Origin of the sequence: Ureibacillus endophyticus, assembly GCF_024159215.1 — a bacterium.
Lineage (GTDB): Bacteria > Bacillota > Bacilli > Bacillales_A > Planococcaceae > Ureibacillus > Ureibacillus endophyticus.
In genome coordinates, this window is the sequence record NZ_JAMYWW010000001.1 from 12501 (window position 1) to 70171 (window position 57671).

At 35.8% G+C, this 57671-nt stretch carries 52 protein-coding genes, 1 tRNA gene, 2 rRNA genes, 1 other RNA gene and 1 other annotated feature (2 of these 57 cut by a window edge); of the genes, 42 read left to right on the plus strand and 14 right to left on the minus strand.

What is annotated here, in order from left to right; genetic code table 11:
* The 5 genes from NKR20_RS00055 to asnB form a co-directional block, all read left to right on the plus strand.
* Positions 1-2747, plus strand: a 23S ribosomal RNA gene (locus NKR20_RS00055); it begins 171 nt to the left of the window's first position.
* 73 nt (positions 2748-2820) lie between these two features.
* A 5S ribosomal RNA gene (gene rrf / locus NKR20_RS00060) occupies positions 2821-2936 on the plus strand.
* 577 nt (positions 2937-3513) lie between these two features.
* Positions 3514-4980 (plus strand): IMP dehydrogenase, encoded by a 1467-nt coding sequence (gene guaB / locus NKR20_RS00065; RefSeq protein WP_121215927.1) that lies wholly within the window; start codon positions 3514-3516, stop codon positions 4978-4980.
* Between the two features lie 179 nt (positions 4981-5159).
* Positions 5160-6464 carry a D-alanyl-D-alanine carboxypeptidase family protein gene (locus NKR20_RS00070; protein WP_121215929.1) on the plus strand — a complete coding sequence of 435 codons (1305 nt, stop codon included), beginning with the start codon at positions 5160-5162 and terminating at the stop codon, positions 6462-6464.
* A gap of 138 nt (positions 6465-6602) precedes the next feature.
* A complete protein-coding gene (gene asnB / locus NKR20_RS00075) occupies positions 6603-8438 on the plus strand; it encodes an asparagine synthase (glutamine-hydrolyzing) (protein WP_121215926.1) in 1836 nt (611 codons plus the stop codon).
* A gap of 25 nt (positions 8439-8463) precedes the next feature.
* Here the strand turns inward: asnB and pdxR are convergent, their stop codons facing one another.
* Entirely contained in the window at positions 8464-9870 is a 1407-nt protein-coding gene (gene pdxR, locus NKR20_RS00080) for a MocR-like pyridoxine biosynthesis transcription factor PdxR (RefSeq protein ID WP_211330999.1), read from the minus strand.
* A gap of 349 nt (positions 9871-10219) precedes the next feature.
* Positions 10220-10431: a binding site (T-box leader), on the plus strand.
* A gap of 110 nt (positions 10432-10541) precedes the next feature.
* Here pdxR and serS point away from each other — a divergent pair.
* The 5 genes from serS (at position 10542) to NKR20_RS00105 (ending at position 16955) form a co-directional block, all read left to right on the plus strand.
* Positions 10542-11825, plus strand: coding sequence for a serine--tRNA ligase (gene serS, locus NKR20_RS00085; RefSeq protein WP_121215581.1), 1284 nt, complete (start codon positions 10542-10544; stop codon positions 11823-11825).
* A gap of 214 nt (positions 11826-12039) precedes the next feature.
* Positions 12040-13164, plus strand: a complete 1125-nt coding sequence (locus NKR20_RS00090) for an IS4 family transposase (protein WP_253422659.1) — start codon at positions 12040-12042, stop codon at positions 13162-13164.
* A gap of 236 nt (positions 13165-13400) precedes the next feature.
* Positions 13401-15284 carry an alpha/beta hydrolase gene (locus NKR20_RS00095; RefSeq protein ID WP_253422662.1) on the plus strand — a complete coding sequence of 628 codons (1884 nt, stop codon included), beginning with the start codon at positions 13401-13403 and terminating at the stop codon, positions 15282-15284.
* Between the two features lie 590 nt (positions 15285-15874).
* On the plus strand, positions 15875-16570 hold the full coding sequence (locus tag NKR20_RS00100; protein WP_253422665.1) for a DUF2225 domain-containing protein: 696 nt from the start codon (positions 15875-15877) through the stop codon (positions 16568-16570).
* A gap of 22 nt (positions 16571-16592) precedes the next feature.
* On the plus strand, positions 16593-16955 hold the full coding sequence (locus NKR20_RS00105) for a hypothetical protein (protein WP_253422668.1): 363 nt from the start codon (positions 16593-16595) through the stop codon (positions 16953-16955).
* A gap of 49 nt (positions 16956-17004) precedes the next feature.
* Here NKR20_RS00105 and NKR20_RS00110 read toward each other — a convergent pair whose 3' ends face one another.
* On the minus strand, positions 17005-18318 hold the full coding sequence (locus NKR20_RS00110; RefSeq protein ID WP_253422671.1) for a short-chain fatty acid transporter: 1314 nt from the start codon (positions 18316-18318) through the stop codon (positions 17005-17007).
* A gap of 182 nt (positions 18319-18500) precedes the next feature.
* Between NKR20_RS00110 and NKR20_RS00115 the strand changes: the two genes are divergently transcribed.
* The 3 genes from NKR20_RS00115 (at position 18501) to NKR20_RS00125 (ending at position 21124) form a co-directional block, all read left to right on the plus strand.
* Positions 18501-19205, plus strand: a complete 705-nt coding sequence (locus NKR20_RS00115; protein ID WP_253422674.1) for a CoA transferase subunit A — start codon at positions 18501-18503, stop codon at positions 19203-19205.
* A 2-nt stretch (positions 19206-19207) separates the two neighbouring features.
* Complete coding sequence (locus NKR20_RS00120) at positions 19208-19855, plus strand: 3-oxoacid CoA-transferase subunit B (protein ID WP_121215572.1); 648 nt, start codon at positions 19208-19210, stop codon at positions 19853-19855.
* 99 nt (positions 19856-19954) lie between these two features.
* On the plus strand, positions 19955-21124 hold the full coding sequence (locus NKR20_RS00125) for an aminotransferase A (protein WP_253422677.1): 1170 nt from the start codon (positions 19955-19957) through the stop codon (positions 21122-21124).
* Between the two features lie 520 nt (positions 21125-21644).
* Here the strand turns inward: NKR20_RS00125 and tadA are convergent.
* On the minus strand, positions 21645-22160 hold the full coding sequence (gene tadA / locus NKR20_RS00130; RefSeq protein ID WP_253422680.1) for a tRNA adenosine(34) deaminase TadA: 516 nt from the start codon (positions 22158-22160) through the stop codon (positions 21645-21647).
* A gap of 179 nt (positions 22161-22339) precedes the next feature.
* Between tadA and NKR20_RS00135 the strand changes: the two genes are divergently transcribed.
* From NKR20_RS00135 to NKR20_RS00160, 6 genes are all read left to right on the plus strand, one after another.
* A complete protein-coding gene (locus tag NKR20_RS00135) occupies positions 22340-22981 on the plus strand; it encodes a deoxynucleoside kinase (RefSeq protein WP_366519700.1) in 642 nt (213 codons plus the stop codon).
* On the plus strand, positions 22978-23646 hold the full coding sequence (locus NKR20_RS00140; RefSeq protein WP_253422686.1) for a deoxynucleoside kinase: 669 nt from the start codon (positions 22978-22980) through the stop codon (positions 23644-23646). Before NKR20_RS00135 ends, NKR20_RS00140 begins: the two co-directional genes overlap by 4 nt.
* Positions 23647-23764: 118 nt before the next feature.
* Complete coding sequence (locus tag NKR20_RS00145; protein ID WP_253422689.1) at positions 23765-24001, plus strand: hypothetical protein; 237 nt, start codon at positions 23765-23767, stop codon at positions 23999-24001.
* A 92-nt stretch (positions 24002-24093) separates the two neighbouring features.
* The gene (locus NKR20_RS00150) at positions 24094-24291 is read left to right on the plus strand and encodes a hypothetical protein (protein ID WP_147404829.1); all 198 of its coding nucleotides are present in this window, start codon (positions 24094-24096) and stop codon (positions 24289-24291) included.
* A gap of 4 nt (positions 24292-24295) precedes the next feature.
* Positions 24296-24643, plus strand: coding sequence for a VOC family protein (locus NKR20_RS00155; RefSeq protein ID WP_253422691.1), 348 nt, complete (start codon positions 24296-24298; stop codon positions 24641-24643).
* 66 nt (positions 24644-24709) lie between these two features.
* Positions 24710-25333: a GyrI-like domain-containing protein gene (locus NKR20_RS00160; protein ID WP_121215566.1), complete on the plus strand. Its 624-nt coding sequence runs from the start codon at positions 24710-24712 to the stop codon at positions 25331-25333.
* Between the two features lie 54 nt (positions 25334-25387).
* On the opposite strand, the gene NKR20_RS00165 is transcribed toward NKR20_RS00160, so the two are convergent.
* The gene (locus NKR20_RS00165; protein ID WP_121215565.1) at positions 25388-26080 is read right to left on the minus strand and encodes an AIM24 family protein; all 693 of its coding nucleotides are present in this window, start codon (positions 26078-26080) and stop codon (positions 25388-25390) included.
* Between the two features lie 150 nt (positions 26081-26230).
* Positions 26231-27922: a methyl-accepting chemotaxis protein gene (locus NKR20_RS00170; RefSeq protein WP_253422693.1), complete on the minus strand. Its 1692-nt coding sequence runs from the start codon at positions 27920-27922 to the stop codon at positions 26231-26233.
* 165 nt (positions 27923-28087) lie between these two features.
* On the opposite strand from NKR20_RS00170, the gene NKR20_RS00175 reads away from it, so the two are divergent.
* Positions 28088-28258: a hypothetical protein gene (locus tag NKR20_RS00175; RefSeq protein ID WP_253422695.1), complete on the plus strand. Its 171-nt coding sequence runs from the start codon at positions 28088-28090 to the stop codon at positions 28256-28258.
* A 59-nt stretch (positions 28259-28317) separates the two neighbouring features.
* Here NKR20_RS00175 and NKR20_RS00180 read toward each other — a convergent pair whose 3' ends face one another.
* Positions 28318-28563: a hypothetical protein gene (locus tag NKR20_RS00180; RefSeq protein ID WP_121215563.1), complete on the minus strand. Its 246-nt coding sequence runs from the start codon at positions 28561-28563 to the stop codon at positions 28318-28320.
* 23 nt (positions 28564-28586) lie between these two features.
* The gene (locus NKR20_RS00185; RefSeq protein ID WP_253422697.1) at positions 28587-29345 is read right to left on the minus strand and encodes an MBL fold metallo-hydrolase; all 759 of its coding nucleotides are present in this window, start codon (positions 29343-29345) and stop codon (positions 28587-28589) included.
* A 78-nt stretch (positions 29346-29423) separates the two neighbouring features.
* Between NKR20_RS00185 and NKR20_RS00190 the strand changes: the two genes are divergently transcribed.
* The 6 genes from NKR20_RS00190 (at position 29424) to NKR20_RS00215 (ending at position 34353) form a co-directional block, all read left to right on the plus strand.
* Positions 29424-29960 (plus strand): LOG family protein, encoded by a 537-nt coding sequence (locus NKR20_RS00190; protein ID WP_253422699.1) that lies wholly within the window; start codon positions 29424-29426, stop codon positions 29958-29960.
* A gap of 195 nt (positions 29961-30155) precedes the next feature.
* Positions 30156-31382 (plus strand): threonine synthase, encoded by a 1227-nt coding sequence (locus NKR20_RS00195; RefSeq protein WP_121215253.1) that lies wholly within the window; start codon positions 30156-30158, stop codon positions 31380-31382.
* A 17-nt stretch (positions 31383-31399) separates the two neighbouring features.
* On the plus strand, positions 31400-32065 hold the full coding sequence (locus NKR20_RS00200; RefSeq protein ID WP_121215252.1) for an amino acid ABC transporter permease: 666 nt from the start codon (positions 31400-31402) through the stop codon (positions 32063-32065).
* Positions 32046-32723: an amino acid ABC transporter permease gene (locus NKR20_RS00205; protein ID WP_253422701.1), complete on the plus strand. Its 678-nt coding sequence runs from the start codon at positions 32046-32048 to the stop codon at positions 32721-32723. Before NKR20_RS00200 ends, NKR20_RS00205 begins: the two co-directional genes overlap by 20 nt.
* Positions 32724-32737: 14 nt before the next feature.
* On the plus strand, positions 32738-33481 hold the full coding sequence (locus tag NKR20_RS00210; RefSeq protein ID WP_301285868.1) for an amino acid ABC transporter ATP-binding protein: 744 nt from the start codon (positions 32738-32740) through the stop codon (positions 33479-33481).
* An 11-nt stretch (positions 33482-33492) separates the two neighbouring features.
* A complete protein-coding gene (locus NKR20_RS00215) occupies positions 33493-34353 on the plus strand; it encodes a cysteine ABC transporter substrate-binding protein (RefSeq protein ID WP_121215249.1) in 861 nt (286 codons plus the stop codon).
* A gap of 58 nt (positions 34354-34411) precedes the next feature.
* Here the strand turns inward: NKR20_RS00215 and NKR20_RS00220 are convergent, their stop codons facing one another.
* Positions 34412-34792 carry a sodium:proton antiporter gene (locus NKR20_RS00220; protein WP_253422703.1) on the minus strand — a complete coding sequence of 127 codons (381 nt, stop codon included), beginning with the start codon at positions 34790-34792 and terminating at the stop codon, positions 34412-34414.
* A gap of 230 nt (positions 34793-35022) precedes the next feature.
* On the opposite strand from NKR20_RS00220, the gene NKR20_RS00225 reads away from it, so the two are divergent.
* Positions 35023-35646 carry an RraA family protein gene (locus NKR20_RS00225; protein ID WP_253422705.1) on the plus strand — a complete coding sequence of 208 codons (624 nt, stop codon included), beginning with the start codon at positions 35023-35025 and terminating at the stop codon, positions 35644-35646.
* A 39-nt stretch (positions 35647-35685) separates the two neighbouring features.
* Here the strand turns inward: NKR20_RS00225 and gltP are convergent, their stop codons facing one another.
* From gltP to ffs, 5 genes are all read right to left on the minus strand, one after another.
* Complete coding sequence (gltP, locus tag NKR20_RS00230; RefSeq protein WP_121215246.1) at positions 35686-36957, minus strand: glutamate/aspartate:proton symporter GltP; 1272 nt, start codon at positions 36955-36957, stop codon at positions 35686-35688.
* Positions 36958-37039: 82 nt separating this feature from the next.
* Positions 37040-37918, minus strand: a complete 879-nt coding sequence (locus NKR20_RS00235; protein WP_121215245.1) for a response regulator — start codon at positions 37916-37918, stop codon at positions 37040-37042.
* 15 nt (positions 37919-37933) lie between these two features.
* Positions 37934-39178, minus strand: coding sequence for an ATP-binding protein (locus tag NKR20_RS00240; protein ID WP_121215244.1), 1245 nt, complete (start codon positions 39176-39178; stop codon positions 37934-37936).
* A 166-nt stretch (positions 39179-39344) separates the two neighbouring features.
* Positions 39345-39437, minus strand: a tRNA-Ser gene (locus tag NKR20_RS00245).
* Positions 39438-39607: 170 nt separating this feature from the next.
* An RNA gene (ffs, locus tag NKR20_RS00250) (signal recognition particle sRNA large type) lies at positions 39608-39873 on the minus strand.
* Between the two features lie 240 nt (positions 39874-40113).
* On the opposite strand from ffs, the gene NKR20_RS00255 reads away from it, so the two are divergent.
* From NKR20_RS00255 to NKR20_RS00320, 14 genes are all read left to right on the plus strand, one after another.
* Complete coding sequence (locus NKR20_RS00255) at positions 40114-40866, plus strand: GNAT family N-acetyltransferase (protein ID WP_121215243.1); 753 nt, start codon at positions 40114-40116, stop codon at positions 40864-40866.
* A 182-nt stretch (positions 40867-41048) separates the two neighbouring features.
* Entirely contained in the window at positions 41049-43442 is a 2394-nt protein-coding gene (locus NKR20_RS00260) for a hypothetical protein (protein ID WP_253422707.1), read from the plus strand.
* Positions 43443-43444: 2 nt separating this feature from the next.
* Entirely contained in the window at positions 43445-44377 is a 933-nt protein-coding gene (locus tag NKR20_RS00265; protein WP_253427996.1) for an ABC transporter ATP-binding protein, read from the plus strand.
* Positions 44374-45234, plus strand: a complete 861-nt coding sequence (locus tag NKR20_RS00270; RefSeq protein ID WP_121215241.1) for an ABC transporter permease — start codon at positions 44374-44376, stop codon at positions 45232-45234. Before NKR20_RS00265 ends, NKR20_RS00270 begins: the two co-directional genes overlap by 4 nt.
* A 12-nt stretch (positions 45235-45246) precedes the next feature.
* Positions 45247-46677: a hypothetical protein gene (locus NKR20_RS00275; RefSeq protein WP_253422710.1), complete on the plus strand. Its 1431-nt coding sequence runs from the start codon at positions 45247-45249 to the stop codon at positions 46675-46677.
* 14 nt (positions 46678-46691) lie between these two features.
* Positions 46692-47687 (plus strand): AAA family ATPase, encoded by a 996-nt coding sequence (locus NKR20_RS00280; RefSeq protein WP_253422713.1) that lies wholly within the window; start codon positions 46692-46694, stop codon positions 47685-47687.
* A complete protein-coding gene (locus NKR20_RS00285; protein ID WP_121215238.1) occupies positions 47684-48556 on the plus strand; it encodes a DUF58 domain-containing protein in 873 nt (290 codons plus the stop codon). The genes NKR20_RS00280 and NKR20_RS00285 overlap by 4 nt, the downstream gene beginning before the upstream one ends.
* Positions 48557-48567: 11 nt before the next feature.
* Positions 48568-50307: a vWA domain-containing protein gene (locus tag NKR20_RS00290; protein ID WP_121215237.1), complete on the plus strand. Its 1740-nt coding sequence runs from the start codon at positions 48568-48570 to the stop codon at positions 50305-50307.
* Positions 50291-52888, plus strand: coding sequence for a VWA domain-containing protein (locus tag NKR20_RS00295; protein WP_253422716.1), 2598 nt, complete (start codon positions 50291-50293; stop codon positions 52886-52888). The genes NKR20_RS00290 and NKR20_RS00295 overlap by 17 nt, the downstream gene beginning before the upstream one ends.
* Before the next feature lie 130 nt (positions 52889-53018).
* On the plus strand, positions 53019-54782 hold the full coding sequence (gene dnaX / locus NKR20_RS00300; protein WP_253422719.1) for a DNA polymerase III subunit gamma/tau: 1764 nt from the start codon (positions 53019-53021) through the stop codon (positions 54780-54782).
* Positions 54783-54822: 40 nt separating this feature from the next.
* Positions 54823-55137, plus strand: a complete 315-nt coding sequence (locus NKR20_RS00305) for a YbaB/EbfC family nucleoid-associated protein (protein WP_121215234.1) — start codon at positions 54823-54825, stop codon at positions 55135-55137.
* A gap of 11 nt (positions 55138-55148) precedes the next feature.
* Entirely contained in the window at positions 55149-55745 is a 597-nt protein-coding gene (recR, locus tag NKR20_RS00310) for a recombination mediator RecR (RefSeq protein WP_121215233.1), read from the plus strand.
* 73 nt (positions 55746-55818) lie between these two features.
* Positions 55819-56034 (plus strand): YaaL family protein, encoded by a 216-nt coding sequence (locus NKR20_RS00315; RefSeq protein WP_121215232.1) that lies wholly within the window; start codon positions 55819-55821, stop codon positions 56032-56034.
* Between the two features lie 64 nt (positions 56035-56098).
* Positions 56099-56368: a pro-sigmaK processing inhibitor BofA family protein gene (locus NKR20_RS00320; protein ID WP_121215231.1), complete on the plus strand. Its 270-nt coding sequence runs from the start codon at positions 56099-56101 to the stop codon at positions 56366-56368.
* 70 nt (positions 56369-56438) lie between these two features.
* Here the strand turns inward: NKR20_RS00320 and NKR20_RS00325 are convergent, their stop codons facing one another.
* Entirely contained in the window at positions 56439-57044 is a 606-nt protein-coding gene (locus NKR20_RS00325; protein WP_121215230.1) for a hypothetical protein, read from the minus strand.
* 198 nt (positions 57045-57242) lie between these two features.
* Between NKR20_RS00325 and NKR20_RS00330 the strand changes: the two genes are divergently transcribed.
* Positions 57243-57671, plus strand: partial view of an MBL fold metallo-hydrolase gene (locus tag NKR20_RS00330; protein WP_121215229.1) — the beginning only. It continues 429 nt past the right edge of the window; 429 of the gene's 858 nt are visible here — the first part of the coding sequence; it begins with the start codon at positions 57243-57245; the stop codon falls past the right edge of the window.

The following is a 57671-nucleotide window of genomic DNA, read 5'->3' on the forward strand; positions in this document are numbered from 1 at the left end:
TCATGATGGCACACCCAGGGAACTGAAACATCTAAGTACCTGGAGGAAGAGAAAGAAAATATTCGATTCCCTGAGTAGCGGCGAGCGAAACGGGAATAGCCCAAACCAAGAGGCTTGCCTCTTGGGGTTGTAGGACACTCTATATGGAGTTACAAAAGAATGGATTAGGCGAAGCGATTTGGAAAGATCCGCCATAGAAGGTAAAAGCCCTGTAATCGAAAGTCCATTCTCTCTTGAGTGTATCCTGAGTACGGCGGAACACGTGAAATTCCGTCGGAATCCGGGAGGACCATCTCCCAAGGCTAAATACTCCCTAGTGACCGATAGTGAACCAGTACCGTGAGGGAAAGGTGAAAAGCACCCCGGGAGGGGAGTGAAATAGAACCTGAAACCGTGTGCCTACAAGTAGTTAGAGCCCGTTAATGGGTGATAGCGTGCCTTTTGTAGAATGAACCGGCGAGTTACGATTACGTGCAAGGTTAAGTTGAGAAGACGGAGCCGCAGCGAAAGCGAGTCTGAATAGGGCGAAAGAGTACGTGGTCGTAGACCCGAAACCAGGTGATCTACCCATGTCCAGGGTGAAGGTGAGGTAACACTCACTGGAGGCCCGAACCCACGCACGTTGAAAAGTGCGGGGATGAGGTGTGGGTAGCGGAGAAATTCCAATCGAACTTGGAGATAGCTGGTTCTCTCCGAAATAGCTTTAGGGCTAGCCTCGTGATGAGAATACTGGAGGTAGAGCACTGTTTGGACTAGGGGGGCATCTCGCTTTACCGAATTCAGACAAACTCCGAATGCCAGATATTTATACACGGGAGTCAGACTGCGAGTGATAAGATCCGTAGTCAAAAGGGAAACAGCCCAGACCACCAGCTAAGGTCCCAAAGTAATCGTTAAGTGGAAAAGGATGTGGCGTTGCTTAGACAACCAGGATGTTGGCTTAGAAGCAGCCATCATTTAAAGAGTGCGTAATAGCTCACTGGTCGAGTGACGCTGCGCCGAAAATGTATCGGGGCTAAACGATTCACCGAAGCTGTGGATGTGCATCTAAGATGCACGTGGTAGGAGAGCGTTCTAAGGGCGTTGAAGTCAGACCGGAAGGACTGGTGGAGCGCTTAGAAGTGAGAATGCCGGTATGAGTAGCGAAAGATGGGTGAGAATCCCATCCACCGTATGACTAAGGTTTCCTGAGGAAGGCTCGTCCGCTCAGGGTTAGTCGGGACCTAAGTCGAGGCCGACAGGCGTAGACGATGGACAACAGGTTGATATTCCTGTACCACCTCCCCGCCGTTTGAGTAATGGGGGGACGCAGTAGGATAGGGTAAGCGTGCGATTGGTTGTGCACGCCCAAGCAGTAAGGCGTGGAAGTAGGCAAATCCGCTTCCTGTAACGTTGAGCTGTAATGGGGAGCTCTTTAAGAGCGAAGTACCTGATTTCACACTGCCAAGAAAAGCCTCTAGCGAGGCGGGAGGTGCCCGTACCGCAAACCGACACAGGTAGTCGAGGAGAGAATCCTAAGGTGTGCGAGAGAACTCTCGTTAAGGAACTCGGCAAAATGACCCCGTAACTTCGGGAGAAGGGGTGCTCTCGAAAGAGAGCCGCAGTGAATAGGCCCAGGCGACTGTTTAGCAAAAACACAGGTCTCTGCAAAACCGTAAGGTGACGTATAGGGGCTGACGCCTGCCCGGTGCTGGAAGGTTAAGAGGAGGGGTTAGCGTAAGCGAAGCTCTGAATTGAAGCCCCAGTAAACGGCGGCCGTAACTATAACGGTCCTAAGGTAGCGAAATTCCTTGTCGGGTAAGTTCCGACCCGCACGAAAGGCGTAACGATCTGGGCACTGTCTCAACGAGAGACTCGGTGAAATTATAGTACCTGTGAAGATGCAGGTTACCCGCGACAGGACGGAAAGACCCCGTGGAGCTTTACTGTAGCCTGATATTGAATTTTGGCACAACTTGTACAGGATAGGTAGGAGCCAGAGAACTCGGAGCGCCAGCTTCGAGGGAGGCGTCGGTGGGATACTACCCTGGTTGTGTTGAAATTCTAACCCGTACCCCTTATCGGGGTAGGAGACAGTGTCAGGTGGACAGTTTGACTGGGGCGGTCGCCTCCTAAAAGGTAACGGAGGCGCCCAAAGGTTCCCTCAGAATGGTTGGAAATCATTCGTAGAGTGTAAAGGCACAAGGGAGCTTGACTGCGAGACCTACAAGTCGAGCAGGGTCGAAAGACGGGCTTAGTGATCCGGTGGTTCCGCATGGAAGGGCCATCGCTCAACGGATAAAAGCTACCCCGGGGATAACAGGCTTATCTCCCCCAAGAGTCCACATCGACGGGGAGGTTTGGCACCTCGATGTCGGCTCATCGCATCCTGGGGCTGTAGTCGGTCCCAAGGGTTGGGCTGTTCGCCCATTAAAGCGGTACGCGAGCTGGGTTCAGAACGTCGTGAGACAGTTCGGTCCCTATCCGTCGTGGGCGTAGGAAATTTGAGAGGAGCTGTCCTTAGTACGAGAGGACCGGGATGGACATACCGCTGGTGTACCAGTTGTCTTGCCAAAGGCATCGCTGGGTAGCTATGTATGGACGGGATAAGTGCTGAAAGCATCTAAGCATGAAGCCCCCCTCAAGATGAGATTTCCCATTACGTAAGTAAGTAAGATCCCTCAAAGACGATGAGGTAGATAGGTTCGAGGTGGAAGTGTGGCGACACATGGAGCTGACGAATACTAATCGATCGAGGACTTAACCACTAACTTGAATGGTCGTTAGTCAATGTCTTTATCCAGTTTTGAGAGAACAAGCTTCTTTCAACTAAATATGTGGTCTAGTGATGATGGCAAAGAGGTCACACCCGTTCCCATACCGAACACGGAAGTTAAGCTCTTTAGCGCCGATGGTAGTTGGGGGCTTCCCCCTGTGAGAGTAGGACGTTGCTAGGCAAATAAAAAACCACCACTAAAGTTAGTGGTGGTTTTTACGTTGATATGGTATGAGCAGATATGATATTAGAAAAAGCTAAGTGTATCAAATTTAAAGATGCTACGTAGAATAACGATAGATTTTCTTCTCCTTAATGAAGTTAATATGAAAAGTATAAATACAAATATTTTGTATTTTGAAAGAGAGAACTGATTCTATATAAAAGACTACATAGTAGCACTTAAATATCATAGACAACTTTTTCAGTATTATACGATGTAAAATTATAAAAATAAAAGCTAAATGAATTTTTATCTAATTAAGGATAAGTTGGTACGTATGAGTATAAGAATATTATTGATTTAAAAATATCATGAGTAATTGTAGTACAATATAGGTAATCTAATAATAGTTAAATTCCATGTATTTTTATCAATGATGGGATATTTTTAGACATGTATGAAGTATTGTTACTATGGACTTTATTTATTGGAATAATCCAAATTTTTTTTCTTTTTTTGGAATCTTGACACTTCTAGAGCATGTTGATAATCTTACAATTAATATTCTTTTAGAAAAACAGGAGGCATTTACGAAATGTGGGAAACGAAATTTGCCAAAGAAGGCTTAACGTTTGATGATGTTTTATTAGTACCAGCTCATTCTGAGGTTTTACCTAAAACAGTTGATTTATCTACTCAATTAACACAGAAGATAAAATTAAACATACCAATTATAAGTGCAGGTATGGATACAGTAACAGAATCAAAAATGGCAATAGCAATGGCTCGTCAAGGTGGAATCGGAATCATCCATAAAAATATGAGCATTGAAGAACAAGCTGAGGAAGTTGAAAAAGTTAAGCGATCTGAAAATGGTGTAATTACGAATCCATTTTTCTTAACACCATCTCATCAAGTATTTGATGCAGAACATTTAATGGGAAAATATCGCATTTCGGGTGTGCCAATCGTAAATAATGAAGAGGATTTAACGTTAGTAGGTATTATTACAAACCGTGATTTGCGTTTTATCTCTGACTATTCTTTAAAAATTGAAGATGTAATGACAAAAGAAGATTTAATTACTGCTCCAGTAGGAACAACTGTAGGAGAGGCAGAAAAAATTCTTCAACAATATAAAATTGAAAAATTACCAATCGTTGATGGAAATGGCAAATTAACTGGATTAATTACTATTAAAGATATCGAGAAAGTTATTGAATTCCCAAATGCAGCAAAAGATGAACTTGGTCGTTTATTAGTTGGAGCAGCAGTAGGTGTTTCAAATGATACGATGCAACGTGTAGCAAAATTAGTGGAAGCCCAAGTAGATATCATTGTAATCGATACTGCACATGGTCACTCACAAGGTGTAATTGACACTGTAAGACAAATTCGTAGTGAATATCCAGATCTTGAAATTATCGCTGGTAACGTAGCAACAGGAGAAGCTACACGTGCATTATTTGAAGCAGGAGCAGATGTAGTAAAGGTTGGTATTGGTCCTGGTTCAATTTGTACTACTCGTGTTGTAGCTGGTGTTGGTGTTCCTCAAATTACTGCAATTTATGATTGTGCAACAGTTGCTCGTGAAATGGGTAAAACAATTATTGCAGATGGAGGAATTAAATATTCAGGTGATATCGTAAAAGCTCTTGCTGCTGGTGGACATGTTGTAATGCTTGGTTCACTATTAGCTGGTACTTCTGAATCTCCTGGAGATACTGAAATCTTCCAAGGTCGTCGCTTCAAAGTTTATCGTGGTATGGGATCTTTAGGGGCAATGGAACAAGGTTCAAAAGACCGTTACTTCCAAGAAGATGCGAAAAAACTAGTTCCAGAAGGCATTGAAGGACGCTTACCTTACAAAGGACCTTTAGCTGATACAATTGATCAATTAGTTGGTGGTATTCGAGCAGGTATGGGATATTGTGGAGCACCAAATCTTGAACATCTTCGTGAAAAGTCTCAATTTATTCGTATGACAGGTGCAGGACTTCGTGAGTCTCACCCACATGATGTTCAAATTACAAAAGAAGCACCAAACTATTCCATTTCTTAATATTATGCAACCATATGCACTTTTTTAACGTCTTTGGTAGATGTTAAAAAAGTGCTTTTTTATCTGAATGTAACACTAATCTTGCAATTCTATGATAAAATGGCGGAAGGGAAATAAATATATAGTTGGAGGTAATATTAGTGAAAACAACTGCAAGGAAAACATCTTTGTTAAGTCTAATGATTATCCCTGTACTGTTAATTAGTTTGTTAGCTACTTCGCCGGTTAAGACAAGTGCTGCTGAAACAGATCTAGGGTTAACAGTTGATGCTGCAATTTTAATTGATGCAGATACAGGGAAAATACTATACGAGCAAAATGCTGATACATCTTTAGGAATAGCTAGTATGTCGAAAATGATGACAGAATATATCCTATTAGATGCTATTAAAAAAGGCACAATTACATGGGATCAAGAGTATCGTGTTACAGAGTATACATATAAAATGTCACAAAACCGTGCATTAAGTAATGTACCTCTTCGCGCAGATGGTACATATACAATACGTGAGTTATATGAAGCAATGGCAATTTATTCTGCTAATGCTGCAACAGTGGCTATTGCAGAAACAATTGCTGGTACGGAAACAGAATTCTTAAAGCTAATGAATAAAAAAGCTGAGGAATTAGGACTTGAAGGGTATAAATTTGTAAACGCTACAGGGTTAAATAACTCAGATCTATTTGGAATGCATCCAACAGGTACAGGCCCTGAGGATGAGAATATTATGCCAGCTCGTTCAGTTGCGAAACTTGCATATCATTTATTAAAAGAACATCCAGAAGTATTAGAAACATCTAGTATTTCAAAAAAGACATTCCGTGAAGGTACAGATGATGCAATTCAAATGTCAAATTGGAACTGGATGTTACCTGGATTAGTTGCAGAATATGAAGGTGTAGATGGACTAAAAACAGGAACGACATTACTTGCTGGTTCATGTTTCACAGGTACTGCAGTACGTAATGGAACACGTCTTATTACAGTTGTTATGAATGCCGTAGATTCAACAGGTACAGATAGTGATAAGACAGCTCGTTTCGATGCAGCTGCGAAATTATTTGATTATGGTTTTAGTCAATTTTCAAAACAAGAAATTATACCGGCTAACTACAAGTTCAAAGGCAATGAAACAATTGATGTTACAAAAGGAAAAGAAGATAAAGTAGAAATTGCGGTTAAAGAACCTATTTCATTTGTAGTAAAAACAAATGAGAAAGATTTATATAAGCCAAAATTAGTACTAGATAAAAAATCCCTTGAAGCTGAAGTGAAAAAGGATACAGTTGTAGGGAAAGTAGTAATAGAGCGTACTGAAGGAACTGACCATGGTTTCATTGACGGAGCTGAGTTTACAGCGGATGTTGTAACAACTGAAAAAGTGGAACGTGCAGGTGCCATTTCACTATTCTTCCAAGGTGTTGGAAGCTTTTTCGGTAATGTTTGGGGCGGTATCACAGGCTTTGTTGGCGGTTTATTCTAATAAAAATAGTAATATTATAAAACTTACATGAGTGTGTCATTAGTATAAACTTATACTATTGTCACACTCTTTTTTTTCTGGGACAAAATAAGTTTGCCTACATTTTTCATAAGCTAGTAGTTGAAGGAGCGTGAAAATATGTGCGGCATTACCGGATGGATTGATTTCACCCAAGTGATTCATCATCAAAAAAATATTGTTTTAAGTATGACTGAAACGTTAAAAAAGAGGGGACCAGATGATGGGAATGTGTGGTGCAGCACGCATGCTCTACTTGGTCATCGTAGATTAGCAGTGATTGATTTAGTGGGTGGAAAGCAACCAATGTCTAAATCCCACAAAAATCAATCTTATACAATGGTATATAATGGAGAGCTTTATAATACCGAAGAAATTCGTCAGGAACTTAAAAAACGTGGTTATAGTTTTTCTACATCATCAGATACAGAAGTTTTATTAACTTCTTTTATTGAATGGAAAGAGCAATGTGTAGACCATTTAAATGGAATATATGCTTTTGCTGTTTGGGATGAACAAGAGGAAACGTTATATGCATTTCGAGACCGTTTAGGAGTGAAACCCTTCTTCTTTTCACATATCGAGGGGAGTTTAAAATTTGGCTCAGAGATTAAGGCGATATTAGCTCATCCAGACATTACCCCACAAATCAATCGACAAGGTTTAGCAGCACTATTAAGTATAGGACCTTCAAGAGTACCGGGAAGTGGTATTTTAAAAGGAATTGAAGAGTTAGAACCAGGTTGTGCACTTAAGTTTTCAAAAGAGGGATTAAGGAAATGGCGCTATTGGAATGTTAAAAGTGAAAAACACAAACATACCTTAGATGAGACCGTTGAAAACATACGATTTTTAGTAACAGATGCTATTAATCGCCAGCTTGTATCAGACGTACCCCTTTGTACATTTTTATCTGGTGGTTTAGACTCAAGCATTATTACAGCTATTGCTGCAAACACATACAATAAAGAAGGACGTACCTTACACACTTATTCAATAGATTTTGAAGGCAATGATCAGTTCTTTGAAAAAAATGAATTTCAAACTTCTCAAGATAGCTATTGGATTAATAAAATGAAGAAAAATTTCCATACAAATCATTTTGAGATTATGATTACGCAGCAGGAATTAGTCAATTTGTTAGAAGAAGCAATGATGATTCGTGATATGCCAGGGATGGTAGATATCGATAGTTCATTATTGGCAGCTTGTCGTGTAATAAAAGAAAAATTTACAGTATCGCTTTCAGGTGAATGCGCCGACGAAATATTTGGAGGATATCCTTGGTTCCATAAGGATTACACTCTGTTTCCATGGATTCGTTCTATTGATGAAAGAGAAGGGTTTTTACGAAAAGAGTGGCAATCCCGTCTTCAATTAAAGGATTTTATGAAACACGCTTTCGATGAATCAGTTAAAGATTGTCCAAAGTTAGAAGGAGAAAGTCCAATTGAGGCGAAGCAAAGAGAATTATTTTATTTAAATATGCGTTATTTTATGCAAACCTTACTAGAAAGAAAAGACCGAATGAGTATGGGTGCTAGTTTAGAAGTTCGCGTTCCGTTTGCAGATCATCGAATCGTTGAATATGCATGGAATATTCCTTGGGAAATGAAAAAAATGGGAAATATGGAGAAGGGATTACTTCGAAAAGCAGTAGAAGGGTTGCTTCCAAACGAGGTACTATATCGTAAAAAGAACCCATATCCGAAAACGTACCATCCCAAATATACAGAAGGTGTTCAAGCGTTATTAAAAAATGTTATTAACAGAAAAGAGTCCATTTTACATGAGTTGTTTGATAAAGAACAGCTTATGTCATTATTACAAACTGGTGGGGCTTCGTTTAAAGTACCTTGGTTTGGTCAGCTTATGGCAGGTCCACAATTGCTTGCATATTTAGTTCAGATCGATCGTTGGTTTGAAAATTATAATATTCAATTGCTAGAGCAGTAAACGAAAAACTAGAGTAGAGATAGCCTTATATCTCTACTCTAGTTTTTTTAATTCCCCAACATGTCATTAATTTATCGATAGCTATATCAATTGTCTCTAATGGTATACCTCCAAAGCCTAATAAAAATGACGGTTGATCGTAGTTTAATGGTTTTAACTGATACTCTGATACAGGGTATATAGCTATTTTTGAATCGTTAGCTTGCTGTTTTAGTTCCTCCTCTGTTTTATTTATAGGTACTGAAATTAAAATATGCATTCCCGCATGATCACCTTTAACTTTAATATCAGGATAATAAGTAGATAGTGTGTGTAGTAACTTATCGTGTTTTTTTCGATAAATTTTCCTCATACGGTTTAGATGTTTAGAAAAATGACCATCTTTCATAAAATTAGCTAATATATGTTGGTCAAACCGTGGAACAGTTGCAGAATAGTAACTAAAAGAATCTTTATATTTTTGTAAAAGGGTGTTTGGTAGTACGATATAAGCTACACGCAATGAAGGCATTAACGATTTAGTAAAGGTACTCATATAAATAACTTTATTGTTTTGATCTAATCCTTGAAGGGCAGGGATGGGTTTTCCTACATAACGAAATTCACTATCATAATCGTCCTCAATAATGTAGCGATTTCCCTTAGATGCCCATTTAAGAAGTTGCGTTCTCCTTGCTGCGGATAATACTGCTCCAGTAGGGAACTGGTGTGAAGGAGTAATGTAAACAATATTTGCATCTGATTCTTCTAGCTCATCTACAATAAGACCATCATCATCTACAGAAATAGGTATAGCTTTATTTTGTAAATGAATACGAGGTATAGCAGAATAACCTGGGTTCTCTAACGCAAATTTCGTATTATTTTCAATTAAACGTAAAATCATTGGTAATAACTGTTCTGTTCCTGAACCAATAACAATTTGCTCAGGTTTACAAATAATTCCCCTAGATTGATATAAGTATTTTGCAATTTCTGAACGAAGAACATATTCGCCTTGAGGTTCCCCAGTTTGTAAAAGCTCTTTTGAACTGCTATCAAAGATATCTTTTGCATATTTCCTCCATGTAGAAAAGGGGAATGAAGAATCAATTTGCCCGGGATGAAAATTGTGCTCATAGATTTGTCGTTGCTTAGGCTCATATTGCACATCAATTTGATCTTTTTCAACATAAGGTAATTCATCTATTTCTTCTACAAAATAACCAATACGGGGTTTAGAGACTATATAACCTTCAGCAAGTAATTGTCCATAAGCAATTTCGATTGTTGTTTGGCTAATATTTAAGAATTCAGCGAGTTTCCTTTTAGAGGGAAGTTTTGTGCCAACTTCAATTTGTTTTTCAATTATGGCATTTTTCATCCCGATATAAAGTTGTTCGTATAATGGTGTGGGACTATCTTTCTCTAGTTTAAAAATAAGCATGTCCATTGGCTTCACTCCAAACTGACCATTTTATTTCCTTTAATATGTATAAATACTATATGGTCAATGTTAATTATACTAAAGATAATGTTTCTTGTAGAAATAAAAATTGTTTTATCTGTAATGGAGATTCCTCCAGTTGTTGTCGGAGCTGAACGAGCGTTCTCCGCTTTTCGAATGTCTAGCTCTGGCGGTTAGGCTCTCTCGTCACTTCGACTCTTCTGTCGAAGGCAAAAAGCGCCTTCTTGTCAGAGTCTCCAGTGCGTGTCGAGCCTGAGCGAACCACCTCCGCTTTTCTTTTTAACACTTGCAAATTTAGATGGCATATAGTACGCTAATGTTAAATTTCACATTTGTAAAATCGATGATAGGAAATAGTAGCAAGCACGTTTTTTTAAGAGAGTCAGCGGTTGGTGAAAGCTGATAAAAACACTTGTGAATCCGTCCTTGAGTAGCCATGTTGAATTCGTAGTAGACACTGGCCGGTTGAAAAGCCGTTATTTGATAAGTGGATTAGATATTATCTAATCAATTAGGGTGGCAACGCGGGTAGCTCTCGTCCCTTTTATTGGGGATAGAGGGCTTTTTTATGTTTTAACCCTTTAGCAGAATGAAGTGAATCAATAATGAGTGGTATTACTTTTTATTATCGATTAATAAATTAAGGAGGAACTACCGTGTTAGATATTAAACGTGTTAGAGATAATTTTGAAGAAGTGAAAAAAATTCTACTTACTCGTAATGAGGATTTAGGAAATTTAGATGAGTTTGAAGAGTTAGATGCGAAGCGCCGTGAATTAATTGCGAAAACAGAAGTGTTAAAAGCAGAGCGTAACAAAGTATCTGAACAAATTTCAATCATGAAGCGCAACAAGGAAAATGCTGATGAAGTTATTGCACGTATGCGTCAGGTTGGAGATGAAATTAAAGAGCTTGATACTCAACTTCGTGAAGTAGAAGAAAAGTTTGAATATATGATGATGCGCTTGCCAAATATCCCTCATGAATCTGTTCCAGTAGGTACAACAGAAGATGATAATGTGGAAGTAATGAAATGGGGAGAGCTTCCAAACTTCAATTTTGAAGCTAAACCACACTGGGATTTAGCAACAGATTTACAAATTGTAGATTTTGAACGTGCTGCTAAAGTTACAGGAAGTCGTTTTATTTTCTATCGTGGATTAGGTGCTCGTCTTGAACGTGCATTAATGAGTTTTATGATGGACTTACATGCAGAAGAACATGGTTATGAGGAAATGTTACCACCCGTTATCGTAAATCGTGATAGCCTAACAGGTACTGGTCAATTACCGAAATTTGAAGAGGATGTATTCAAATTAGCAGATACAGACTACTTCATGATTCCAACAGCAGAAGTACCTGTAACAAACTTCTTCCGAGATGAGATTATTGATGGTGATATGTTACCAAAAGGCTTTGCTGCTTATAGTGCGTGCTTCCGCTCTGAAGCTGGTTCAGCTGGTCGTGATACGCGCGGTCTTATTCGCCAACATCAATTCAACAAAGTAGAGCTTGTTCGCTTTGTTAAACCAGAAGATTCTTACGATGAATTAGAAAAACTAACTGGCCATGCTGAAAAGGTATTACAATTATTAGGTTTACCATATCGTAAATTATTAATGTGTACAGCAGACTTAGGGTTTACAGCTGCCAAAAAATACGACTTAGAAGTTTGGATGCCAACTCAAAATATGTACCGTGAAATTTCTTCATGTTCAAACTTTGAGGATTTCCAAGCGCGCCGTGCAAATATTCGCTTCCGTCGTGAACAAGGGGCAAAACCAGAGTATGTACACACATTAAATGGTTCAGGCTTAGCAATCGGTCGTACAGTTGCTGCAATTTTAGAGAATTTCCAACAAGAAGATGGATCAGTTATTATTCCTGAAGTATTAAGACCATACATGGGTGGCAAGGAAGTAATTGCACCAGCAAAATAATAAATTAAGGGATATTTGTCCAGTTAGGACAAGTATCCTTTTTTGATTTCAACCAGCTACACAATTTTGGTAATTTTACATTAGCGTCGCATTAAAATAATTTGACACCTTTATTAAAACTGAATTTTCTGAAATATATTCTTCGCACAAAAAAAGCCTTTATAATGGTTGGGCGGTAGTAAACCATCCAAATCCAAAATAAAGGACTAATCGCATGGATAAGTTTACACGAATAACATCATTTGAACAATGGTTTTCACCGATTAATTTGACGTTATTTGAAGAACAGGTGAAAATTCATCAATTAAATTACTATACAAAGAAGCTGTACATGGCTTCCTTTATGAAACTGCTTTTATATGCCCAGCTTCATGAAACAGAGAGTTTAAGGGCATTAAGCGATGCTGTGTTTTCAGATGATTTACAACGGACAATAGGGTTTGAATCGATTAGCTTCTCCCAATTGGGCAGAAGAATAAATACAATCCCAACCGAGTTCTTTCAAACGCTTTTTCTAGATTTAGTCTCACAAATTCATCAGAAAACGGATTTTCAGAAACAAAGAAAAACGACAACACCATTGAAAATTATTGATTCGAGTACATTACCACTTAATTTAACCAACCATAAGTGGGCAGAGTTTCGAAAAACAAAGTCTGGTGTGAAGCTTCACCTTCGACTCGTTTTCATGGAAAAAGGTCTTTCGTATCCAGATCAAACGGTGCTCACAAATGCGATTGAACACGACCGAGGTCAACTTGAGGTATTCATTGATGACAAAGAATGCCTGTACGTGTTCGACCGTGGCTACTTGGATTACAAACGCTTCGATCGCATGACGGATGATGGCTATTTCTTTGTCACACGTCTTCGAAAAAATGCCGTCGTACGTGTACTTGAAACATTTTCTCTACCAGAAGATTCAAAGGTCCTATCAGATGAGATGGTGGTTATTGGTACAACACAAAATCGTTCGGAAAATGTGTTTCGTCGCCTAGAAATCCTTGATACAAAAGGCAGTGAACTAACGTTACTAACGAATCGTTTTGATTTAGACGCAGATGAAATAGCAGAAATCTATAAATCACGCTGGGCAATTGAGTTGTTTTTCAAATGGATGAAACAACATCTGAACATCAAAAAGTTCTACGGTCACAGTGAACAAGCTGTACACAATCAAGTGTACATCGCAATGATCGTGTTTTGTCTAAACGTTTTGGCACAGATGAACACAAATAGCGATCGAAGTTACCTAGAAATTAGTCGCTATTTAAAAGCTGCATTATGGAAATCTGCTCACATTTGGTTGCGCAAAATTGAAAGAAAAAACGTCCCATAAAGGTTTTAAAAGTCGTTGTTACACAAGTCACAGGTTATAGTAAAAAAATGAATGTTTACTACCCTAGCTTTAGTGTTTTCAATTTTTCTTTAAAATTAAGTAAAACAAAAACTGAAAATTCAGAACACTTTTATGCAACGGTAGTGGTAATTTTACATTTAATAAGAAAAATATACCAATCGGTAGAGACGTGTTATATCATTTAAATATAAAACAAAGGGAGTAGGGGGATGTGCATGAAGAAGTTTTATAAAAAACTATTTTTAGCAAGTACAGTCGGTATTGTTGGTGTTGCTGGGAGTTTATCAATGCAAGTACCTACATTTGCACAAGAAAATGATACAACTTCAGAGTTAGAAATAAAGGCAAATGAATTTATTAAACTTGCATCTGAGAATAAGTGGGAAGATGCGTATAAATACTTTAATGAAAAACTCCAAACTATATCAAAAGAATATATTTCAGCGACTTGGAATAGTTTTGCAGCAAACTATGGACAAACGAAATCCATAGAATTGAAAGATGTGAAAAAGAATATAGTACATACGAGAGTCACTTTTTCAGTTACTGGTGAAGTAAGTCCGTATGAGCTATATTTTAACTTTGATAAAAACGGTAAAATTGATGACTTTTCTGTTGGTTACCCAACATATCCATATTCAACACCAAGTTATGATCATCCTGAAAATTATACTGAAAAGGAAGTTGTTGTTGGAAGTGAAGAATTCCCATTACCAGGGGTTTTAACGTTACCAAAAGGGGAAGGACCATTTCCAGTAGTAGTACTAGTACAAGGTTCAGGACCCCATGATATGGACTCAACTTACCTGGGTAATAAACCGTTTAGAGACATAGCAGTTGGACTAGCAAATGAAGGTATTGCTGTTTTAAGATATGAAAAAAGAACAAAGGTTTATCCATTTAAAACTGGGACAAACCCGAAATTTACAATCCAAGATGAGACAGTGCTAGATGCAAATTATGCTGTTGAAACATTAAAGGATATTCCGGAAGTTGATGCAAAAAATATCTATGTTCTAGGTCATAGTCAAGGTGGATTTGCACTTCCATTAATTTTAGAAAATGATAAAAATGGGGACATTAAAGGTGGAATTGTAGTTGCAGGTCCAGCAGGAAAATTCCAAGATTTATTAGTATGGCAACTTGAACAATCTTTAGAGAAAGCAAAAGATGCAAATGCACCTAAAGAACAAATTGAGGCATTAGAAGCGAATGTTGCGTTTTGGAAGACACAAGTTGGATTAATTAATGACCCACAATATACTTTAGAAAACCCACCAACTGACTTCCAATTAGGACCAACTGATTGGTGGTATAATTTACGTGATATTGAAGCTCCTGAAGTTTCTAAAAAACAAAATGTTCCTTTATTTGTTGTTCAGGGAGGTAAAGACTTCCAAGTACCTGCATCTCATTTAGAGTTATGGAAAGAAGCTCTAAAAGAAAGAGATAACGTATCATATAAATTTTATACAAATATGCACCACTTCCTTGCTGAGAATCCAAATGCTACAGGAACAACAGCTGACTATTTGGCTCCAGCAAATACTTCAAAACAATTAATATCTGATATTGGTCAATGGGTAAAAACAGGTGTTATTGAAGAACAGTCTGAAGAAAAGCCAGAAGTAGGTTTACCACAATATAATGATTATGAAGATAACCAATATTGGTCAAAAGCCTTTACTTGGGCGATTCAAGAAGGGATTATAAAAGGTTATCAAAATGAAAACCTTTTAAAGCCAAATAATGCATTAAATGAAAGTCAATATTTAACAGTATTTTTCCGATACACAATGGGCGAAGCATTAAAGGATGAATCCCTTAAAAATATTTATGCACTGGCAAAAGAAAACGGTCTACCTGTAAAAGGAAGCGCATTTTCTGAACTATCACTTCAAGAAGCAGCAGTTTTAATTTCGAAAAGTATTACAAAGAAAGATATGTCAGTAGAAGAGTCGGTGAAATGGTTAATGGATAACAACATTTTAGAAGGACTAAATGTAACAGGAAATGAATCATTAACACAATCAATTACGAGAGCGCAATTTGTAACGCTCCTTCATCGTATTCATGAAGCAAATTTAATAGGGAAATAATAATAATGTAATGTCATAAAAGCTTGTCCGAGCTTTTATGGCATTTTTTTAGTGGGAAGCAATACTTTTGAGCTAGTACAGAATTTATTTATACATCAATTTGACTTATAATTTTCTTGAATTTAGGTAGTTTTAACCTTTTTATCCTTTAACATGCTAAAATAATGAATAGTAAAGTAGATACATAAGTATTACGATGAATTCAAAAAATTTATGATTCCTCCAAAAATAAAAAGGGTCTTAGTGTATATATTTTTCTACAGGTTATGTTCAAAAATTGTTGATTTCATCAGGTTTTAATTGTATTCCTTATTTGCCTAACAAGAATAAATCGTTAGACTTTTAATCTTTCTGAAAATTTTTTATAATAGGGTAATGGTAATAGGTACTTAGTAATGAGAATAAGATAGTTTATATCAGTATTTTACTAATTTAAAAAAATATTAATATTTAAAGTTTTGGACGAGGCAACCTTTTACAACAATTATCCTATTAAACTACCAATAAGGAATTCACAACAGTTAGTGCTTTTATTATGAACGAATGAAGATTAAAAGTATTTATTCGTTCATAGTCGGGAGGTGTATAGAATGGCATTTAATCTTTACTATTACGAAAGCAAAGTGGAGTGTAATTGTTGTAAAAAGAACTTTACTACTTATAAGGTACGTCCAGGTCGATTCAAAGTAGTTTCACAAGACACAGACTTTATGCCTATTTATGAAGGATTAAATCCATTGCTGTATGAAGTAGCAGTATGTCCAAATTGCGGGTATGCCTATCATAAGTCCCTTACCCGTACTTATGGGCCGTTTATGCTACTTATTAAAGAGATGTATATTAGTCAGTTAAAAAAACCAATGAACATTTGTAAAGAACGAACAATCGATGAAGCAATCGCAAGTTTTAAATTGGTTTATTTAGTTGCAAGATCGTCCATGGAAGAAGATTTGATTTTAGCCAACTTTGCAATGAAAATTGCTTGGCTTTATCGATTAAAAGAGGATAAAGAATCTGAAATGCACTATTTACGATCAGCAAGAGAATTATATGCAAAGTCTTATGCTTCCAATAAAGAAGGAGAAGAAAGACTACAATATTTAAATGCTGAATTAAGCCTTCGTATTGGAGATATTGAGGAAGCAAAAAGGGGATTTTCTCGACTTATTGCTGGGCGTGAGGTTTCAAATAAATACCGGAACTATGCTCGTAAACGTTGGGAGGACTATAAATACTCAGTCGAACCAAAAAAAGAAAGTGAAATTAAGGAAGATATAATCGAGTAAAGACTTTACTAAAGGGGGAATTATGTTGAATTTACGAATCAATACGAGACTTGATGTGACGGAAGAGGAGATTTTCTCTGAATTACATCACTTTTTGTTAAGAAAAAATAATCGAGTTTTATCAAATGATCAAATTGTGGAGAAAACTGGGGTACCTGCTGAATTAATTCATAAGTGGGTGAAAACAGGGAAATTAAAACAAACGATGTTTCCGAATCTTGGTGCACCATGTGAGCGTTGTGGGACAATAACGAGCAATCCTAAGCTTTGTAGAGATTGTACACAAACGATTACTAGTACATTAGCTAAAGAAGAAAAAGACCGTGAATGGTTCAAAACTATTCAAAATAACACTCGTAGACAAAGCACATACCATTACAAATAAAAGGAAAGAAGACTTAGCCATGTGACTAAGTCTTTTTTTCTTACTCTATTTAGAAGAATAAAAACCCGATACTTATAATAATCCCTGTATAAATTAATACAAATAAACTGAATCCCATAATATCTTTTGCACGCAATCCTGCTATAGCGAGAGCTGGTAATGCCCAGAATGGTTGAATCATATTTGTCCATGCATCTCCCCAGGCAATTGCCATTGCCGTTTTTGCATAATCTGCCCCGAGTGTTCCTGCTGCTTCTAACATAATTGGTGCTTGCACTGCCCATTGGCCACCACCAGATGGAACAAAGAAGTTTACTAAGCCAGCAGAATAAAATGTAAATAAGTAGAATGTAAATTCATTGGAAATAGCAATAAACCACTCAGAAAAGACTATAGCTAATCCTGATGCTGTCATCATGCCCATAATACCCGCGTAGAAAGGAAATTGGAATACAATGCCGCTAGTTGTTTTAATTGCTTCCTGAGCTGCTGCTAAGAATCGTTGTGGAGTGCCGTGAAGAATAATGCCAAATATGATAAAGATTGAATTGACTATATTTAAATCAAGTGTGAAGCCTTTAGTAGCAAAGTGGTAAATGAGATATGAAAGACCAATAAGACCAATTAAAATCGTTAACAGTGTACTTCTTTCCGTCCATGAAGCAAATGTTCTTTCGGCAGGAGGGAAAGTTTTCTTCTCTTCCTTCAATAATGCAGGGTCAACCTCAACAACATCTTCTTCTTTCGGCATCATCCAGCGATTGAAGAAAGGTAACGTAAAACCTATTACAAGGACAATAAATAAATTATATGGTGTGAAAATTGTATCGGATGTAGAAACAACTCCCATGATATCAGCAAAAGGATGCCCATCTGTTGCAACAGAAAGTGGGATAGAGCCTGCTAATCCTCCATGCCACACAACAAATCCAGAATAAGCACTAGCAATTAATAAACGATAATCAACTTTTTTAACTTGTCGTGCAATTTCCTTAGCAAATAAAGCACCAATGACTAATCCAAATCCCCAGTTAATCCAACAAGCAATAAGGGAAACAAAGGTAACAATAATAATTGCACTACTTGGCTTCTTAATTTTGCTTGCAATAGAGGTTAGAAATTTCTTGAATACAGGACTATTTGCTAGTACATGCCCTGCAGCTAAAACAATAACCATTTGCATCGTAAACGCTAATAAACCCCAAAAACCATCTCCCCAATAAACGACCATGTCTAACGGTGATGAGTCTGTTAACACAACGCCTAAAAATAAAACTAGCACAGTTAAGATTGCAACGAAAATATACGGATCTGGTAAGAATTTTTCCATAATCGTATTAGAGATTCTCGTTAAAAACTTCATCGTCACATTCTCTCCTTTCGTTTTATTTAAAAGCAGGTAAGTGCTTTCACTAGAATCATATGTGCGGTATTAAGTATTTATAATGGTCATAGTGAAAAATAAGAAAAAGTAAACATAGCTTATATTAATAGCTTCGTAATCATATATTTTATTAGGACAAGAATATGTAGGGGGCTATATGTATGAAGGGAAAAGTTTGGGATACATTTGAAGATGCCGTCTCTGATATTCAAGATGGTGCAACATTAATTGTAGGTGGTTTCGGTTTGTGCGGAATTCCTGAAAAAAGTATCGAAGCATTAAAAAATAAAGGTACTAAAAATTTAACGATAGTTAGTAATAATTGTGGAGTAGATGATTGGGGACTAGGCTTACTTTTAGCAAATAAACAAATTAAAAAAATCATTGCCTCCTATGTTGGAGAAAATAAAATATTTGAACAACAATTTTTAAATGGCGAGATTGAGGTGGAATTAACACCACAAGGGACATTAGCAGAAAGAATACGTGCAGGAGGAGCAGGTATTCCTGCATTTTATACACCAACTGGGGTAGGGACACCAATTGCTGAAGGGAAGGAAACACGCTACATCGATGGAAAAGAATATTTACTTGAAAAAGCGATAGTTGGTGACTTTGCTCTCGTAAAAGCGTGGAAAGCAGACAAATTAGGAAACCTCGTATTTCGGAAAACATCCAGAAATTTCAATCCGATTGCTGCAACAGCAGGAAAAATTACAATTGCAGAGGTAGAAGAAATTGTTGAAATTGGAGAACTCGATCCAGATGAAATTCATACACCGAGTATTTATGTTCAGAGAGTTGTCCTTGGGAAAAACTACGAAAAACGTATTGAACGTTTAACGGTTGTAAGTAAGGAGGACTAAGGATGAATGCAAGACAACGAATAATAAAAAGAGCAATAAAGGAAATTAAGAACGGCATGAATGTTAATTTAGGAATAGGTATGCCCACACTGCTTGCCAATGAAATACCTCCTAACATCAATGTGTTATTACAATCTGAAAATGGTTTACTAGGAATAGGTCCTTACCCGAAAGAAGATGAAGTTGATTCGGATTTAATTAATGCAGGGAAGGAAACAGTTACAGTTGTTCCAGGAGGGTCCTTTTTTGATAGCGCTGAATCTTTTGCAATGATTCGTGGCGGGCATATAGATTTAGCTATTTTAGGAGGAATGGAAGTCTCTGAAACAGGAGACTTAGCTAACTGGATGATTCCTGGAAAGATGGTAAAAGGAATGGGTGGTGCAATGGATCTTGTTGCTGGTGCCAAGCGAGTTGTTGTCATAATGGAGCATGTATCTAAGCATGGGGAGTCGAAAGTAAAAAAATCCTGTACATTACCTTTAACAGGAAAAGGGGTTGTACATCGATTAATCACGGATTTAGCTGTGTTTGATTTTACAGATGAAGGAATGAAGTTAGTAGAGTTAGCAGATGGAGTAACAATAGAAGAAGTAACGAAAAAAACAGAAGCGTCCTTTAACATTGAATCATCGGTGCTATTAAACTAATTTTGGTGTCTCCTCAAAATCGAATTGTCTAATTATTTTAACTAGGCTTTAAATTTTGTTTTATAATAGAACAAGATGATAATAAAGGAGCTACCAAAAATGGAACACTTATTATATAAAAACTTAAAGAATATCGAGCTTTCTGGTATTCGTAAGTTTACGAACATGCTTGTTGATTATCCAGATGCCATTAATTTAACAATTGGCCAACCTGATTTTCCAACTCCGGAACATGTGAAAGAGAAGGCAAAAGAAGCCATCGATAAAAATTATACATCTTATACACCAAATGCCGGGATATTAGAATTACGTAAGGCGATATCAAATTTTTACAGCTCAAAATATCAATTATCTTATAATCCTCAAGATGAAATTATTGTAACTCACGGTGCATCAGGAGCATTGACAATAGCATTGAGAGCGATTTTAGAAGAGGGCTGTGAAGTAATCTTATCGGGTCCAGCTTATCCTGGATATATTCCATTGGTAGAATTATGTGGTGCAACGCCAGTAATTGTAGATACCACATCTACTAAGTTTGTGTTAACAGCAGAGTTAATTGAGAAGAATATAACAGATAAAACAAGATGTGTAATCTTACCATCACCTTGTAATCCTGTTGGTTCAATCATAGGAGAACAAGAATTAATAAAAATCTCAGCGCTTTTAAAAGATAAGGAAATATTTATTATCTCTGATGAAATTTATAGTGAGCTCATTTATGATAAAACGCATAAATCCATTGCTTCATTTGAAGGAATGCGTGAAAAAACGATTGTGATTAACGGTGTTTCGAAGTCACATTCAATGACAGGTTGGCGTATTGGATATACGTTAGCACCAAATTATATCACAAAAGAAATGACAAAATTAAATGGCTATTACATTAGTTGTGCTTCAAGTATTAGTCAGTATGCTGCGTTAGAAGCTTTAACTAACGGATTATCTGATCCAGAAGAAATGAAAAAAGAGTATCAAGTGCGCCGTGATTATGTATATAAACGGTTAGTGGATATGGGTATAGACGTGTTGAAACCAGATGGAGCGTTTTATATTTTCCCATCTATTAAAAAGTTCAATATGCTATCCTTTGACTTCTGTGTAAGTTTACTTAAAGAACAGGGACTTGCAACTGTACCAGGAAGTGCCTTTTCTCCAATAGGTGAAGGCTTTATCCGACTATCCTTTGCTCAACCTGTTGAGATATTACAAAAAGGAATGGACCGGTTAGAAAAATTTATAGAGAAATTAAACAAGGGTACAAAATAGAGCGATTATTAACATGTCATCAATAACCATCCAAATTTGGGTGGTTTTTTGTTTAATTGATAATATGCGAAACATTTTCAATCATTAAAATATCTTGAAATTGTATATTTTTTTCTATGAAAAAGTCGAGAAGATATCCAAAGATATCAAAATTACTATTTTTATTAGGGACTTCTAATGTTATCGAAGTACCATCATTTAGATATAATTTTAACTTTAATTTTAACATACCGAGCTTCTCCATTAGTATATTTTTAATAATTTTTAAATGAATGGAGAAGTAATTCTATAATAAAAATCTTTTATTTATTAGCTGATTCTTTGGATAATTATAAGATTATTTATAAAATTATATTGTTAATTTTCACCAAAAATAATTGTAAAATCATATTCGCTTTTATATTTAATCTTTTGTTAAGAAAATGATTTATTTTGTAAGTATTATTTCGAGATAATACCGTCTAGAAGAAACTATCATCTTATTTAAATTCTATCCGCTCTAAAATAGGGAGTTGTTTATTTATTGCTCTTCTGACTCAGCTAGTAATTTTCGTAATCGCTTTTCTTCCTTTTTTCGTCCACGTAATGCGCGGAAAAAGTCAGTAAGCAATTGCGCACAATCCTCTGCTAAAACACCCTCTGTTACATCGCATTCATGGTTAAATCGCGGATCATTTAGAAGTTGATATAATGAGTCTACACAACCTGCTTTCAAGTCCCTTGCGCCATACACAACTCGTGGAATTCGAGATTGCAGAATTGCACCTGCACACATTGGACAAGGTTCTAACGTTACATATAATGTTGTTTCTTCCAAACGCCAACTTCCAATTACTTTACAGGCTTCTTGAATGGCAAGTAGTTCTGCGTGGGTAACTGCATTTTGGGTAGATTCTCTTAAATTATGAGCTCTGGCGATAATTTCACCTTGAAATACAATAACGGCACCAATTGGTACTTCACCGAGGGAACCAGCAATTTTTGCTTCTTCTATCGCTGCCATCATAAATTGGCGATCTTTATTATTTATTTCCACGTTCATCTCTCCTTGAAGGTAGTGTATCATAAATTTTATTCCAATCTTTAGAGTTGGGGCCTTTCCAAAACGAATAGTAAATTATCCTAAGTCTTCTAGGTAATGACCTTTGTTATTCCTACTGTTCCTATGATAAAATGTATAGCATTGACGAATTTGGCGTGAAGGGGGAACTTCTTGTGACAGTTCCATTTATTACAGTAGAGGGGCCAATAGGGGTAGGAAAAACATCGTTATCAAAGGCAATTTCATCCTATTTTGATTTTCATATCTTAAAGGAGATTGTAGATGAAAATCCGTTTTTAGGGAAGTTCTATGAGGATATTGACGAATGGAGCTTTCAAACAGAGATGTTCTTTCTTTGCAATCGGTATAAACAGTTAACAGATATTAAAAATCATATATTTGAAACAAGGTCACCTGTTGTAGCTGATTATCACATATTTAAAAATTTAATCTTCGCAAAGCGTACGTTAAAGCCTTCTGAGTACGAAAAATATGAGGCTATCTATAAGATATTAACATCGGATATGCCACGACCTAATATAATTATTTATTTACATGCAAGTTTGGATACGTTAATGAGTCGGATTGCAATGCGAGGAAGGGAATTTGAAAAGCTGATAACACGGGAATACATAGAACAATTGGCTAGCGATTATCATGAATTTATTCAACAGTTTGTCATTCAACATCCCGAAATTCCTGTTCTCCAACTAAATGGCGACCATATAGACTTTGTCAAAAATGAAGATGACCTACAACAAGTATTGAAAATGGTACAAGAAACGATCCAACAAAGGAGTTTACATCAAGAATGAATTTACGTGAAAAGTATAATATTCCAGCAACGTCTGTAATCACAATTGCTGGTACAGTAGGTGTAGGGAAGTCTACGATGACCAATGCATTAGCGCAGGCACTAAATTTCCGTACATCTTTTGAAAAAGTAGACAGTAACCCATATTTAGATAAATTTTATGATGACTTTGAAAAATGGAGCTTTCATTTACAAATTTATTTCCTTGCAGAACGATTCAAAGAGCAAAAACGTATTTTTGAATATGGCGGTGGATTTATTCAAGACCGCTCCATCTATGAAGATACAGGTATCTTTGCAAAAATGCATTACGATAAAGGGACAATGAGCCCAACTGATTATGAAACATATACAAATTTATTTGACGCAATGGTAATGACTCCTTATTTCCCACATCCTGATTTATTAGTTTACTTAGAAGGTCCAATTGATGATATTATCGGGCGTATTCATGAACGTGGCCGTGAAATGGAACAACAAACACCACATGACTATTGGATTGAAATGCATAAGCGATATGATGAATGGATTAATAATTTCAATGCATGTCCAGTACTACGTTTAGATATTAACGATTATGATTTAAAGGATAACCCAAATCAAATCGAAAGCATTGTAGAGCGTATTGCCTACATGTTAGAACAAACATCTCATTTAAGAAAATAATTATAAATGGAAAGTACAACGTAGAAATTGACGTTGTGCTTTTTTATTTTGGATTTATTGGGATATGGACGAAACATTATTAAAAGTGGACCGTATAGAAATAAAAGGGAGTGGGACAATGAAGAAATATATTGTTTTTATTTTTAGTTTTGTTCTATTTTATATGTTAGTACAATTATCATCAGGCTGGGTTCTAACTGCATTTTATATGCCAGATTTATCATTAACGAATAGTAATTTAAGTGATGAAGTAGTATTTGGGCAGTCTTCATTCTTACCATTAATCACATCATTGACTATTGCAACAATTTCCTACTTTTTGTCTCAAAAACTATTTGTAAAGAATATGAAATAATACATTGAGATGTTCCTTAATTGGGGGCATCTCTTTAATATTTTGTGGTATTTTATGTTAAATTTAAGTTTGAGTCATATCAGTGGGGGGATATGAATTATGAAGTTTTGAATATTTTTATTGGCATTATCTTCATTTTCTTAGGAAATGCGCTATTAAATATAACAATCGATGATCAATTAACGAAGAATATAATGCTTAAGATTTCTGGTGGTCTAGTAGTGTACTCAGGTATTGTCTTACTTGTAAGGGCATTAAAAAAAGATAGTAAACATAAGAGAGGAGTTTGATGGAATGATAAAAGGGTTTGGAGGGGTTTTTTGGAGATCTAACAATCTTGAGGCTGTAAAAGAATGGTACAGTAAAGTATTGAAAATTGAGATAGGAGAGTGGAATGGCACTATCATAAAACCGAAAGAAGGAAATGAAACAATTTTTTCTTTATTTAAAGAGAGTGACAGTTATTTTCCTGCCGAACAACAAGTAATGTTGAATTTTCAAGTTCATAATATGGACGAGGTGATTAAGCACCTTGAACAAATTGGTGTACCTCTTGTAAAGGATATGGAAGTTAGTGATTTCGGTAAGTTTATTTGGATTAAAGATCCAGATGGCCGATTGGTGGAGCTTTGGGAGAAATAGCATTTTACAAACAAATCTAGAATGAAATTGCTTTTAGGTGCAATAATTCGTGCGAGGTGGAGATAAATGAGCAAATTTGAATGGAGGAAAGAATTAAAAGATCTCTATTTACCTAAGAAACCTACTAAAATAGACGTTCCATCAATGAAATACTTTACAATTGAAGGTAGAGGAAATCCTAATAATGAACAATTTAATGAATATGTGGAAGCTTTGTATTCATTGTCTTATGGAATTCGAATGCTACCAAAGAAGGGAATTACACCAGAAGGATATTTTGAGTATACCGTGTTTCCTCTAGAAGGTGTATGGGATTTGGATGAAGTAGGTAGAACGTTAGACTATTTAAGCAAAGACCATTTTGTTTATAAATTAATGATTAGACAACCAGATTTTGTAACAGAAGATTTATTTCATAATGTTTTAGAAAGCGTTAAGCAAAAGAAGTCTAATCGTCAACTAGATAATGTAAAGTTTGAAACCCTCATAGATGGTTTATGTGTCCAAACAATGCATATTGGAAGTTATGATGATGAACCAGCAACCTTTGCTTTAATGGAACAATACTGTGACCAAAATAATCTTAAGAGAATAGAAAAAACACATAAGGAAATTTATATTTCGGATCCTAGAAGGACATCACCAGAAAAATTAAAGACAGTATTAAGATTTAAAGTAGCAGAGTTGTGATCCTAATGTAATAAAAAAGTAGGTTTCCGACTAATAGAAACCTACTTTTTAATATTAACTCTGTGCTTGCATATATACTTCTTCATATGGTTGGACGATGACAAATCCTTCTCCTTCAAATCTCATTTGAATAGACTCGCCACTGCCTCTTCCAATAAAGGTTTTAAAAGAAATATCTGTTTGGATTTCAGGTTGGAGATTTCCTGACCAAGCTACCGTTGCATTTGGATCTGTAATGACAGGTTTGCCTGGAGTAACACGTAATGTTAGCGGTTCATAATGCGCTGTAATGGCAACAAGTCCGGTACCTTCACATCGAACGTTAAATAACCCACCAGCCATCATTCCAGCGACCTTTCTCATCAATTTAATATCATGCTTAATGGATGGTTCAAAGGCTAATAGGTCATTACCATTTACATAGATTGCTTCGTTCTGTAGATGTAATATAATAATCTTCTTCCCGCTATCGGCTAAATATAATTTTCCTTGCCCGTTTGCTTTCATGAGAGAGGTACCTTCACTAGTTAAAGCTTTTTTAAACATCGCACTAAGGCCATGTTCTAAAATACCTTCTCTTTCAAATTTGATTTTCCCTTCATAAGAAACCATTGAACCCGCTTTAGCCCAAACAAGTCCATCTAGATTTACTTCAAGAATTCGTGGAGTTTCTAGTTCAAAAAATCCTTCTCCCTTATCTACTTGTTCCGTCTGCTTGATAAATTGTTCAATCGAATATTTATTCATATTCAAACACGTCCCCTCTTTATTACCATATACGTAAATTACGTAAATGAAGTTTCAAAGAATTAAGAAAAAGCCTTCCTAAAGCTATAGGAAGGCATTTAGTAAATAACATATAATTTATTTATATGTACATCTAAAGATTTCATGAATCTATAATTTAAATCTCCGAACAATTTCGTTTAATTTTTCTGCCATGTTTGCTAAAGATGTTGAAGAGGCTGTAACTTCCTCCAGGGTTGCTAATTGTTCCTCTGAAGCTGAAGCAATATCATTTGCACTACTAGCAGTTGTTTTTGCGAGAGCAGAAACTTCATCAATCGCAGCATTTACTTGTTGTGCACTCGCAGATATTTCTTCAGATATAGAAGATAACTCCTGAGTTTGGGAATTAACATGGGAGATGGATTCTAATATTTGTTTGAATGTATCGCTTGTTTGTTCTGTAAGTTTCAACCCGTTATTAATTTCTTCATTTCCCTTAGTAGTCATTTCAGCAGCTTTTACAGTGTCTGCTTGCATCATTTGAATAATATCTGAGATTTGGTTTGCGGATTCTCTAGACTGTTCAGCAAGTTTACGAACCTCATCGGCAACTACTGCAAATCCTTTACCATGTTCTCCTGCACGTGCTGATTCAATTGCAGCATTTAATGCTAATAGATTTGTTTGTTCTGCAATGCTAGTAATAATTTCAATAATATTACCTATTTCGTTAGATTTTGATTCTAACTCATTCATCACTAATTTTGTTTCCCCGCTTGCTTTATAGATAGAGTTCATTTGCTCGATAACTTTTTGGATATTTGTATTACCTAGGTTTGCTTGGTGTGTTGTTTCTTGAACTGAGTCAGCAACTTGGCTTGAAGAGTCAGCAATACTTTGAACACCTTGAGTAATTTCAGCAATTGCGCGGGCACTATCAGCAGTATTTTCATCTTGAATTTCCACATTTTTTGTTACATCTTGTATAGAGATAACAACTTGGTTTGTAGCTGTAGAGGTTTGTTCTGCACTTGCCATTAATTCCTCTGCAGAAGATGCAACTTGTTCTGAGTAATGATTAACTTGTTGTAAAATATCCTTTAAATTTTTTGTCATTTGATTAAATGCTTCAGATAATATCCCAATTTCATCTTTCACTTTTACATTAACTTCTTCAGTTCTTAAATCTCCTTTTGCGATTAAAGCTGCCGAAGAAGTTAATTTGTCTAATGGTCTTAGTTTTAAACGAACAAGCAACAGGGAAAAGAAACTAGATACCATTAAAAGAATTATAGAAGTGAAAAGGACTACTTTACTTACGTTTAAAGCTTTATCTTTCGCATCAACTTCTGATTGAACCCATTTTGAAAGTTCACTTTTAAAATCATTTAATGTTTTAGTAATTTCTTTTTCTCCAGCTTTATATTTCGAACCATATAATAGATTTCTAGCTTTGCTTGCTTCCCCATTTTCAACCGCTAGTATTGCTACTTCTTGAACAACTGATAATTCATTCGTACTCTTTACAAACTTCTCTGCTAAGTCTATTAAAGTATCCGGAATTTTATTTTCTTGCAATTGAGCAAGGGTTTTTTCCATTGTTTTTTCTTCATTAACTTCTTTTAAATAGTTATCGATGTGTACTTTATCTCCAAATTGTGCATAAGATTTAATTTCTGTAGATAAATAGTCTGATGCATCTTGTAACTGAACTGCTAGCATTGCAAGTTCTTTATCTAAAATTAACATATCTTTTTGCTCATTTGTTTTATCTAAAAAGGATATAGAACTCCAAACAGTAAAGGCAATTAGTACTAAAGTTAGTATTAATGATATCTTTAAAAGTTTCTTTATCTTCATTTTAGCCTCCTATATTGATAATTCATTAGTTTTAAATATAGTCGTTAATTATGAGAAAATCCACACTTTTCATATAATTCTATATTAATAATGCAACTTTATAATTACTACATGTTTTTTTGAAAGTAAGAGCAAACTAAGATAGTAAAAAAGGAGGGATTGAATTTGGGTAAAAAAGGGAGAATTCATGATGTTAATGACCAAGCAGCGTTAAATAATAATATTGGATCATCTACCTTGCAAATGAATCCGAATATCGCGAGGCAACATGAAAAGCCTAAAACAGAAAATGAAATTCTCCAAAATAAGGGGAATAAAGGAAGCAAATTGATTTAATTCTCGGCAAAATAATTTAGCGGCTTACATTTGTAAGCCGCCTTTTTAGAGGATAATATTTACTCCTCTTTGATAAAATGAACTTCATCATGTCCACATTCTTTACACACCATTAGATGGGGACAAATTTGATCTTTTGCTGTGTTCGGATAACCGTCTCCCATTTTTACTGTTTCTTCATCATTGTAATGTCCATAAGGGTCTAAGTAATCCGATACTTTCCCTGAGTCTTCAAGAAGGGTTTGACATTTTGGGCAATATACTTCTAACGTTTTTAATGAATTGCATAAGGGACAAACCGCCATTTTTACACACCTTTTTTAGATAGTTAAAATTCTAGAACTCCATGTTTCTTCACTAGGGTAATGTTTGTTTGAGAAAGCATATCATTAAACTGTTCTATATTGTCGTTATAATGCATTCCGTATAGTTTTCCATGTAGAGTGGTAGGGTAGTAATTGAGAACTTCTTGTATTGATGCATGGACACCATTTGATGTAAAACTTATATCTTGGAATATAGCAACGGTGTTTATATCAATTTTGTTAAGGATATTTACTTGGTCCATCCATTTAATATCCCCAGTAAATACAATGTTTCCTTCTTGCCATGAAAGTTTAAATCCTGAGCTAGGCATGCCTTTTACATGGGCATTGGTTGTGTCAAACAGAGAAAACTCATAATCCTCAATTTTATAAACTTCTCCATTAGATAATGTAATAAAGGAACAAAAATCTTCTATTGTATGATCTTGATTTTCAAGTCCATTACACAATAATTTCTTTAAGGGTAAAAGTAAGTTTTCATGAACGATAATTTTCGTTTTTTGGGGTGAATGTTGTCCATTTTTAAATTGCCAATATCGTTGCATAATCATTTCTTCTAGCCCACCAACATGATCAAAATGTAGATGGGAAATGTACACAAAATCAATATCAGTATAACTAAAATTTGCTTCAGTTATGCTATTACGTAAAGTTGTTCCGGCATCAATTAACAGATTTGTTTTATTTAATTGTAAAATATAGTTATTATGAAAATTGCTTTTTGTAAAAGCACCACCAACTCCAAGTGGATACATTTTCATATAGTTTCCCCCTTTTAACGATTAATTAATATTTTCAGATTATAATATATTGTATCAAAATGGTTTGGAGGAATAATCATGAACGTTGCCATATATTGTGGCTCACAAACAGGGAAAAGTCCCATTTATATGGAAAAGGCAAAAGAACTTGGAGCACAGTTAGCAAGCGCTTCAATCGGTATTGTATACGGTGGTTCTAATGTTGGGCTAATGGGAGCAGTAGCTGATGCAGCACTAGCCAATAATGGGAAAGTAATTGGCATAATGCCGGAACATTTACAAAAGCGTGAAATTGCTCATCTACATTTAACAGAAATTCATTTTGTCGATTCAATGCATGTTCGTAAAAAGAAAATGATCGATCTATCAGATGCTTTTATTGCTTTACCAGGTGGTTGTGGCACACTGGATGAATATTTTGAAGTCTTTACATGGGCACAAATTGGTCTGCATAATAATCCAGTTATTCTTTACAATATCAACGGCTTTTATGATGCATTAATTCTTCACTTTAACAAAATGATTGAAGAAGGCTTTATTCGAGAAGAGCAAAGCGACATTCTACAAGTCGCAACATCAGCAGAAGATATATTAGAAAAATTAAAAAAAGTTTGAGTAGTTCAGTAAAATAATGGTTTATCTTATTATTTTTAGAAATATTACCAAAACATAGTTGACTAATTGGAAAAGTGAGATTAATATAATGTTAGTTTAATAAAATAATTAGTTGATTGGTTAAACCAAAGACTACAATTCTTCTCTTTTTTAAGGGGCTAATTGTGGTCTTTTATTTTTTAGGAGGAGAAAAAAATGAAAGACTTCAGTTATATTTCACATTTAGAGTGCCCAAAATGTGGCGAAACATACGAGGAAAATAAAGTACAACAACTATGTAAATGTGGTTCGCCGTTATTAGTTCGCTATGATTTAGAAAAAGTAAAAGCGAATGTAACAAAAGAGGAGATTTCTAAGAGATCAAATACCTTATGGCGCTATCATGAATTACTTCCAGTGCATAGTGAAGAGAATGTTGTAACACTAGGTGAAGGGATGACACCATTTGAAAAATTCCCAACACTTGGAGCTGAATATGGAATTAACAATTTATACATAAAAGATGAAGGAATTATTCCAACAGGATCTTTTAAAACTCGCGGGGCAAGTGTTGGTATTTCAAAAGCAAAAGAACTTGGCGTAAAACAGCTTGCAATGCCTACAAATGGTAATGCAGGTGCAGCATGGGCGTTATATGCATCAAAAGCTAACATTAAAGCAACAATTGTTATGCCTCTAGATGCCCCTCAAATTACACGCAAAGAAGTATTTGTTGCTGGCGGTGACTTACATTTAATTAACGGTTTAATTAGTGATGCGGGTAAAGTAGTGGCAGGATTAGTACAAAATCAAGGTGTGTATGATGCTTCTACATTAAAAGAACCGTACCGTATTGAAGGTAAGAAAACAATGGGCTACGAAATTGTAGAACAGTTTGGTTGGAAAGTACCTGATGTTATCCTGTATCCAACAGGAGGAGGCGTAGGAATTATTGGAATCTATAAAGCAATTCTTGAAATGCAAGAATTAGGCTGGATTGAAAAAGGTAAATTCCCACGTTTAGTAGCAGTTCAAGCTGAAGGCTGTGCACCAATTGTAGATGCATGGAAAAAGGGAGAAAAAGAGTCTAAGTTCTTTGAAAATTCAACAACTTGTGCATTTGGGATTAATGTTCCGAAAGCATTAGGCGATTTCTTAGTATTAGAAGGCGTTTATGCAACAGAAGGCTGTGCAATCGCGATTTCAGAAGAAGATTTATTAGCGGCTCAAAAACAAGTCGCATCTTTAGAAGGTAACTTCATCTGTCCGGAGGGGGCAGCTACATTTGCTGCTGCAAGAATTCTTCGCCAGCAAGGATGGATTAAAGAAGATGAGCACGTTGTATGTTTGAATACAGGACTAGGATTAAAATACCCAGAAACTGTTGAAATTGAAGGAGTTCAAACACTTCAACCTGGGCAAGAATTGTACGTAAATAATTAATCGTTAGTGGTGGGAAAATGACATTTGATTGGCAATATATTGTAGATGTATTACCACACTATAAAACGGCATTGTGGTTAACGCTAAAGCTTGCAACCATTGGGATCGCTTTTGCCATTATTGTTGGAATGATTTGTAGTATAATTCAATATTTCAAAGTGAAAGTACTAAGTCAAATCGTTCAAGTATATTTAGAAGTTGCACGGAATACACCACTTTTAATCCAATTATTCTTTTTATATTATGGGCTACCGAAAATTGGGATTACCTTAAGCGGTGAATTATGTGGGATCATTGGACTAACGTTTTTAGGTGGGAGTTATATGGCTGAAGCATTCCGAGCTGGGATGGAAGCTGTTACAAAGTCCCAAATCGAAACAGGTAAAGCAATTGGTCTTAGTAACTTACAATTAATGCGCTATGTAATTATTCCACAAGCGTTTTCCTATAGTGTTCCTGGTTTTGGAGCGAACTGTATTTTCCTATTAAAGGAAACATCCGTTTTTAGTGGTATTGCTATTTTAGAACTTACAAATACAACGAAAAACCTAATGGGTATTTTTTATAAAACAAACGAAGCATTATTAATGCTAGTTGTTGGTTATTTAATCATTTTACTTCCTTTAACATTGTTTTTAACTTGGCTTGAAAGGAGAGTAAGACATGCTGAATTCGGGAATTAGTGTCCTTTTTGAAGGGGTTAACTTGGAGCGTCTACTTCTAGGACTTCTCGTAACATTGCGTGTTGCACTCATTGCGGTCGTTATCTCAATAGTTATGGGAATCCTAATTGGGATTATTCGAACTTCAAAAAATAAATTTGTACAAATTCCTTTCAAGTTATATTTAGAACTATTCCGAATTATCCCAATATTAGTATGGTTGTTTGTTATTTACTATGTAATCCCTGCAAACTTTGATTTGAACTTAAGTGCAGAAGTGGTTGCACTTATTGTGTTTAGTTTATGGGGTACCGCTGAAATGAGTGATATTGTTCGTGGTGCTATTATTTCATTACCAAAGCACCAAACTGAATCGAGTAAGGCATTAGGACTTAGTGTTGCGCAAATGTATCGCTATGTGCTAATTCCACAAGCAACGAAACGATGTATTCCTCCGATGATTAACTTAATTACACGGATGATTAAAACAACGGCTCTGCTTACGATGATTGGTGTAGTTGAAGTAATTAAGGTTGGTCAGCAAATTATTGAAGTAAATAATTTAGAGCACCCAACAATTTCATTCTGGATTTATGGTTTTGTCTTTTTCTTATATTTTGTTATTTGTTTCCCATTATCACGTTTTTCAAGAAAACTGGAACGCAAATGGGCAACTTAAGGAGTTGTTAGTGTATGAGTGGGCAAATTCCGATTTTACAAGTGAAGGGTCTCACAAAGAAGTACGGAGAAAAGATCGTACTAAATGGAATTGATCTTGAAGTTGAAAAAGGAAAAGTAATTGCAATTTTAGGGCCATCTGGTTGTGGTAAAAGTACATTTTTACGCTGTCTGAACGGTTTAGAGGAAGTTCAGGGCGGAGATATTTTACTAGACAACGAGAGTTTAATTAATAAATCTACGAAATGGCGAGAAGTGCGTCAACGCATCGGAATGGTATTTCAAAGCTATGATTTATTTCCTAACTTAACAGTAATGGAAAATATCTTATTATCGCCTCTTAAAGTACAAAAGCGTAATCGCAGTGAAGTAGAGGCTCAAGCTTTAGAACTACTAGAACGTGTTGGATTAGCTGATCGAGCAAACGATTACCCAAGACAATTATCTGGTGGGCAAAAACAACGTATCGCCATTGTACGTGCTCTATGTATTAACCCAGAAATCATGTTATTTGATGAAGTAACAGCATCCCTTGACCCAGAAATGGTTCGTGAGGTGTTGGATGTTATTGCACAACTTGCGGAACAAGGAATGACGATGCTCATCGTTACCCATGAAATGAATTTCGCAAAACTAGTAGCAGATGAAGTTATTTTTATGGATAAAGGAAATATCCATGAGCAAGCCCCTGCAGAACAATTTTTCACGAATCCGCAGACAGAGCGTGCTCAACAATTCCTTAATATATTACAATTTTAGGAGGAACACACATGAAAAAGTTTTTAGTTCTTTTATTAGCTGCATTAACAGCGGTAATCTTAGCAGCTTGTGGAGGTAGTGACTCAGAAGAAAAAGCAGAAACTTCATCAGAAGCGACTTCTGCAATTGATGCAATTAAAGAGCGTGGTACTCTACGCGTAGCAGTATTTAGTGATAAACCACCATTTGGTTATGTTGATGCAAACGGTGAAAACCAAGGTTATGATGTTGTATTAGCAAAACGCCTTGCAAAAGATTTATTAGGCGATGAGTCAAAAGTAGAATATGTATTAACTGAAGCACAAGCACGTGTTGATTTATTAAAATCAGATAAAGTAGATGTTGTATTAGCAAACTTTACTGTAACACCAGAACGTCAAGAACAAGTTGACTTTGCAAACCCATATATGAAAGTAGCAATTGGTGTTGTATCTCCAAATTCTGCATCAATTGAGTCAGTTGATCAATTAAAAGGTAAAAAATTAATTGTAACTAAAGGTACAACTGCAGAAACTTATTTCATGAAAAATCACCCAGAAATTGAACTTGTGAAATATGATCAAAACACAGAGTCTTTTGAAGCATTAAAAGATAGACGTGGCGATGCAATGGCACAAGATAACGCATTATTATTTGGCTGGGCAAATGAAAACCCTGATTTCTCAGTAGCATTATCAAGTTTAGGTGATTTAGATTATATTGCACCAGCTGTGAAAAAAGGAAACACAGAATTACTTGAATGGTTAAATACAGAACTTGAAGCTTTAGGACAAGAGCAATTCTTCCACAAAGCATATGATGAAACATTAAAACCTTCATTCGGTGAAAATATTAGCGCTGATGATGTAGTAGTAGAAGGTAAAGCAGAATAATAAAATAAAAAATCCGTACTTCTTACATAAGAGGTGCGGATTTTTTGGCTAGTAAGATTTATTTTAAAATGATCGCTACTATTAAAGGAATGGTCATTAGTAATAGTACACCAAAGCTCCATAAAATTTGTTTTCCAGTGGACATATTTTTAGGCCGAATACTTATTGAATCATATAAATCATTTAGAGCTTTTTGTTCTTTTTTATATAACATTTTTTGAAATTGGTCGTAATTTTCAATATAGGAGTACGGTGATTCCAGACCGAAACGAAGGGCACGAATATCATCTGTTACGTCTTGGTTATCATGAAAATAAAGAATCGTTGGCGCTAGTCCTCCAGAAGACTTTGCAATAACGTTGATATCGAATGTTTTCATTTTATAACATACTTCGCCCTTCTCATTTTGATATTGTGTGACTAAACGATTCGTTTTCATACCATCACTCCCCACCTATTATTAAATTACTTATTTTTAAGAATATCGTCATATCTTAACAGTATTATTCCCAAATTCCAGTAAATTAATCTTATCGCTTAATGAAGAATCATTTTGCAAAAACAAGTAAAACAGTGTTAAAAGAAATAAAAAAACCTATTTAACTTAATTTAATATTCCTATATCATCTAAAATATAACAATATTTTGAAAATTAAGGGGTGTATGGAATTGGCAACAACAACAATTCAAGAAAGACTGTTTGCTTTACCTACAACAGCTATTTCTGATGCAACAGGTGGTCATACAAATGTAGCAGCAAGTATTAAGCCGCTATCTGACCATTTCAAAATCGCAGGACAAGCGCTTACTGTACGACTACCAGATGGGGAAAATGGTGCTGTATTAGAAGCAATTAGTAAAGCAAAAAAAGGGGATATTTTAGTTATTGATGCAAAAGGGAACACAAATCGTGCAGTGGCAGGGGATTTTGTTCTTTCACTGGCAAAGGGTGTAGGCATTCAAGGATTTGTTGTAGATGGAGTAATACGAGATCTTGCAGCAGTTCGAGAACTAGATTTCCCTGTCTTTTCTTTAGGTACAACAGTTGCTGCAGGTAATAAAAATGGGGGCGGAGTAGTAGGTGGCCCAGTTTCTGTAGGTGGAGTAACAGTCCATTCAGGGGATTTTATTATTGGGGATATCGATGGTGTAGTGGTAGTACCACAAGAAGATGTAGAAAAAATTGCAGAGGCTGCTGAAGCAAAAGTAGCAAAAGATGAAGCTCGTGAACAAGAAGCTTTAGCTAATGGAGAAGAATCCATTCGTGCTTATTTAGCTAAGGTAGTGAAATAGATTAAAAAAGGCCGCGAAATAAATTCGCGGCTTTAAATATTATTTTGATAATTCTGCAGCATACGCTTCCATTTTACTTTCATCAAAGCGTTTTTCCCATTTTGACATAACGATTGCAGCTAAAGAGTTACCTACTACGTTTACAGCTGTACGCGCCATATCTAAAATACGGTCAATACCTGCGATAAACGCTAACCCTTCAAGTGGAATACCTACAGAACCTAATGTAGCTAAAAGTACTACGAAGGAAACTCCAGGAACCCCTGCAATTCCTTTAGATGTAACCATTAATACAAGCATTAATGTAATTTGTTCCATAATACTTAAATCAATACCATACATTTGTGCAATGAAGATAGCAGCAATTGCTTGGTATAATGTTGAACCATCTAAGTTAAATGAGTATCCAGTTGGAATAACAAAAGATGTAATATCCTTTGGACAACCCATTTTTTCCATTTTCATCATAATACGAGGTAAAACGGTTTCAGAACTTGACGTAGAATACGCCAAAATAAGCTCGTCCTTTAATACTTTAAGCAATTTGAAAATGTTAATACCAACAAATTTCGCTGTGAGACCTAATACAACGAGTACAAAGAAAATCATCGCTGCGTAAACTAAAATTGCTAATTTTCCTAATGGAATTAACGATGATAAACCGAATTTAGATACAGTTACACCGATTAAACCAAATACTCCAAATGGAGCAAATTTCATAACTAAGTTTGTAACCCAGAACATAGCATCTGCTACGCCTTGAGCAACAGCTAAAATTGGTTTACCTTTTTCACCAATTGCAGCAACACCTAAACCAAATAAAACTGAGAAGAAGATAACTTGTAACATATTTGCATTAGCCATCGAACTAATGATGTTCGTAGGAACAATGCTAACAAGTGTATCAAGCAATCCGCCTTCGTGTTCAACTTGTTCAGTTGTTTCCACATAAGATGAAATATCTGTTTCAGTTAGCTGATCCATGTTAATGCCAGCACCGGGTTGGAATAAGTTTGCTGCACCTAACCCAACAATAATGGCGATAGTTGTGATGATTTCAAAATATATAAGTGTTTTCCCACCTAGGCGTCCGAGCTGTTTCATATCACCCGTGCCTGCTACACCGACAATAAGTGTAGAAATAATAATAGGAACAACAATCATTTTAATTAAATTTAAGAAGATAGTCCCTAGAGGTTGTAAATATGTTTCAACATTAGGATTACCATAAAAGACTGCACCGACAATGATACCTAATACAAGACCGATTAAAATTTGAGAAGCCAAACTTAGCTTGAATTTTTTCTTCATTAATTTCCCCCCCAATCATATTCGTAGGATAGCCCCACTTTTTACATGATACGGACAACATATAAAATCCGACAAAATCCGATTAATTTATTTTTGAATTTATATCAGAAAATAATACTTGGATAAATTTTTTTATGTTTACTTTTGCTTTTCGAGGTTCGTTTTTTTCTATTTTACTCATTAGCAAGCGTATTTCTGTAAAGTCAAAATAACGGGGAGCGTAATATTCGAATTCAGAGTTTGTGTAGTCTACAATACCTAAGTTTGCTAAATTTATCATTGCAGCTAGGATCGTTCTACGCACGCGTTGCTCGATTGCTTTGCTTTCTTTTGTAATCTCTTCAGGAGTAGTTTTAGTTAACTCTGCAACTCGTTCATACAATTCCTTTAATGGTGGCAAAGGTGCGATGTGTTGCTTGTCCAATAATAACAGTTCAATAATTTGTGTAATATCTTCGCTTCCCACTTCGCCAATAATCCCCATATCATTTAAAATCGCTAGGATATGATCACGGGATGTTTTTTGAGTTTGGGTTATGATAGGTGGTTCAACATTTGATAAAGATTGTCGAATGGCAAGAATTGAATTTTTTAAGCGATATTGTTCTTCCGTTTTACGTAAGACCTTTTCTACCTCAACTTTATTGATAGGCTTATGAATAAAAAACTCAATTCCCTTTTCGTAACTTTCTGCAACCATATCTTTATTCACTACTTGAGAAATCATAATAAATAATCCTGTAAACTGTTGTTCGCGAAGTCTTTCAATCGTAGCAATGCCATCTAATTTAGGCATTAATAAATCAATTAACACAATGTCGGGTTGTATAGCTAAAATTTGTGGAATGGCATCTTGTCCATTTTGGGCCTCACCAATTACTGTACCCAAATGATTTTCATCTATAATTTGTGATAACATCATACGGCTTGCACGATCATCATCAACTATAAAATACCGCATAATTTATTCTCCTTATTACAAGTTATTTGTTGGGATAGTAATGGTGAACTTTGTGGTTTGATTACTTTCCACAACGATTTTTCCTTCAAATTTTTCTACAATTGATTGTACATGGGATAATCCAATTCCTGTAGAGGCTTTTCCTTCATCATTAAATTTTGTTGTATACCCCGCATCGAAAATGACAGGAAGCATCGTTTTTGGAATGCCTACACCTGTATCTTCTACTTCAATTACTGTCTCATCATTTTGTTTATTTACAGAAATAGAAATTGAACCTTCTTCTTCAATTGCTTCTACAGCATTTGAAACGAGGTTGTTTAACAAAGCTAGGAGGGCAATAGGTTCCTTTGTATAGAAATCTGTATGATAAGTTTCTTTGAATTCAATACTTTTATTTAAATAAGTACTATATTTTTTATTTGCCTCAATTACATATTGCAATAAATTCGAAATTAAATGATCATCTAGATTTTTTGCAGTTGTAATTTTGGAAAGACCCGAATAAATACGTTGGCTATCTTTTTTTACTTCGTGAATTTCTTGGGAGATAAAAAGTGCCTTTGTACTTAAATGATTATCTATTGACTTTAACGCTTTATATAATTCAAAGCTCGATGCTGTAATTTGTTCAATATGGTCCATTGATTTTTTTAAATACAATGTTTCTACATATAAATTAGAGCCAATTGATAGTAATTGTTGAAATTGTCTCTTTTGTTCACCGATAATAATTGCACTATATATGCCAACTACTGAGAAACTTCGAATAAAAGCAACGATAAGTAATAAAAATGATTCTTTCAATAAATGGGTGTGCGTTACGACAAATAGAAGAATAAATAGTTCTTCAATAAAGTTGCTGACAAATTCAAAAAGAGTAGCAAATAATCCTAAGGCAATTGGTTTTGATTTATATTTTTCAATATTTAACTTAGATAAAAAGAACGCAAAAAAGAAATAAAACAGTGCAGCGGGGAAACGTTCAATTAATATTTGGCTAAATTCATAATCAGTAACAAGTAAATCTAAAAAAACTCGAAATATGACTACTGTAATTCCGGTAACAAACCCAAATTTTATAATGGGAATAGGTTGAATTAATACAGCTAAAAAGAAAATCATACTCCCTAATCCGAATCGAAATGGGAAATCTTCAAAAGGCATCAGTTTTATTTCACTACTAAAGGCTATTAATAAAGCAAGTAGTATAATGGTAGCTACTGTATTAGAAGGTAAAGAGAATTTTTTTAGTGCCATTACTTAAGCTCCTTTTATGAGAACTAAAGGATTAATGTTGCATCTATTATCTTAACATGGTTAAAAAATAAAAAAGTACTACATGCCTAGTATGCATTAGTACTTTCAATTAAAGATATAAAAAAATCCGTTACATCTTTTGTAACGGTTTCATTTGAAATATAAATGGCGGAGGAAGAGGGATTCGAACCCCCGCGCGGTTTAACCCGCCTGTCGGTTTTCAAGACCGATCCCTTCAGCCGGACTTGGGTATTCCTCCGAATTAATTATCTTTTCGACAAAAATTACTATAACATGATTTCAAGTTATGGTCAACAAATTAAAAGAAAGGATTTTATTTATTTTAATGGAATAAAAAAAGAGTCAAAATCAGTAAATAGTTGATCTTGACTCTTTAAGCCTTTTTAGGCAGTCATTTGCACATTAAAGCCGTGCACCTTTCTTCGACTGCCGCACATAAGCGTTACTCTTGTCGCCAGCTCAGGTTAGGCTACCCCGCGGCACATGGGTGAAACCACTTAATGCTGCTTCCTTCCGGACCTGACATGGTTCATGGGTACCCATTGCGCAGGACCCAACCGTCAACGCTACGTGCAAGAGGCAGACCTTACATACGGACAGCCTCGGAAAGGGATTCAGTCTCGCTAGAGCGGATTGCGAGTTACAGGGCACCGCTACCTCCCCACCTAGCACGGCATAAATTAGTATACGATACATTGGAGTGAAAATGCAATGTTTTGTTCTGGTATTTAAGGAATTTGTTAATGAAGGTACACAAAATCTATGGAGAAACATGAATTCGTAGTTGAGTATTAGATTGAATCTATAAAAAGTAAATTTATTATTCATAAAGACATATTTTACTTCTTAAAATGATTTTAATAATTGTAAAATGATGTTAAAGTTTTTAATTTTACAAAATGGGGATGAAATAGATGAAAGTAACGTTTGTGCAAATCAATATATTAGGGGAAATTATTTATGAGGATGACTATGTTAAACATTATCATTTTCAAGAAATGTTAACTCGCTATGATAGTAACTATATTGAATTTAAAAAAATGCCATCAGTAGAAGAATTTCAACAATGGGAAAAATCATTGAGGGAATTTCATCGTAAAAATAATCAAAATCATTTAAAGTTTAAATTCCCTCCAAATGAGCAAATACCTGATACACTAAAGTATTATTTAAAAAGAGTACAGTATAATATTGGCTTTTTAGAGCTTTACTCCATACAACCTAGTCAATTTTCTATTCGAAAAAATGGTTCGGTAAACGTCCAGTTTGTTACAGAGGAGCAGTTAGAACCCTTTTTAAAGCTTCAATACAATGAAGATGTTAAATATGGTGTGAATTTTGCAAAGGAAAAGCAACAATTGCAACTTCGTAGATTTAATGATGCTGATACATACTTTCTCATTGCTTATTTTGAAGGGATTCCAGCAGGCTATGTTGAAGTAATTGAAAAGGAAAGTACTGTGGAAATTGATAATCTATTTGTTCTTGAGGAACAACGTCATAAAGGAATTGGTGGTCATCTTCAACAAGCTGTAATGGAGAAGTTTCCAAATAAAACAGTCATCCTAGTGGCGGATGGTGAAGATACACCAAAAGATATGTATCAAAAGCAAGGATATGAATATCAAGGCTTTCAATTTGAAGTTTCAAAAGTTGAGATATTTTAAATTATAAAAGCGTATTCGATTTCGAATACGTTTTTTTTATATATGGGTAAATTGTAAGTGAAGTCTTTACAGAACAAACCGAACAATATCTTAAGATTTTATTATTAATTGGAATATCTGGAACCAAATTGTAAATGAAACGTACAAATTTAAAAAGCGGGTAAGTTGAAGGAGATGGGATTTTGATAAGGAAAAATGTATTCATCATTTTTTTCATAGCTTTGATCAGCTGTTTGATTCATACAAATATTGCAAGCGCAGCACCAAAGTTAGAAGTAAAAGCGGAAGCTGGAATATCTAATAAAGTAAAGTATTTTACACCGCTTCCACTAAAATTAACAATTACGAATAATGGGTCTGCTTTTTCTGGTGACTTAGTCATCGATGCTGCAGAGTCCTATGCGGTAGGTTCAGCTACAGTTTATTCATTAGATATTGCAGAAGGAGAAACAAAAACTGTTCAGCTTTATTTGAATGGTCTATCGGATGATTACATGTATTCAGGTAATCAACAAGGAAGCTTATTTTACTTTTATGAAGGAGGAATTGAGGAAGGAGAGTTAGTTAAATTCTCTGGAGATAAAATGGTTCGCCCTCAATTCCACGAAATGGAAGGGACGTTTATCTATGCGTTAACAGAGAATCGAGATCGTTTAACTGTGTTTCAACGAATGAGACCATTCTCTAATACAAACGTTGAAGCTTTTTATTTAAATCAAATTAAAGATTTCGAATTCCCCGATAATAAAAAAGGTCTTGAAGCTGCCAATGTGTTAGCAATTGATGAAACGAATATTTCAGACTTCTCTGAGAAGCAACAACAAGCTATTTTAGAATGGGTGCGTCAAGGAGGAAAGCTATTAGTTGGTGCTTCCGATCAAGTAGAATCATCTATCGGCATTTTTAAAGAGTATCTACCTTTGACGCTATCGCAGGAAAAAGTAAGTGTAACACAAAGTAGTTTAGAGAAATTATCGAATAACGGTAAATTCACACAAGGTATTGAGGTATATCAAGCAAGTGAAAAAGAAGGTAGTATTCGACTACTAGCAGATGGAGAAACAATCCTAGCATCTGCAACGAAGCTTGATGAAGGGCAAATTATCCAAACAACTTTCTCTTTAGGGGATGAGCCATTAGCATCAATGGATGGTTACGCTAAATTACTTTCAAATATTTTGAAACTACAATCACCTATGCAAAACAATTATGGTGGTATGTATTATGGGAACTATTACGACTACTTACCTTATGAAGTTGGTAGTATTAATGAATTGTTTCCATCCTTTGAAGTTTCGACAACTACACTTGTTGTAATTATCATTATTTATATTTTATTCATTGGTCCATTTTTGTATTTTATTTTAAAACGCTTAGACAAAAGGGAACATGCTTGGTGGATTATCCCGGTTGTTTCCGTTGGGTTAAGTATAGCAATGTTTATTTTTGGGGCAAAGGATCGCTTAACGCAATCACAAATTCAACAATCTGCCTTTTATAAAGTTGAAGAGAATCGTTTGAGCGGTCATTATGTTGAAACCATTCTTACAAATAGAAGCGGGGATTTTTCATTTACATTAGATGAAAATACAACGGCAGTAGCAACACGTAATCGAAATTATATGGGAAGTTCAACGCAAGAAATGATTCATGAAAAATCTTACGTAAAAGAACATGCCAATAGTTCAACAATTACATTAAAAAATTTAAATTACTGGTCCGTTCAATCCATTGTAGGGCAAACAGAAATAAATAATGCTAGAAATATGGATATCCAATTAAAAGTAGCAAATGGAAAAGTAATGGGAACAATTAAAAATAATTTCCCATTTAAGTTGAATGACGTATCGATTTGGTCAGGTTCTCGTGAAATTGAATTGGGAGATATCGAACCAAATGGAACATTAGAGGTTGATAAAGAAATAAAAGGAGCAGTCTTACTTTCACCATCTGTAGGTAACTATAATTATGCGCAACCTCAGACGAAAGCAGATTTAATGCCAATGCGTATTGAAAAGTTAAAGTATGGTGCAGGAAATTTAGTACAAGGTGAACGTTTACCAGCAATTACTGCTTGGACAGAAGAAGCCCTTGTTGGGATTGAATTAGATGGTAATGCAGCAAATTCACCGTTATCCTACATTATTCAAACCTTTGAACCAGATTTGGAACTATCAGGTGAGTTCACTTTAGATAAGGATGTTTTAAATAAGACGATCGAGCCGACATCTAACTCTGGCTATACAGAATTAATAAATGATGCAACAAACGAATGGTACTTGGATAAAGGAGAATATGACTATATTACATGGATTCCAGAGGAGCTTTTAGAAAAATCAACATGGACAGAAATTTCTGTATCTAATAAAGCTTCAATTCCAATTGAATTAGCGATTTGGAATATAAAAACGCAGGAATTTGAAGGTATAAGTGAAAAAAGTGCGTCCATAACGACAAATTTAGATCAATATATTTCTAAAGATGGGGAAGTAAGAATTCAAATTACGGTGGACGACAGCTTTAATGGTGGTCCAACGAAATTACCTGATGTGAAAATTAAGGGGGTGGCGAAATAATGATGGTTGATATTCAAGGATTAACAAAAAAATACGGGTCATTTACCGCTTTAGATAATTTGACTTTATCTTTAGATGAAGGGGTTGTATTTGGCTTTGTAGGAGCGAATGGTGCTGGGAAATCCACAACCTTTTCAATATTGGCCACGCTTCTTTCGCCTACATCAGGAGATGCTTTCATAAATGGTAAAAGTGTTGTAAAGGAACCAAAAGAAGTTCGAAAACTTATCGGTTATATGCCAGATTTCTTTGGAGTATATGATCAACTAAAAGCTGATGAATATTTAGATTTTTACGGAGCAAGTTATGGGCTATCTCATGCGGAACGACAAGTACTAATTCCACAACTTTTGGAACTCGTGAATCTATCTCATAAACGTTATGAATATGTTGATTTACTTTCTCGAGGAATGAAACAACGATTATGTCTCGCTCGTTCACTCATCCATGATCCAAAGGTATTAATTTTAGATGAACCAGCATCTGGTCTGGATCCACGAGCTCGAGTAGAAATGCGAGATATTTTAAAGCATCTCAAATCAATGGGTAAAACCATATTAATTTCATCACATATTTTGCCAGAGCTAGCAGAAATGTGTGACGAAATTGGTGTCATTGATAATGGGAAATTAATTGCCCACGGAAACGTTGCAACTATACAACAACAGCTTCAAGGAGATAAACGAATCATTGTAAAAGTTATTGATCAAATCGAAAGAGCTCGTCAATTCTTTGAGGAAGACCCACTTATTTCTTCTATTGAGTTAGAGGATACAAATAGTCTAGCCTTTAACTATCGTGGCTCAACCGAAGACCAGGTTCAGCTATTACGTAAAGCTTTACTGGCGGATTTACCGATTTATGCATTAAGGGAAGAAGAGAAAGATTTAGAAGATGTATTTATGGCTATTACGAAAGGGGTGGACGTTGTATGATGGGACGTTTTTCAAACCCTGTATTATTAAAAGAATTAAAATTACGATTCCGCGCCTTTAAAAGTTTTTCAGGTCTAATGTTTTACTTAGCGGTTTTATGTATTTTTGTTGCTGGGTTCTTGTTAATTTATACGCAGTTTTCAGGAACAGGGTTTTTTAGACCTAGCGACAGTTTTACAATGTTTGCTGTTTTAAGTGTATTGCAGATGGGGCTAGTTATGTTTATTACACCAGGATTAACAGCAGGTGCCATTAGTACGGAACGGGAAAAACAAACACTAAACATCTTGCTTACAACGACTCAAAGCTCAACACAAATTATTGTAGGGAAATTGTTATCTTCCGTTGTGTTTTTAGTTTTAATGTTGGTGGCAGGACTACCGTTATATAGTCTTGTATTTTTATTTGGTGGTGTATCACCATCCCAATTTATCACGATTTTCCTTTTCTATTTAGTGACGCTTATTGCGATTGGAAGTATCGGCATTATGTTTTCTACTATTACGAAGAGAACAATAGTGTCGATGATTGCAACCTATGGGGCGATGATTTTCCTTGCTGGTATTACCGCGTTTTTCTTTTTCGTAGGAGTATCGATGGAGCAAATGCAGGCGCAAACTGGAAATGTGCAAAATTTAACACCATTTTCCCCAATCACTTATTTTTGGGCAAGTATTAATCCGGGGGCATTAATGATTACAATGCTTTATCCAGATATGTCAAATGCCCTTGAATCAATAGTAGGGATTTCATTACCGATTTGGATTGTTTATTTAATTTTCTACATGTTAATTACAGTGATTTGTCTATTTATTGCGACACGTAAGTTAAGAGCAAATATGAAAACAAATCGATAAGGAGGAATAGCGATGGATCGGCGGAATATGTTAAAGCAATTTGTTCGTAAAGCACAAAGAAGCTTGAATGTAGAACAAATGATACCACGAATACAATATGGAATACTTCTAGGGTTAGCTTTAAGCACGGCGATCCTGCTAGTTTCTCGTTTATTTATTTTTCCATACTACCGTAATGTTTCGGTGATTGCGGGGGTAGGAGCGATTGTTGCAGTAGTGTTCTATATTTGGTTTAAGCGAGTACGAAGAAAAGAAGCACTACATCGTCTTGACGAATTTTACCCGCATAATGAATTAGTGACAGCTCTTTCATTGAAAGAAGAAAACAATCCTTTAGTGCAATCGTTGTTACAGAAAGCACAGAAAGAAACGCCACAAGCCTATGATCAGTTTAAAAAGCGGAAAAAGGAACTGTGGAAACCAAAAATATTAATTGGGATCCTGTTGATTGGAATTGTCATTGGCATTTTGTCGGTTTTCCCTTCAGCAACACAAACGGAAGCACTAGTTGTGGAAAAGGAACAAGAAGTTATTAAAGATATTAAAAAGGAAGTTGCTGAATTAGAGAAAAAAGCAAAATCCAAAGAAGTAAAAAAGGAATTACAAGAGCTTCAAAACAAGTTAAAGGATATCGAACTATCCGAGGAAGCATTACGTGAAGTTGTTAAAAAGCAGAAAGAATTAAAATTAAAGGAACAGAAATTAAAGGAAAAGAAAGAACTTGCCAATAAGAATGGTGCAGATGGTTCAGATGGTTTAACAGCTGAAGAGCAAGAACAGTTAAAGGAATTAATGGAAATGCAAAGCGAGCTAGCAAGTGCAGCCAATGGTACCCAATCTGCATTAAGTAAGCTTGGGAAACCAATCAGTTTCGATTTGCAAAATGCAATTGCTAGTGAACTAGGATCAGAATCAGCAGAAGCTCCTGGGGAAAGTGACGGTACTTCTAGTGAAGATGAAAATAACTCAAATCAGCAAGGGAACAACCAGAATTCGAATGGCCAAGGTAATAATGGGCAAGGCAATGGTAATGGCAATGGAAACGGGCAAGGCCAAGGTCAAGGCCAAGGTCAAGGTCAGGGCCAAGGTCAAGGAAGTGGCTCTCAAGGCAATGGTCAAGGAAATGGAAGCGGTATTGGTTCTGGGAAAGGCGGAGGAAGTGGCGCTGGAACCGGCCAAGGAAGCCGTGATTTATTAGCTGTTCCTGAACGAATTGGTGGTTCATCTGAGACAACTGCTGATGGTGGGAAGTTAGGAGAAGGAACTGCAGCAGGTGAACAAAAGGGGTCTGTACCTGTTACAAAAGGAACGATTCGCCCTTATGAAGAAGTGATTGGTCAATATAAAGACAGTTATTTAGAAAGTACGGAACGCATGCAATTGCCGAAAGATTTACAAGATATTGTGCAATCATACTTCTCCTCAATTGAATCGAATGAGTAAAGGGATGTGGAAAAATGGCTTTTAGTGAGCAACAATACAGTGAAATGAGTGAACAACTCCAACAAGTAAAACATGAAATTAGCAAATTTATTGTAGGTCAGGAAGAAGCGATTGAATATACGTTATATTCCGTATTAGCAGATGGGCATGCACTTCTAGAGGGGCTACCTGGTTTAGGGAAAACGATGTTAATTCGTACAATTTCTGAAGTGTTAGATTTATCTTTTTCTAGGATTCAGTTTACACCGGATTTAATGCCTACTGATATTACTGGAACAAATATTATTGAACGAGCAGAAAACGGTAAGCAGCAGTTTGTGTTCCAACCAGGGCCAATCTTTAGTCAAATGGTTTTAGCGGATGAAATAAACCGTGCAACACCAAAAACTCAAAGTGCTCTATTAGAAGCAATGGGTGAGAAAACCGTAACCATTTTAGGGGATACGAAGAACATGGCAAGACCATTCTTTGTTTTGGCAACACAAAACCCAATTGAAATGGAAGGAACTTACCCTTTACCAGAAGCGCAAATGGACCGTTTTTTATGCAAAATATTAGTGCCTTATCCATCAAAGTATGAATTGATGGAAATTATGAAACGGACAACAGGTGCAGTGGAAATTACTTTAGAAAAAGTGATGAATACAGATCAATTAGTGTTAGCACAAAAAATGGTTCGAGAAGTGTTAGTTGCTGAGGAAATGATGGAGTATGCAGTTAATTTGGTCGTAGCGACTCACCCTGATAACGAAGATGCTTTACCTGAAGTAAAGCAATATGTGATGTATGGAAGTGGTCCTCGTGGGTTACAAAGTATTATTAAACTAGCAAAGGCTCGAGCAGTTACAAATGGCCGATTCCACGTATCAATAGCGGATATTAAATCTGTTGCAAAGCCAGCACTACGCCACCGTATGATGTTGAATTATGAAGGGGAAGCATCGGGTAAAACAGTCGATGATTTAATCGAATTAATACTATCATCCATTCAACAGGGCGCTAAATTATGAAGCCATTAATTTTGCCCGATGAGTGGATTTCTAAAATAAGCCGCTTATCTATTGCTACTTCATCAAAATTACGTGGTCAGCATAAAGGTTCTCATCGATCCCAACGCTTTGGTGCATCCTTAGATTTTTCTGATTTCCGTGAATATACGCTTGGCGATGATGTACGACAAGTAGATTGGAATGTCTATGCTCGTACAGAAAAGTTTTTCATAAAACGCTTTTTAGATGAACAGGAAATGCGGGTGCATATTTTACTGGATGCAAGCCGCTCAATGGGTGAAGAAAAGAAGTGGTTGTTTGCCCGCCAAATTACAGCAGCACTGGGTCTAATGGTGTTAAACCGAGATGACCGATTATCCTTCTCTTATGTAGGTGAACAACATTTGATTCCGTTTAGAAAAAAGGGGGCTACCAACCGAAAACCTTTTTTACAGCTGGTATCAAATATAGAGGAAGCGCGCGGTGTAGGAAGTTTTGCTGAAGAGGGATTAAAAAGATTGCCTAAGGATAGTACGGTACTTTTTATCATTACAGATGGATTAGAGCCTATTTCACAATGGGAGCAGTTCTTTAAAAAGTTACCTCGCTTTGCAGGGGATATCCGTTGTATTCAAATTGTAACTGAAGATGAACTGAATCCAAGCTATAGCGGTGACGTGCGATTAATTGATTCAGAGACGTCTCGTGAAGTGAATGTATCCGTTTCAAACCGAGTATTAGCAAATTACGAAAAAAGTCGTACAGAACATGAAGGTCAATTTGATGCGTTAGCAAACCGTTTTGGCATTCGAAAAATTCAACTCTCTGTGGAAGAAGGATTTCAAAATGCCATTTTCCATAAATTATTAAAGTCACATTGGGTACAGTGAGGTGAAGCTATTTGGGATTTAGTAATATTCTCTTTTTATGGGCTAGCATTCTCCCATTAATCGTTCTACTTTATTATTTTTTCCGTAAAAAATATAAAGATCAACCGATTTCTTCAACGATATTTTGGGAAGAAGTGATGCAAGAAACAAAAGCTTCACCTTATTTAAAACATCTACAAAAAAATGCACTACTATATTTGCAACTATTAGCTCTCATTTTATTTGTTTTAGCTTTAATGAATCCTTTCATTAAAACGAAAGAAATTGCAGGGGAACAATCAATTTGGATTGTAGATACTTCCGCAACCATGTTAGCTGGACAAACATTCGCTCAACATAAGGAAGAAATGAAATCCCTTGCTTCAGAGTTTACAGGTCAGCCACTTACTATTATTACAACGGGTGATGAACCAAAAACAATCATTCGGCAAGAAACCGATTCATCCGCTATACATAAAGCAATCGATAGTTTGGAAGTTACTTATGAAGAAGAGCAGTTGATTAAAGCGATTGATGTTGCTCAAGCATATGTTGGTGAAACAGCTACTTCCATCTATCTATTTACAGATTCAGTAGAGCGCGGTGAATTGCCGATTTCAAGTGAACAGATTAAATGGATTGTTAAAGGGGCAAGTAAAGATTTACAAAATGTCTCGATTAAACGTTTTGCAGCAACTTCTATTGGGGAAGAAGCACTAGCTTTAATTCAACTAAAAAATGAGACAGATGAAAAAAAACAAGTTGAGCTTATACTTCAAGATAGCGAAGGACGAGTTATAGTTGAAGAAGGAATTGCTTTAAAAGAACAAGAGGAAATGACGAAAACCTTTGAAAAGCTACCTTTAACCGAAAGTTTGTTTGCTACCATTCAAGTTGAAGATGATTATGAAGTAGATAATTCAATGGTTACAATACTTGGGAATAACTTATCGCAAATTGTCATTGATCAACAAATGCATCAACTTGTTCAAAAAGGTTTCCAGGCATTAAATACAGAAGTGAAGCTCGTTCCATCAGACCAATTAGCAACAATAAAAGAGGCATTAATTGTTACGAATCAGGTTGAACTTTTGGGTAAGACAGATTCCCCGCTTATTTTAATAGGACGGGATGACGAATTATCTGAAGAAGTAAATAGTTTAGTTGATGTGTCAGAGGATGCATTATTTGCTTTTAGTAATTTAGAAGATGTTTATGTTAATTCCGTATATCCAGGGTTTGACCAATTTGAAACGATAGCAACGATTGGAGAAATGCCCTTTATTCAACGTTCTTCAAAAGGAGATATCGTTATACTTGCAGACATCCAATCGACAGACTGGCCATTGCATCCATCATTTCCTTTATTCTTATGGAGTTTACAAAATGAATTACTAGAAGGTACAACATCTTTAGGTACGTTTTCTCCTAATGAAAGTCGAGGGGTTTCTTTAGCTGCTGGGGATTGGTCAATTTATTCGAAAGATGATGAATATATTTCATCCTTTGAAAATGCAAATCAATTTAAAGCACCAACAAAGCCCGGTTTATATACAGTTCGTTCAAATGAAGAAGAAAAACTGTTGATTGTTCAACTTTCAGAAAATGAACGAGAAATTAAAGAAGGAACTAGTTTTGAACTTGGTACTCTTCAAAATAAAGGGAATGAAGAATCATCAAAAAAATTAATTATCATCTGGTTATTGATTCCGATATTGCTGTTATTAGTCATTGAGTGGGAGGTGCAAAGAAGACGTGGATTTACGAATTAGTTTCCCACTAGCTTTATTGCTATTAATCCCGATTTTAGGATATTTCGTTTGGACATGGTGGCATCATCGCTATCAATTGAAGAAAAGTCAGCTCGTTGTATTTGGGATTCGAATACTTGCCGTCGTACTTCTTATTTTTGCAATTGCATCTCCATATCTTTTGTTACCTGTCAAAGAAGAGCAAGTTGCATTTTTAATTGACCGCTCGGCATCTGTTGAAGGGAATGAGGAGCAAACCTTAGCGTTTATCGAAAAAAGTTTACAATCCAAAAAAGATACACATCAAGTGGGAATTTATTCTTTTGCATCGAATCTTCAAACAGAATCAATTTTAAGTAATACATTAGAGCACGCTCCACAATTAAGTGGGATGAATAGTGAAAGTGAAACGAATATATCACAAGCACTACAATTGATGACAGGCATTGTCGATCGTGATAAAGCAACGCGAATTGTTCTGTTTTCAGATGGTTTAGAGACAAAGGGAAAAGTTACTGAACAGTTAACAAAAATGGTAGGCACCAATGTTTCTGTTGATGTAGTGCCATTAAGTAATGAAGTAAAGGCAGACATTTCTATTCAAAGTTTTGTCACGCCGAAAGTGGCATATGCAGGAGAACAACAACAGCTTGTAACAGCAATTAATGCAACAACTGCTACAGAAGGACAATTGTATCTTTATGAAAATGACCAGCTTATTCATAAAGAAAATATTACTTTAGAAGAAGGTACCAATGCATTTACTTATCGTCATATAGGTGAGGCTGAAGGTTTAGTAAAGTATGAGGCATTAGTACAAGTAGAGGAAGATGCAATTTTAGAGAACAATAAACTAACTAGTGTAACAATGGTTCATAGTTCTCCACGACTGTTGATTGTAAGTGATCGAGAAGATGGGTCACCAATCGCAGCCGCACTTGGGCAAAATTCCATATCCTATGATGTGAAGTCTTCAAGTGAATTGCCAAACGCTCTATCAAGTTACCTTCACTATAATGCCATTATTTTTGATAATATCCCAGGGCATTTAGTGGGAGAAGAAAAGATGGGCATCATCGAACAAGCTGTTAAAAATTTTGGTGTAGGCTTTATGATGGTAGGCGGCGAAAATAGTTTTGGACTAGGGGGCTATTTTAAAACGCCTATTGAAAAACTACTTCCAGTTGAAATGGAGGTAAAAGGGAAACAGCAATTACCTTCTCTCGGTTTGGTCATTGTACTTGACCGTTCTGGAAGTATGATGGGGCCAAAAATTGAACTTGCTAAGGAAGCAGCAGCCCGTTCAGTAGAATTGCTTCGTGATAGCGATACTCTTGGTTTTATCGCATTTGACGATCGACCATGGGAAATCATTGAAACCGCACCTTTAACAGATAAGGAAAAAGCGGTGAATACAATTTTATCCATTGCCCCAGGTGGTGGAACTGAAATCTTTTCTTCTTTAAAGCTCGCTGTAGAAAACTTAGCAGACTTAAAATTACAACGAAAACATATTATTTTGCTAACGGATGGTCAATCTTACAGTGAAGGAAGCTATGAAGATCTACTTGAGGAAGGAAAAGAGAGTAATATTACATTATCTACAGTAGCAATTGGTAATGATGCAGATGCTGTTTTACTTGAGCAATTAAGTGAGTTAGGGAGTGGACGTTTTTATAGTGTTGTTGATGAAACAACAATTCCTTCAATTCTTTCCCGGGAAACGGCGATGATTTCTCGAACGTATATTGAGGACAATCCATTCTATCCAACGATTTATAACGCTGAAGGTTGGAATGCTTTATTTAAAGAAGGTGTCCCACAAATGAATGCGTATATTGGAACGACAGCAAAACAAACGGCTCTCGTTATTGCAGAAAGTGAAAAAGAGGATCCTGTATTAGCTGAGTGGCAGTACGGTTTAGGTAGAACGATTGCCTTTACATCTGACTCAACTGGGGCATGGACAGGGGATTGGGCAAAATGGAGCGAATGGTCAAACTTTTGGCAAACAGCAATATCAAAAATGCTACCAACCTATAATGATATTGCATATGACATTAGACAAGAATCCAATGATACTTTCCTAATCACGGATCCAACGAACCAAGCTACATTCCTGGACATCGCTATTGTTGATGAATTTGGAGAAGAGATAAAAGCACAAATCGAACCAGTCTCTGCTAGTAAAGTACGAGTAGTAGTTGATGCAGATCCGGGGCTTGTATTTTTTAGAATATCAAAAGAGGACGAGTCCATTTATCAAGCAGGTTTAACTATTCCGTATAGTAAGGAATATGAATTACATCCGCCAAATGAAGCTTTACTCACTGAAATCGCAGAAAAAACAGGCGGAATGATTTTAGAGGATCCTGAACAAGCATTTCGTGAATTTACGGTAAAAGGTGCTGAAAGTCAAAGTATCACAACATGGTTATTATTAGCTAGTATGATACTGTTCTTTATTGATATCACGCTAAGAAGATTCGGCTGGGGCTTCCTACAAACTGTAGGAAAACCAAGAAAACTTGCTACAGAAAAAGTTGTTGTAGAGGAAGAAACGAACGTGGCAAAGCTTTTAAAAGATATGAAGAAAAAGTAATAACTTTAAAAAAGAGTTATCTCATATTGAGGTAGCTCTTTCTAATTAGAGGTTATTATAGTTGGGAGTGAATGGTTCGTTTATGTTATAATAAGAACTAAATTTGTCTATTTAGAAAGGGAGGAAAAAGTTGACGTATCAAGCATTTTACCGTGTGTATCGACCGCAGAATTTCCGAGAGATGTCGGGACAAACTCACGTAAAAAGAACGCTTCAAAATGCCCTCCTAGCAAATAAAACAACGCATGCTTACTTGTTCTCAGGTCCTCGAGGTACGGGTAAAACAAGTACTGCGAAAATTTTTGCTAAAGCATTAAACTGTGAAAAAGCACCAACCAACGAACCATGTAATGAATGTGCAACATGCTTGAGCATTACAGAAGGCTCTCACCCAGATGTTATTGAATTTGACGCTGCATCAAACTCCCGTGTAGAGGAAATGCGTGATATCATCGAGAAAGTTCGATTCGCTCCAGCAAATGCTCGATTTAAGGTGTATATCATTGACGAAGTGCATATGCTTTCAACAAGTGCATTTAACGCCTTACTAAAAACGTTAGAGGAACCACCGCCTCATGCAGTATTCATTTTAGCTACTACTGAACCACATAAACTACCGGCTACCATTATATCCCGATGTCAGCGATTTGATTTTAAACGCCTTTCTTCTATTGATATTCTAGAACGAATGAAAGTGATTTTAGAAGATATTCATTTACCTTATGAAGAACAAGCATTAAAAGTAATCGCTCAGGCAGCTGCAGGTGGGATGCGTGATGCATTAAGTTTATTAGATCAAGTTGTTTCATTTAGTGGTGACACTTTAACCCTTGATAATGCACTACTAGTCAGTGGGTCCATTAGCCAAGAAATCTTTTATGATGTAGTACAAGCCTTAAAACAAAAAGAAATTGCACATATATTAACGTTAGTTGAGGAATTAATAGCTGATGGAAAAGATCCTGTACGTCTTGCTGAAGATTTAATTACATTTTTCCGTGATTTACTACTTCTCCAAACAAGTAGTGAGTTGGAAGAGTTACTCGAACTTGTTACTCCGGAAGAAAAATTCGTTTCTTTAGCACATGAGTTTAGCGCGGATTCGCTTTATACTTATATTGATATTCTTGCTAAAACTCAACAAGAAATGCGCTTTTCCCATCATACAAAAATCTATTTAGAAACAGCTTTATTAAAGATGGTTCAAACACCAAATAGTGGGGCTGCCTCCATGCAAGCTGTGGGGCAAATTGATCCAGCTTTAAATGAAAAAGTAGCGAATCTTGAAAGATTAGTACAGCAATTATCACAACAACTCGCAACAGGCGTTCAAGGTGGTAATACTGGTATGCCAGCAAAAGAAGCCCCTCGCCCACGGGCAAAATCTCAAAATGGTTACCAAGCACCTGCAGGACGTATTCGTGAAGTATTAAAAAATGCAACAAAGCAAGATATTCAAAAAATAAAAAATGCATGGGCAGGAAGTTTAAGTCAACTACAAAAATCGCAGGCAGCATTATTTGCTGAGGCCGAACCGGTTGCAGCTTCTGATAGTGCATTTGTGGTAAAATTCAAGTATGATATTCATTGTCGAATGGTTGCTGACAACAGAGAGTTTACAAATCTTTTTTCTCAAATTCTAGCTCAAATGACTGGTACAATGTATGAAATTTTATGCATTCCGGAAAATCAATGGGTTACATTGCGTCAAAACTTCATTAAAGAAAATGGTTTAAATCAGAAAAAAGAGTCATCTGAAGGGACATTGGTTCAGGAAACAGTCCATGAACAACCATTTATTGATGATACGCAGGAAATTGTTTCTGAAGATCCTTTAATCGCAGAAGCAGAGAAAATGTTTGGAAAAGATTTTGTTGAGGTTGTGGATGAGTAACCACATTAATTAAATTATAATTTTGAGGAGGATTCTACTTATGCGTGGAATGGGTAATATGCAAGGCATGATGAAAAAAATGCAAAAAATGCAAAAAGAAATGATGCAAGCGCAAGAAGAATTAAATGCGAAAGAATTTGAAGGTACTGCTGGTGGCGGTATGGTGAAAGTTACGATTAATGGTCAACGTGAAGTGTTAAAAGTAAATTTAGATCCATCTGTTGTTGATCCAGATGATGTAGAAATGTTAGAAGACTTACTTTTAGTGGCAACTAACGATGCTCTAAAGAAAGTAGAAGAAACAACAAATTCTACAATGGGTAAATTCACTCAAGGCTTAAACCTTCCATTCTAGGAGGATAAACAATGTACTACCCTGAACCAATATCAAAGCTAATTGATGGCTTTATGAAATTGCCAGGAATCGGTCCGAAAACTGCGGCTCGACTGGCATTTTTCGTTTTAACAATGAAAGAAGATACGGTTTTATCTTTTGCAAAAGCTTTAGTCGATGCAAAAAGAAATTTAATGTATTGCTCCACTTGTGGGCATATTACAGATGTGGACCCTTGTCAGATTTGTTCTGATCAACAACGAGATGCATCGACTATTTGTGTAGTACAAGACCCGAAAGATGTAATTGCAATGGAAAAAATGCGTGATTATCAAGGTCTGTATCATGTATTACACGGAGCAATCTCCCCTATGGATGGTGTTGGACCAGAAGATATTAATGTTGCTTCTTTAATAACTCGATTACAAGATGAACGAGTACACGAATTAATATTAGCAACAAATCCAACCATTGAAGGTGAAGCAACAGCGATGTACATATCTCGTCTTGTGAAGCCATCAGGAATTCGAACAACACGTATAGCCCATGGTTTACCTGTTGGTGGGGATTTAGAGTATGCTGACGAAGTTACTTTATCGAAAGCATTAGAAGGAAGACGTGAATTGTAAGTTCTTTTCATCTTAATTCTGTTTTAAAAGAAATTGCGATTTTTTAAATCGGGTAAAGTGAGTGTCGTGTTGTATGTTTTTTCGTCGTAAAGGGAAGTTAAAAAAGGAATTTGATGAAAAGTTAGTACATTTAATTAAAGAAACGAAGGATGACTGGAATCATGCAAAGGTCATCGAAGGTTTAATAGACGATTATGATTTAGATGTCATTGCCCGTCGTCAAATAGCAGAAAGTATTCACTTTTATTTATTTAAAGAAGCAAGAATTCGAAAAATATTAATTAAATAAACATAATAAGAGTAGCCGCAATAGCATATGCTCCTATGAAACACTTTTATGGGGGCGATGTGGATTGATGACATATGTTGTGATCGGACTTAGTTGCGTGCTACTTTTTTTCGGCATTATAATAGGCAAAAAAATTGGTTTTGGTGTAATTTTTGAAAAGTTAGCCCTTCTTTGGTTTAAGTTCGCCTGCTCGTTTGCATTGTTATACATAGCCCATATAGTTGTAGATGGTTATGATATTATAGTGCCTGTAAATATTTTCTCAGCCCTGACAATTACTATTCTTGGACTACCAGGTGTGATTTGTATTGGGGTATTAACGGTATTTCAATAAATTGAAAATTAAAGAATTGGCGCTAAACCTCTCGTTATGGGTTAAGCGCCTTTTTCCTTTATGAAGGCAGTTAGTCTTTCCAGAAGAAAAATGCATCGAATAGTTTATATTGATTGGGTCTAGTGAAGGTTTGAATTTTCGTTTTAAAAGGGAGTGGTTGTGATAAATACTCTTTATCGAGAATGTGATAACCTGCCCTCGCTAATTTCTCCTTAATTTCTATGAAATCATTCACCATAGGACTAGGGGGTTCATCGATTATTCCATGTGGATGATTAATCATACCCATACCACTAAAAAATTCGTCTTCTCCATTATCTAAAATCGCCTTATGTCGTTTATCTCTCCAAATAATGGCTACAGGCGCTAATCGACTTATGTATAGAACTAGTCCTTCTATTTGGATAGAAGTAAGGGAATCCTTTTCGATATATTTTTTATTTACAATACTACTTCCATCTTTCCGATAGCAAAAGAAATCTACATAGGAAGCATAGCCACTACCATAATGGTCAAATATTGCTTCACATTTGATGGATTTCAAGTGATTGATTGTATAGAAAAGATCTTGAATATATGCTTCAATTTGTTGCTTATCCTTAGTGTTATATGGATATAGATTGCCGACTGGTTCTTCTGAGATCATCATTTGTAGCTGTTCATTCGTAAACTCCAATTTATTCACCTCACAATGGCATTTAAAAATAAATTTTAACATAGAAATTCCTAATAGGAATAATATGGATAAAAATATTTTGCTGAATATATGATTTTGAACATACAACACGGAGTTGAGTAACATTTCTTGTATGTTTTATTACGCGAAGGACATATTACGAGTAGATTTTAAATATCTCACTCGAGGTGATACGATATGGATATGAACATGAGTTATGGTAGTGATTATAGAGCAATTCCGGTAACCTCAATTGGTAACGGAATAGGTAAGGAAGTATTACCTGATTTATTTTATTACACAATTCGAATTGTGAATATTTGTCTAGTAGGCAATCCCAAAACAAACGATTTTGTATTAATTGATGCTGGAATGCCTGAATCATCAGATGAAATCATTTCAGTTGTTGAAGAGCGCTTTGGTACAAATAGTCGACCGAAAGCAATTATATTAACGCACGGACATTTTGATCATGTGGGGGCAATCATTGAGCTGATAAAACATTGGGATGTTCCTGTATATGCCCATGAACTTGAAATGTCATTTTTAACAGGGAAAAGAAGTTACCCAGAGCCAGATTCAACGGTTGAAGGTGGAATGGTGGCAAAAATGTCACCACTGTTCCCG

Coding starts and splice junctions, on each gene's coding strand:
- NKR20_RS00160 (WP_121215566.1), top strand. CDS start 24,710: ATGAGCAAATTTGAATGGAGGAAAGAATTAAAAGATCTCTATTTACCT.
- NKR20_RS00145 (WP_253422689.1), top strand. CDS start 23,765: ATGAAGAAATATATTGTTTTTATTTTTAGTTTTGTTCTATTTTATATG.
- NKR20_RS00275 (WP_253422710.1), top strand. CDS start 45,247: ATGGATCGGCGGAATATGTTAAAGCAATTTGTTCGTAAAGCACAAAGA.
- NKR20_RS00105 (WP_253422668.1), top strand. CDS start 16,593: ATGTTGAATTTACGAATCAATACGAGACTTGATGTGACGGAAGAGGAG.
- NKR20_RS00305 (WP_121215234.1), top strand. CDS start 54,823: ATGCGTGGAATGGGTAATATGCAAGGCATGATGAAAAAAATGCAAAAA.
- NKR20_RS00090 (WP_253422659.1), top strand. CDS start 12,040: ATGGATAAGTTTACACGAATAACATCATTTGAACAATGGTTTTCACCG.
- NKR20_RS00070 (WP_121215929.1), top strand. CDS start 5,160: ATGATTATCCCTGTACTGTTAATTAGTTTGTTAGCTACTTCGCCGGTT.
- NKR20_RS00155 (WP_253422691.1), top strand. CDS start 24,296: ATGATAAAAGGGTTTGGAGGGGTTTTTTGGAGATCTAACAATCTTGAG.
- NKR20_RS00150 (WP_147404829.1), top strand. CDS start 24,094: ATGAATTATGAAGTTTTGAATATTTTTATTGGCATTATCTTCATTTTC.
- NKR20_RS00205 (WP_253422701.1), top strand. CDS start 32,046: ATGCTGAATTCGGGAATTAGTGTCCTTTTTGAAGGGGTTAACTTGGAG.
- guaB (WP_121215927.1), top strand. CDS start 3,514: ATGTGGGAAACGAAATTTGCCAAAGAAGGCTTAACGTTTGATGATGTT.
- NKR20_RS00110 (WP_253422671.1), bottom strand. CDS start 18,318: ATGAAGTTTTTAACGAGAATCTCTAATACGATTATGGAAAAATTCTTA.
- NKR20_RS00200 (WP_121215252.1), top strand. CDS start 31,400: ATGACATTTGATTGGCAATATATTGTAGATGTATTACCACACTATAAA.
- NKR20_RS00255 (WP_121215243.1), top strand. CDS start 40,114: ATGAAAGTAACGTTTGTGCAAATCAATATATTAGGGGAAATTATTTAT.
- NKR20_RS00210 (WP_301285868.1), top strand. CDS start 32,738: ATGAGTGGGCAAATTCCGATTTTACAAGTGAAGGGTCTCACAAAGAAG.
- NKR20_RS00240 (WP_121215244.1), bottom strand. CDS start 39,178: ATGGCACTAAAAAAATTCTCTTTACCTTCTAATACAGTAGCTACCATT.
- NKR20_RS00270 (WP_121215241.1), top strand. CDS start 44,374: ATGATGGGACGTTTTTCAAACCCTGTATTATTAAAAGAATTAAAATTA.
- NKR20_RS00280 (WP_253422713.1), top strand. CDS start 46,692: ATGGCTTTTAGTGAGCAACAATACAGTGAAATGAGTGAACAACTCCAA.
- gltP (WP_121215246.1), bottom strand. CDS start 36,957: ATGAAGAAAAAATTCAAGCTAAGTTTGGCTTCTCAAATTTTAATCGGT.
- NKR20_RS00195 (WP_121215253.1), top strand. CDS start 30,156: ATGAAAGACTTCAGTTATATTTCACATTTAGAGTGCCCAAAATGTGGC.
- NKR20_RS00190 (WP_253422699.1), top strand. CDS start 29,424: ATGAACGTTGCCATATATTGTGGCTCACAAACAGGGAAAAGTCCCATT.
- NKR20_RS00185 (WP_253422697.1), bottom strand. CDS start 29,345: ATGAAAATGTATCCACTTGGAGTTGGTGGTGCTTTTACAAAAAGCAAT.
- pdxR (WP_211330999.1), bottom strand. CDS start 9,870: ATGGACATGCTTATTTTTAAACTAGAGAAAGATAGTCCCACACCATTA.
- NKR20_RS00180 (WP_121215563.1), bottom strand. CDS start 28,563: ATGGCGGTTTGTCCCTTATGCAATTCATTAAAAACGTTAGAAGTATAT.
- NKR20_RS00265 (WP_253427996.1), top strand. CDS start 43,445: ATGGTTGATATTCAAGGATTAACAAAAAAATACGGGTCATTTACCGCT.
- NKR20_RS00235 (WP_121215245.1), bottom strand. CDS start 37,918: ATGCGGTATTTTATAGTTGATGATGATCGTGCAAGCCGTATGATGTTA.
- NKR20_RS00315 (WP_121215232.1), top strand. CDS start 55,819: ATGTTTTTTCGTCGTAAAGGGAAGTTAAAAAAGGAATTTGATGAAAAG.
- NKR20_RS00220 (WP_253422703.1), bottom strand. CDS start 34,792: ATGAAAACGAATCGTTTAGTCACACAATATCAAAATGAGAAGGGCGAA.
- NKR20_RS00215 (WP_121215249.1), top strand. CDS start 33,493: ATGAAAAAGTTTTTAGTTCTTTTATTAGCTGCATTAACAGCGGTAATC.
- NKR20_RS00115 (WP_253422674.1), top strand. CDS start 18,501: ATGAAGGGAAAAGTTTGGGATACATTTGAAGATGCCGTCTCTGATATT.
- NKR20_RS00100 (WP_253422665.1), top strand. CDS start 15,875: ATGGCATTTAATCTTTACTATTACGAAAGCAAAGTGGAGTGTAATTGT.
- NKR20_RS00125 (WP_253422677.1), top strand. CDS start 19,955: ATGGAACACTTATTATATAAAAACTTAAAGAATATCGAGCTTTCTGGT.
- NKR20_RS00140 (WP_253422686.1), top strand. CDS start 22,978: ATGAATTTACGTGAAAAGTATAATATTCCAGCAACGTCTGTAATCACA.
- asnB (WP_121215926.1), top strand. CDS start 6,603: ATGTGCGGCATTACCGGATGGATTGATTTCACCCAAGTGATTCATCAT.
- NKR20_RS00285 (WP_121215238.1), top strand. CDS start 47,684: ATGAAGCCATTAATTTTGCCCGATGAGTGGATTTCTAAAATAAGCCGC.
- NKR20_RS00095 (WP_253422662.1), top strand. CDS start 13,401: ATGAAGAAGTTTTATAAAAAACTATTTTTAGCAAGTACAGTCGGTATT.
- recR (WP_121215233.1), top strand. CDS start 55,149: ATGTACTACCCTGAACCAATATCAAAGCTAATTGATGGCTTTATGAAA.
- NKR20_RS00120 (WP_121215572.1), top strand. CDS start 19,208: ATGAATGCAAGACAACGAATAATAAAAAGAGCAATAAAGGAAATTAAG.
- NKR20_RS00170 (WP_253422693.1), bottom strand. CDS start 27,922: ATGAAGATAAAGAAACTTTTAAAGATATCATTAATACTAACTTTAGTA.
- NKR20_RS00165 (WP_121215565.1), bottom strand. CDS start 26,080: ATGAATAAATATTCGATTGAACAATTTATCAAGCAGACGGAACAAGTA.